The organism is Cellulomonas sp. P4_H4, from assembly GCF_056400865.1.
In genome coordinates this window covers 1,021,543-1,079,213 of the sequence record NZ_JBFUKL010000001.1, presented here as the reverse complement: position 1 = coordinate 1,079,213, position 57,671 = coordinate 1,021,543, and the positions used below count along the sequence as shown (strand labels likewise).

General features: G+C 72.4%; 49 protein-coding genes, 2 tRNA genes and 1 pseudogene (2 of these 52 only partly in view). 13 read left to right on the top strand and 39 right to left on the bottom strand.

Annotated elements, in window-relative coordinates:
• The 14 genes from AC1DPN_RS05175 to AC1DPN_RS05110 all read right to left on the bottom strand — a co-directional run.
• A protein-coding gene (locus tag AC1DPN_RS05175; RefSeq protein WP_477083624.1) for an LLM class flavin-dependent oxidoreductase crosses the window boundary here: on the bottom strand, positions 1–606 show its 5' portion. Its footprint begins 450 nt before the window's first position; the window shows 606 of its 1,056 coding nt (coding positions 1–606); the start codon lies at positions 604–606; its stop codon lies off the left edge, out of view.
• On the bottom strand, positions 606–1,418 hold the full coding sequence (locus AC1DPN_RS05170; RefSeq protein WP_477083623.1) for an alpha/beta hydrolase: 813 nt from the start codon (positions 1,416–1,418) through the stop codon (positions 606–608). Before AC1DPN_RS05170 ends, AC1DPN_RS05175 begins: the two co-directional genes overlap by 1 nt.
• Positions 1,419–1,446: 28 nt before the next feature.
• Complete coding sequence (locus tag AC1DPN_RS05165; protein WP_477083622.1) at positions 1,447–3,141, bottom strand: FAD-dependent oxidoreductase; 1,695 nt, start codon at positions 3,139–3,141, stop codon at positions 1,447–1,449.
• A gap of 11 nt (positions 3,142–3,152) precedes the next feature.
• Positions 3,153–3,989 carry an ABC transporter ATP-binding protein gene (locus AC1DPN_RS05160; protein ID WP_477083621.1) on the bottom strand — a complete coding sequence of 279 codons (837 nt, stop codon included), beginning with the start codon at positions 3,987–3,989 and terminating at the stop codon, positions 3,153–3,155.
• Positions 3,979–4,818: an ABC transporter ATP-binding protein gene (locus AC1DPN_RS05155; protein WP_477083620.1), complete on the bottom strand. Its 840-nt coding sequence runs from the start codon at positions 4,816–4,818 to the stop codon at positions 3,979–3,981. The genes AC1DPN_RS05160 and AC1DPN_RS05155 overlap by 11 nt, the downstream gene beginning before the upstream one ends.
• A gap of 9 nt (positions 4,819–4,827) precedes the next feature.
• Positions 4,828–5,679, bottom strand: coding sequence for an ABC transporter permease (locus AC1DPN_RS05150; RefSeq protein ID WP_477083619.1), 852 nt, complete (start codon positions 5,677–5,679; stop codon positions 4,828–4,830).
• 2 nt (positions 5,680–5,681) lie between these two features.
• Positions 5,682–6,674: an ABC transporter permease gene (locus AC1DPN_RS05145; RefSeq protein WP_477083618.1), complete on the bottom strand. Its 993-nt coding sequence runs from the start codon at positions 6,672–6,674 to the stop codon at positions 5,682–5,684.
• 68 nt (positions 6,675–6,742) lie between these two features.
• Positions 6,743–8,284: an ABC transporter substrate-binding protein gene (locus AC1DPN_RS05140; protein ID WP_477083617.1), complete on the bottom strand. Its 1,542-nt coding sequence runs from the start codon at positions 8,282–8,284 to the stop codon at positions 6,743–6,745.
• A gap of 29 nt (positions 8,285–8,313) precedes the next feature.
• Positions 8,314–9,666 carry an LLM class flavin-dependent oxidoreductase gene (locus AC1DPN_RS05135; RefSeq protein WP_477083616.1) on the bottom strand — a complete coding sequence of 451 codons (1,353 nt, stop codon included), beginning with the start codon at positions 9,664–9,666 and terminating at the stop codon, positions 8,314–8,316.
• A gap of 550 nt (positions 9,667–10,216) precedes the next feature.
• A tRNA-Glu gene (locus AC1DPN_RS05130) sits at positions 10,217–10,289 on the bottom strand.
• An 86-nt stretch (positions 10,290–10,375) separates the two neighbouring features.
• A tRNA-Gln gene (locus tag AC1DPN_RS05125) sits at positions 10,376–10,447 on the bottom strand.
• A gap of 216 nt (positions 10,448–10,663) precedes the next feature.
• On the bottom strand, positions 10,664–11,119 hold the full coding sequence (locus AC1DPN_RS05120; RefSeq protein WP_477083615.1) for a DUF6912 family protein: 456 nt from the start codon (positions 11,117–11,119) through the stop codon (positions 10,664–10,666).
• A gap of 48 nt (positions 11,120–11,167) precedes the next feature.
• Positions 11,168–12,436, bottom strand: coding sequence for a CpaE/TadZ family protein (locus AC1DPN_RS05115; protein ID WP_477083614.1), 1,269 nt, complete (start codon positions 12,434–12,436; stop codon positions 11,168–11,170).
• Position 12,437: 1 nt separating this feature from the next.
• On the bottom strand, positions 12,438–13,097 hold the full coding sequence (locus AC1DPN_RS05110; protein ID WP_477083613.1) for a hypothetical protein: 660 nt from the start codon (positions 13,095–13,097) through the stop codon (positions 12,438–12,440).
• Positions 13,098–13,224: 127 nt separating this feature from the next.
• On the opposite strand from AC1DPN_RS05110, the gene AC1DPN_RS05105 reads away from it, so the two are divergent.
• Positions 13,225–13,434, top strand: coding sequence for a helix-turn-helix domain-containing protein (locus AC1DPN_RS05105; protein ID WP_477083612.1), 210 nt, complete (start codon positions 13,225–13,227; stop codon positions 13,432–13,434).
• 13 nt (positions 13,435–13,447) lie between these two features.
• Here the strand turns inward: AC1DPN_RS05105 and AC1DPN_RS05100 are convergent, their stop codons facing one another.
• The 3 genes from AC1DPN_RS05100 to AC1DPN_RS05090 form a co-directional block, all read right to left on the bottom strand.
• Positions 13,448–13,975 carry a hypothetical protein gene (locus tag AC1DPN_RS05100; protein ID WP_477083611.1) on the bottom strand — a complete coding sequence of 176 codons (528 nt, stop codon included), beginning with the start codon at positions 13,973–13,975 and terminating at the stop codon, positions 13,448–13,450.
• 93 nt (positions 13,976–14,068) lie between these two features.
• On the bottom strand, positions 14,069–15,847 hold the full coding sequence (locus AC1DPN_RS05095) for a bifunctional metallophosphatase/5'-nucleotidase (protein WP_477083610.1): 1,779 nt from the start codon (positions 15,845–15,847) through the stop codon (positions 14,069–14,071).
• Positions 15,848–15,996: 149 nt separating this feature from the next.
• Positions 15,997–16,848 carry a S1 family peptidase gene (locus tag AC1DPN_RS05090; protein WP_477083609.1) on the bottom strand — a complete coding sequence of 284 codons (852 nt, stop codon included), beginning with the start codon at positions 16,846–16,848 and terminating at the stop codon, positions 15,997–15,999.
• 230 nt (positions 16,849–17,078) lie between these two features.
• Between AC1DPN_RS05090 and AC1DPN_RS05085 the strand changes: the two genes are divergently transcribed.
• Entirely contained in the window at positions 17,079–17,993 is a 915-nt protein-coding gene (locus AC1DPN_RS05085; RefSeq protein ID WP_477083608.1) for a LysM peptidoglycan-binding domain-containing protein, read from the top strand.
• Positions 17,990–18,562, top strand: coding sequence for an Rv3235 family protein (locus AC1DPN_RS05080; protein ID WP_477083607.1), 573 nt, complete (start codon positions 17,990–17,992; stop codon positions 18,560–18,562). The genes AC1DPN_RS05085 and AC1DPN_RS05080 overlap by 4 nt, the downstream gene beginning before the upstream one ends.
• A 60-nt stretch (positions 18,563–18,622) precedes the next feature.
• Here AC1DPN_RS05080 and secA read toward each other — a convergent pair whose 3' ends face one another.
• The 5 genes from secA to AC1DPN_RS05055 all read right to left on the bottom strand — a co-directional run bounded on the left by secA (position 18,623) and on the right by AC1DPN_RS05055 (position 25,513).
• Positions 18,623–21,433 (bottom strand): preprotein translocase subunit SecA, encoded by a 2,811-nt coding sequence (secA, locus tag AC1DPN_RS05075; RefSeq protein ID WP_477083606.1) that lies wholly within the window; start codon positions 21,431–21,433, stop codon positions 18,623–18,625.
• 3 nt (positions 21,434–21,436) lie between these two features.
• On the bottom strand, positions 21,437–22,408 hold the full coding sequence (locus tag AC1DPN_RS05070; RefSeq protein ID WP_477083605.1) for a DMT family transporter: 972 nt from the start codon (positions 22,406–22,408) through the stop codon (positions 21,437–21,439).
• On the bottom strand, positions 22,405–23,628 hold the full coding sequence (locus tag AC1DPN_RS05065) for a winged helix-turn-helix domain-containing protein (RefSeq protein WP_477083604.1): 1,224 nt from the start codon (positions 23,626–23,628) through the stop codon (positions 22,405–22,407). The genes AC1DPN_RS05070 and AC1DPN_RS05065 overlap by 4 nt, the downstream gene beginning before the upstream one ends.
• Positions 23,629–23,826: 198 nt before the next feature.
• Positions 23,827–24,174, bottom strand: coding sequence for a hypothetical protein (locus AC1DPN_RS05060; RefSeq protein ID WP_477083603.1), 348 nt, complete (start codon positions 24,172–24,174; stop codon positions 23,827–23,829).
• A 109-nt stretch (positions 24,175–24,283) separates the two neighbouring features.
• On the bottom strand, positions 24,284–25,513 hold the full coding sequence (locus AC1DPN_RS05055) for a S8 family serine peptidase (protein ID WP_477083602.1): 1,230 nt from the start codon (positions 25,511–25,513) through the stop codon (positions 24,284–24,286).
• Between the two features lie 44 nt (positions 25,514–25,557).
• Here AC1DPN_RS05055 and AC1DPN_RS05050 point away from each other — a divergent pair, with 44 nt between their 5' ends.
• A complete protein-coding gene (locus tag AC1DPN_RS05050) occupies positions 25,558–26,217 on the top strand; it encodes a Crp/Fnr family transcriptional regulator (protein ID WP_477083601.1) in 660 nt (219 codons plus the stop codon).
• Positions 26,218–26,234: 17 nt separating this feature from the next.
• Here the strand turns inward: AC1DPN_RS05050 and AC1DPN_RS05045 are convergent, their stop codons facing one another.
• From AC1DPN_RS05045 to mtrA, 8 genes and pseudogenes are all read right to left on the bottom strand, one after another.
• The gene (locus AC1DPN_RS05045; protein ID WP_477083860.1) at positions 26,235–29,579 is read right to left on the bottom strand and encodes an adenylate/guanylate cyclase domain-containing protein; all 3,345 of its coding nucleotides are present in this window, start codon (positions 29,577–29,579) and stop codon (positions 26,235–26,237) included.
• A gap of 72 nt (positions 29,580–29,651) precedes the next feature.
• Positions 29,652–29,801, bottom strand: a pseudogene (locus AC1DPN_RS05040) (zinc-ribbon domain-containing protein); the annotation flags it as partial.
• Positions 29,802–29,941: 140 nt separating this feature from the next.
• Positions 29,942–31,633, bottom strand: a complete 1,692-nt coding sequence (locus AC1DPN_RS05035; protein WP_477083600.1) for an MFS transporter — start codon at positions 31,631–31,633, stop codon at positions 29,942–29,944.
• Between the two features lie 346 nt (positions 31,634–31,979).
• Entirely contained in the window at positions 31,980–32,615 is a 636-nt protein-coding gene (gene hpf, locus AC1DPN_RS05030) for a ribosome hibernation-promoting factor, HPF/YfiA family (RefSeq protein WP_477083599.1), read from the bottom strand.
• Between the two features lie 196 nt (positions 32,616–32,811).
• The gene (locus AC1DPN_RS05025) at positions 32,812–33,567 is read right to left on the bottom strand and encodes a ComF family protein (protein WP_477083598.1); all 756 of its coding nucleotides are present in this window, start codon (positions 33,565–33,567) and stop codon (positions 32,812–32,814) included.
• 87 nt (positions 33,568–33,654) lie between these two features.
• A complete protein-coding gene (locus tag AC1DPN_RS05020) occupies positions 33,655–35,316 on the bottom strand; it encodes an LpqB family beta-propeller domain-containing protein (RefSeq protein WP_477083597.1) in 1,662 nt (553 codons plus the stop codon).
• Entirely contained in the window at positions 35,313–36,986 is a 1,674-nt protein-coding gene (gene mtrB / locus AC1DPN_RS05015) for an MtrAB system histidine kinase MtrB (RefSeq protein ID WP_477083859.1), read from the bottom strand. Before mtrB ends, AC1DPN_RS05020 begins: the two co-directional genes overlap by 4 nt.
• 61 nt (positions 36,987–37,047) lie before the next feature.
• Positions 37,048–37,731 carry an MtrAB system response regulator MtrA gene (gene mtrA / locus AC1DPN_RS05010; RefSeq protein ID WP_477083596.1) on the bottom strand — a complete coding sequence of 228 codons (684 nt, stop codon included), beginning with the start codon at positions 37,729–37,731 and terminating at the stop codon, positions 37,048–37,050.
• A 196-nt stretch (positions 37,732–37,927) separates the two neighbouring features.
• On the opposite strand from mtrA, the gene AC1DPN_RS05005 reads away from it, so the two are divergent.
• From AC1DPN_RS05005 to AC1DPN_RS04980, 6 genes are read left to right on the top strand one after another with little or no spacing between them, the layout of a single operon-like run.
• Positions 37,928–39,142, top strand: a complete 1,215-nt coding sequence (locus AC1DPN_RS05005) for a glycerophosphoryl diester phosphodiesterase membrane domain-containing protein (RefSeq protein ID WP_477083595.1) — start codon at positions 37,928–37,930, stop codon at positions 39,140–39,142.
• Positions 39,139–39,828: a DUF4129 domain-containing protein gene (locus AC1DPN_RS05000; protein ID WP_477083594.1), complete on the top strand. Its 690-nt coding sequence runs from the start codon at positions 39,139–39,141 to the stop codon at positions 39,826–39,828. Before AC1DPN_RS05005 ends, AC1DPN_RS05000 begins: the two co-directional genes overlap by 4 nt.
• The gene (locus AC1DPN_RS04995; protein WP_477083593.1) at positions 39,825–41,039 is read left to right on the top strand and encodes a DUF4350 domain-containing protein; all 1,215 of its coding nucleotides are present in this window, start codon (positions 39,825–39,827) and stop codon (positions 41,037–41,039) included. Before AC1DPN_RS05000 ends, AC1DPN_RS04995 begins: the two co-directional genes overlap by 4 nt.
• Positions 41,033–42,217 carry an AAA family ATPase gene (locus AC1DPN_RS04990; protein ID WP_477083858.1) on the top strand — a complete coding sequence of 395 codons (1,185 nt, stop codon included), beginning with the start codon at positions 41,033–41,035 and terminating at the stop codon, positions 42,215–42,217. The genes AC1DPN_RS04995 and AC1DPN_RS04990 overlap by 7 nt, the downstream gene beginning before the upstream one ends.
• 16 nt (positions 42,218–42,233) lie before the next feature.
• Positions 42,234–43,526 (top strand): DUF58 domain-containing protein, encoded by a 1,293-nt coding sequence (locus AC1DPN_RS04985; RefSeq protein WP_477083592.1) that lies wholly within the window; start codon positions 42,234–42,236, stop codon positions 43,524–43,526.
• A 29-nt stretch (positions 43,527–43,555) separates the two neighbouring features.
• The gene (locus tag AC1DPN_RS04980; RefSeq protein ID WP_477083591.1) at positions 43,556–44,716 is read left to right on the top strand and encodes a winged helix DNA-binding domain-containing protein; all 1,161 of its coding nucleotides are present in this window, start codon (positions 43,556–43,558) and stop codon (positions 44,714–44,716) included.
• Positions 44,717–44,724: 8 nt separating this feature from the next.
• On the opposite strand, the gene AC1DPN_RS04975 is transcribed toward AC1DPN_RS04980, so the two are convergent.
• Complete coding sequence (locus AC1DPN_RS04975; protein WP_477083590.1) at positions 44,725–45,714, bottom strand: stage II sporulation protein M; 990 nt, start codon at positions 45,712–45,714, stop codon at positions 44,725–44,727.
• A gap of 76 nt (positions 45,715–45,790) precedes the next feature.
• Between AC1DPN_RS04975 and AC1DPN_RS04970 the strand changes: the two genes are divergently transcribed.
• A complete protein-coding gene (locus tag AC1DPN_RS04970; protein WP_477083589.1) occupies positions 45,791–46,612 on the top strand; it encodes an RDD family protein in 822 nt (273 codons plus the stop codon).
• 34 nt (positions 46,613–46,646) lie between these two features.
• Here AC1DPN_RS04970 and ahcY read toward each other — a convergent pair whose 3' ends face one another.
• The 6 genes from ahcY to AC1DPN_RS04940 form a co-directional block, all read right to left on the bottom strand.
• Positions 46,647–48,137: an adenosylhomocysteinase gene (gene ahcY, locus AC1DPN_RS04965; RefSeq protein ID WP_477083588.1), complete on the bottom strand. Its 1,491-nt coding sequence runs from the start codon at positions 48,135–48,137 to the stop codon at positions 46,647–46,649.
• Positions 48,138–48,285: 148 nt separating this feature from the next.
• Positions 48,286–49,209, bottom strand: coding sequence for a cation diffusion facilitator family transporter (locus AC1DPN_RS04960; RefSeq protein WP_477083587.1), 924 nt, complete (start codon positions 49,207–49,209; stop codon positions 48,286–48,288).
• The gene (locus tag AC1DPN_RS04955; RefSeq protein ID WP_477083586.1) at positions 49,209–49,424 is read right to left on the bottom strand and encodes a Trm112 family protein; all 216 of its coding nucleotides are present in this window, start codon (positions 49,422–49,424) and stop codon (positions 49,209–49,211) included. Before AC1DPN_RS04955 ends, AC1DPN_RS04960 begins: the two co-directional genes overlap by 1 nt.
• On the bottom strand, positions 49,421–50,893 hold the full coding sequence (locus AC1DPN_RS04950; protein ID WP_477083585.1) for a phosphomannomutase/phosphoglucomutase: 1,473 nt from the start codon (positions 50,891–50,893) through the stop codon (positions 49,421–49,423). Before AC1DPN_RS04950 ends, AC1DPN_RS04955 begins: the two co-directional genes overlap by 4 nt.
• 21 nt (positions 50,894–50,914) lie before the next feature.
• Positions 50,915–51,196, bottom strand: a complete 282-nt coding sequence (locus AC1DPN_RS04945; protein WP_477083584.1) for a hypothetical protein — start codon at positions 51,194–51,196, stop codon at positions 50,915–50,917.
• A gap of 1 nt (position 51,197) precedes the next feature.
• Positions 51,198–51,563: a DUF3499 domain-containing protein gene (locus AC1DPN_RS04940; RefSeq protein WP_477083583.1), complete on the bottom strand. Its 366-nt coding sequence runs from the start codon at positions 51,561–51,563 to the stop codon at positions 51,198–51,200.
• A 76-nt stretch (positions 51,564–51,639) separates the two neighbouring features.
• Here AC1DPN_RS04940 and AC1DPN_RS04935 point away from each other — a divergent pair, with 76 nt between their 5' ends.
• Together AC1DPN_RS04935 and AC1DPN_RS04930 are read left to right on the top strand one after the other, a co-directional pair.
• Positions 51,640–52,137, top strand: a complete 498-nt coding sequence (locus AC1DPN_RS04935) for a metallopeptidase family protein (RefSeq protein ID WP_477083582.1) — start codon at positions 51,640–51,642, stop codon at positions 52,135–52,137.
• Between the two features lie 12 nt (positions 52,138–52,149).
• Positions 52,150–53,022, top strand: coding sequence for a glycosyltransferase family 2 protein (locus tag AC1DPN_RS04930; RefSeq protein WP_477083581.1), 873 nt, complete (start codon positions 52,150–52,152; stop codon positions 53,020–53,022).
• Between the two features lie 22 nt (positions 53,023–53,044).
• On the opposite strand, the gene AC1DPN_RS04925 is transcribed toward AC1DPN_RS04930, so the two are convergent.
• Entirely contained in the window at positions 53,045–54,661 is a 1,617-nt protein-coding gene (locus tag AC1DPN_RS04925; protein WP_477083580.1) for a DUF5719 family protein, read from the bottom strand.
• A protein-coding gene (locus AC1DPN_RS04920; RefSeq protein ID WP_477083579.1) for a glycosyltransferase family 2 protein crosses the window boundary here: on the bottom strand, positions 54,658–57,671 show its 3' portion. 487 nt of this gene lie beyond the right edge of the window; only the last 3,014 of its 3,501 coding nucleotides appear in the window; its start codon lies off the right edge, out of view; it ends in the stop codon at positions 54,658–54,660. Before AC1DPN_RS04920 ends, AC1DPN_RS04925 begins: the two co-directional genes overlap by 4 nt.

Below are 57,671 nucleotides of genomic sequence, written 5' to 3'. Positions count from 1 at the left end.
GTGCATGACGTACGCGTCGGCGAACTTCGCGATGGACCCCTTGCCGCCCTCGCTCTCGCCGCCGGCCCAGATGGGCGGGGTGCGCTGCGGCTTGGGCTCGAGGACGGCATCCTCGACCGTGTAGAAGCTTCCCTCGTACCGGAACGGCGTCTCACGCCACAGACCCGTGACGACGTCGACCCACTCCTCGGTGCGCGCGTACCGCTCGTCGTGCACCCCGAAGATCCCGCCGTACTGCTTGGCCTCCTCCGCCCACCACGCCGAGACCACGTTGAGCGAGAGCCGCCCGTGGCTGATGTCGTCGAGCGTCGCCGCCCGCTTGGCGAGGACCGCCGGCAGGTGGAACCCCGGACGCACGGCGACCATGATCTCGACGTGCTCGGTCACCGCCGCGATCCCTGCGGCAAGCTCCCAGGCCTCGAGGCTCGGCGCCGTGACGCCCTTGCGGTCGTTGAGGTAGAGCTCCGGGACGAGGGTCAGGTCGTAGCCGAGCCGGTCCGCCGTCTGGGACACCTTCTTCACGTAGTCGAACGTGGCCGGCATGCCCTCGTCGCCCACGTTGCGCAGGAAGCCGCCGTAGATCGGCGTCCAGTAGCCGTACCGCATCAGATGCCCGTCCCGTCCTGCTCGACCGAGTTCCCGAGCGGGACGCGGACCACGAGGGAGCGGTGCGAGTCGCCGGAGCGGACCCGCTCGAGGAACTGCACGACCGACGCGGCGACGGACCGGTGGGCCGCGTCGTTGAGCACGTCGTGCGCGCCGTCACGCACGGCGAGCAGCTCGGCGTCCGGCCACCACGACAGCGCACGCACGACGTCGCGCAGCGGTGCGACCTCGTCGTCGTGCCCGTGCAGCGCGAGCAGCGGGATCCCGACGTACCAGGGCCCGTCGACGGTGCCCGACGGCTCCCGGGACGCGACGGACGCACCCCAGGCACGCGCCGCCTCGGTGACCTGGCCGAAGGCCCGCGCGTACAGCGGGTCCTCCTCGAGGAGCCCGCGGTGCACGGGGCACGACGTCCGCTGCGCGATCTCGGTCGCGTCGTCCGCGGCCACCGAGACGGCCTCGCCCACGACCGCTCCCGCGAGGATCACGGCGGCCGGGCTCACGAGCCCCTGGCGGACCGCGTCGACGACGACCGCCGCTCCCGCGTCGACGCCGACCAGGATGCGCGGACCCTCGATCGCGGCCTCCTCGGCGTCGATCTCGGCGAGGAGCGAGCTCACCTCGTCGGCGTCGGAGGGCAGCGCGTCGAGGACGTCCACGACGTAGCCGTCGGCGGCGATGCGCTGCGCGAACCGGCCGTAGTGGCCGAGGTGCTCGCCGCGGCCGGGAACCACGAGCAGGGTGCCGCGCGGTCGGACGGTCGACGGTGGCAGGACCCGGACCCGGGTGGCCGTCAGGGTGGAGGAGGACATGGTGGGGGAACCGTTTCTGTGAGGGACGTCAGAGGTGAGCGAGGATCAGCTGGCCGAGCACGACATCGAGCACCGCTGCGGCATCCTCGACGTGGTCACCGCGCCAGGCGACGTGGTGGTCGGGCCGGACCAGGACGAGGTCGGCGCCGTAGATCTCCCGGATGCTCGGGTCGTCGAGGTGCACGACCGACAGCGGGACTCCCCGCGCGGCTGCCGCGTCCTCGAAGGCATGCGTACCCACGGCCTCAGGGGAGAGCACGAGCAGAGCCAGGTCGTGGCCGATCCGGTCGTACAGGGTGTCGCCGAACGAGTCGATGTAGCCGTCGGGCGCACGGTGCCCCGGGCGCGGGTCGAGCACGTACCGCTCGGCGGCCCACGGGTGGTCGTCCTGGGCCTGGCCCGGCTCGTACGCGACGACCGGCGAGTCGTCGTACCGCTCGTCGAACGTCACGCCGGGCGAGGGGGCGTACTGGGCGGAGATCAGCCCGCCGATCAGCGCGCGGGTCGCCACCGCCTCCGCGCCGACGTCCGCGTCGTCGGGCACGCCGAGCCTGCGGATCTCGGCGAGCGTCGAGGCCGACGCCTGCGAGCGCGCCAGGGCGTGGTCGGCGACGCGCCAGTTGTGCGGTCGCCGCTCCCGGTCGTAGGAGTCGAGCAGGGCGTCGCCGCCGTGCCCGTGCAGCACCGCGGCCAGCTTCCAGCCGAGGTTGACCACGTCGCCGAAGCCCTCGCCGAGGTTCCCGCCGGGCGTGCGCACGTGCGCCGCGTCGCCCGCGAGCAGGATCCGGCCCTGCCGGAAGGTGTCGGCGATCCGGGTCGCCCGGAAGAACGACGTGACCGACAGCAGCTCGAGGTCGAGGTCCGGGATGCCGAACGCCGCACGGGCGGTCGCCAGCAGCTCGTCCTGCGACGGCTCCGCCGCCAGTGCGTACGGCTCGGAGTACACCCGCCAGTCGGTGCTGCTGATGGCCGCGAGGAACCCTGAGGCGTGCTGGTTGAACACGATGTTCACACCGCTCGGCGCCGGGCCGACCGCACCGGGCTGCGTGCGAACGACCAGCCGGTAGTGCTTCTCGGTCGCGTACTCCCCCGACCGTCCGATCCCCGCGAGCCGGCGGACCGTGCTGCTGCCGCCGTCGGCGCCCAGGACGTACCGCGAGCGCACCTCCCGGCGTTCCCCGTTGCCCACGACCGTGGTCACGACGCCGTCGCCCGTGTCCTGCACGTCCTCGACGCGCCACCCGCCGGTCACGCTCACGGAGTGCGCCTCGAGGCGCTCCAGGAACACCTTCTGCAGGGCGGACTGCGGGCGGCGGAGGGTGTCCGCGAGCGAGAACGACGTCGACCGCGACTCGGCGAACCCGCGCCGCGGCGGCGCGACGAGGACGTGACCCGCGAGGGAGGTGACGAACTGCGTACCGCGGTTCCACTCGGGTGGGAACGTCCACTCGTCACGGATCTGCTGCAGCAGCCCCCAGCGCCGGAACAGCTCGACGACCCGCGGGGTGTGCCCGATCGCTCCGGCGCGGGCCAGGGACGCCGACGTCGCTGCGTCGACGACGGCGACCTCGACTCCCTGGCTCGTCAGCTCGACCGCTGCGGACAGCCCGACGGGGCCGGCGCCGACGACTAGCACGTCGAGCTCGCTCGGCGGTCTGCCGATGGGGAACTGGACGGTCTCGACCTCGCGGCCGCCGGTCGCCCGGATTGCGTCGTTGGTCATGTCGCCTTCTCTCAGGAGGTGCCGACGAGCGAGCGGAGCTCGTCGCGACGGGCTCGGTCGAGCGAGCCGGTGGTCAGAGTGGGCGCGGAGCCCACCAGGAGTCGGGTGTACCGGTGCTCGGGCCGGTTCACGATCGCGTCGGTCGCGCCCACCTCGACGACCGCGCCCTGGTACAGGACGGCCACGCGGTCGGTGATGCCGGCGACCGAACCGAGGTCGTGGGAGATGAACACGAGGGCGACGCCGGACGCGCGCAGCTCAGCGAGGATCTCGAGCACCTGGACGCGGTTGGCCGAGTCGAGCGCGCTGACGGGCTCGTCGAGGATCACGAGCTCGGGTCCCGTGACGAGCGCGCGCGCCACGGCGACGCGCTGCCGCTGACCGCCCGAGAGCTCGCCGGGCAGCCGGTCCAGGACGTCGACGTCGAGTCGCACCCGAGCGAGGTGCGTACGGACCACGAGGTCGATCTCAGCCCGCGACGAGCGTCCCTGCAGGATCAGCGGCTCGGCGAGCGAGTCCCCGATCGTGTTGTCCGGGTCCAGGCTGCGCAGCGGGTCCTGGAACACGAGCTGGACGACACCGCGACGCCGGAAGTCGCGCCACTGCCGGCCAGAGAAGTCCGTGACCACCTCGCCGCCGATGCTCACCGAGCCGGCCGACGCGGGAATCAGCCCGACGGCCGCGCGAGCGAGCGTGGACTTGCCGGAACCCGTCTCGCCGATGATCCCCACGGTCTCGCCACGCCGGACGTCGAGGCTGGCGCGGTGCAGCGCCTGCGTGCGCGAGCGGCGCGAGCCGTAGTGGACGTCGAGGTCGGTGATCCGCAGCAGCGGAGCGTCAGGCGACACCGGTCAGCTCCTTCAGAGGGGCCGGCGTGAGGAACCGGTCCAGCCCGTACCTGTTGTGCTCGTCGATCAGCAGGCGCGTGTACTCGTGCTGCGGGTCGAACAGGATGTCGTCGGTGCGGCCGCACTCGACGATCGCGCCGTGCCGCATGACGAGGACCTCGTCGCACAGCTGCGCGACGACCGCGAGGTCGTGCGAGACGACGATCAGCGACAGGCCGGTGCGCTCGGTGAGCTCGGTCAGCAGGTCGAGGATCTCCGCCTGCACGGTGACGTCGAGGGCTGTCGTCGCCTCGTCGGCGATCAGGATCTGCGGGTCGAGCGCGACGGCCGTGGCGATCAGGACGCGCTGCAGCATCCCGCCCGACAGCTCGTGCGGGTACTGGTCGTAGACGCGCTCCGGGTTGCGCAGACGCACGATGTCCAGGAGCTCCAGGGCCTCGGCTTTCGCGGCCCTGCGGGACACCCGCTTCTTCACGCGGACGACCTCGGCGATCTGCTTGCCCACCCGGATGGACGGGTTGAGGTACGACGCAGGGTCCTGGAACACGGCCGTGATCTCGGTCCCGCGCAACCGCTGCCAGTCCCGGTCGGACAGGCCCGCGACGTCCTCGCCGAGCAGGTCGATCTCGCCGCCCGACACCTCGATCCGCGGCGGCAGGATGCCGAGGACCGCCCGGCACGTCAGCGTCTTGCCGCTGCCCGACTCGCCCACGATGCCGAGCACGGCACCCCGACGCAGCGTGAGGTCCACGCCCCGCACGAGGTCGGTGCCGTTCGCGGTGTTGGTGATCGTGACGTCACGCAGCTGCAGGACGATGTCGTCGGCCATGAGGATCTCCTAGGCGGTGGCGATGGAGGTGGCGGGGCGGGTGCGGGCGCGGCCGGCCTCGCCGGTCACGTCGCGGATGGCGTCGGCCAGCAGGTTGAACGCCCAGACGGTGACCATGATCAGGAGCGTCGGGACCAGCGGCGCGAACGGCTTGTAGCTCAGGTACATGAGGTCGGAGGCGAGCACGCCACCCCAAGTCGGCGCGGGCGGCTGTACCCCGATGCCGAGGAACGTCAGGCTCGAGACGACGACGAATCCGGTGCCCATGGTCGTGGCGAGCGCGATCGACAGCGGCGGCAGCACCTTGGCCCACACGTGCTTGCGCACGACCCAGCCGACCGACGCACCGGACAGCAGCGCGGCCTCGACGTACTGCGACCGGGAGACGGTGAGCGCGGCGGCCCGGGACACCCGGTAGAACACAGGCGAGACCAGGAAGCCGACCGTGAGCATGGCCTGCGGGATCCCGTTGCCCAGCAGCGCCGTGACCGCGACCGCGAACACGAGGAACGGCAGGGCGATGAGCGTGTCGACTAGCCGCAGCGACAGCCACTCGAACGAGCGCCCGAGGTACACCGACAGGATGCCGGGCACGGCGCCGACGACCAGCGCGATGAGGGCGACCTGGACCGCGCCCAGGACGCTCACGGTCGAGCCGGCCAGGATTCGGCTCAGCACGTCGCGACCGAGGTAGTCGGTGCCCAGCCAGTTCGTCGACGACGGACCCGCGAGAACCGAGTCGCCGCCCTCCAGCGGGTCGTAGGGAGCCAGCGCCGGGCCGAAGACGGCGAGGAGCAGGACGAGCGTGAGGATCACCAGGCCGATCCGGCCGCTAGGCAGTGACGCGACGCGTCGGAACATGGTCAGACCCCTCTCGCCGAGGCGGGCGTGATCCGCACCAGAGCGGTGTTGACCAGCAGGTTGAACAGGACGACGACGACGATGGAGACGACGAGGACGCCCTGCACCGCAGGGACGTCGCCGCGCTGGGCCGAGTCCGCGGCGTACTTGCCGTACCCGGCGAGGCCGAAGATCGCCTCGGTGACCACGGCGCCACCGAGCAGGTTCGGGAACTTCATGCCGACCACCGTCAGCGCCGGGCCGATGCCGTTGCGCAGGACGTGCACGAAGAAGATCCGCCGCGGCCCGAGGCCGCGCACGATCGCACCCGTCACGTAGTTCTCGCGGTACGCGCCGATCAGTCCGGAACGCAGCTGGCGCGCGACGTCGGCGATGGTGTCGAAGCTGATCGCCAGCGCAGGCAGCCAGATGTGCTCGAACCACGGTGTGACGCCCTGCCCGATCGGCACGTACCCCGCCGACGGGAACCAGCCGAGCGAGACCGCGAACACCGCGACGAGCGCGATGCCGACCACGAACGACGGCATCACGGAGATGACCGTGGTGAACCCCGTGATCGCCCGGTCGACCCAGGTCGTCTGCCACAGGGCGGCGATCGTGCCCAGCACGAACCCGAGCGTCACACCGATCACGAGGGCCAGGCCCGCGATCGACAGGCTGATGATCGCGCGGCCGGCGAGCGCCGACGAGACGCTCGTCCCGTCCACCCAGCTCAGCCCCAGGTCGCCGTGCAGCACGCCGGTCAGCCAGTTCCAGTACTGCGTGAGGAACGGCTGGTCGAGGCCCCACTGCGCCTCCAGCTCGGCGACCTTGTCGGGGGTCGCCGACTCGCCGAGCTGCAGGTGTGCCGGGCTCAGCCCGCTGAGCTGGCGGAGCGCGAACGTGATGAAGGTGCCCAGGAAGAAGACCGGGACGAACACGGCCAGCGTGCGTCCGACGGCGAGCGAGACGCCGTGGGTGCGAGCCCAGCTGCGGTTGTCGGTCGTGCTGCTCATCGAGGTTCCTCCTCTCGTGGTGGACGAGCCGCCGGGGCGCGCAGCGGCGTGCGCCCCGGCAGCCCGGGCTACTTCTCGGAGACCGTGACGCCGGTCCAGTGCACCTGACCCGGGATCGCGGGCAGGTCGGACACCCGCGGGCTCTTCACGAAGAGGTTGGGCTGGCTGTAGGTGAACACCAGCGCCTGGCTCTCCAGGCCGGCCCGGGTGGCCGCCTGCAGGTTCTTCGCGTAGTCCGGCGAGTCGAGCGGTGTCTCGCGCGCCACCGCGACCGCTTCGGCGAAGCCGTCGGGCGTGTACGGGCTGGACAGGTTGAGCGGACCCTGCGGACCGAAGTGCGCGGTCAGCGTCTGCACCGGCGACTCGCGGCCCGTGGTGCCGTAGAGCGACAGTGCGAGCTCCTTGGCGAAGAACGGGGTCGCCCACGCCGTGTCCACCTTGATGTTCACGGTGATGCCCACCGCGGCCAGCTGCGACTGCACGATCTCCGCGGCGGGCGACTCGGCCGGGATCACCAGGTCGACGGAGATGTCGTTCGCGTGCCCCGCCGCTGCGAGCAGGTCCTTGGCCGTGTCCGGGTCGTACGGCCACAGGTCGGCGGACTGCTCGTCGTACGCGATGTACCCCTCCGGGAACGGCTCGGCCGTCGTGGACCCCGTGCCGAACGTGACCTTGTCGACGAACTCCTGACGGTTGATCGCGTAGCGCACCGCATCGACCACCTTGGGGTCGTCGAACGGAGCCTTGTTCACGTTCAGGCTGATGTTCGCCGCGTTGTACCCGGGCTGCTTCACCACGTCGAGGCCTGCCGCTTCGGCGGCCTTGACCTGGCTGGGTGCGAGGTAGGCGAAGTCGAAGACCCCGGTCTGGATGCCCGAGACCACTGTGGCCGGGTCGGGCACGGCGGACAGGTCGACCTCGTCGATCTCGATGTTCTCGGCGTCCCAGTAGTCGGGGTTCTTCACCAGGACCGCGTGCGAGCCCGTGACCAGCTCCTTCACCACGAACGGTCCGGCACCGACGGGCCAGGTCGTGAGCTTGGCCGGGTCCTTCGCCGCCGTCTGGCTCGTGATCTGCGCGACGCGCTGGCCGAGCAGGAGCGGCAGCTGGTAGTCGGTCTGGGTGAGGTGGACGACGACGTCGGTGGCGCTCGCGGCGTCGACCGACGCGATCGAGCCGAGGTCACCGTCGAGCGCCGAGTTCTCCTGCGTCTTGGCGCGCTCCAGGTAGAGCTTGACCGCCTCGGCGTCCAGCGGGGTGTCGTCGCTGAACGTGAGGCCCGGGCGCAGGTGGAACGTCACCTCGTCGCCGGCCTCGTTGTAGTCCCAGCTCTCGGCGAGGCCGGGCTGCGCGACGCCGTTCTCGTCGATCTCGGTCAGGGACGCGTACGCCAGCGACAGGATGCGGAACTGCGCACCGCTGCCGGAGACCACCGGGTCCCAGCTCGCCGGGAAGTCGATGGCCCACTTCAGGACCTGGGGCTTGTCGGGGTCGGGGGTGTGGGAGGCGTCGGCCGGGGCGGCTCCGCCGGCGGTCCCGCCGCAGGCCGCGAGCACGAGCGAGGCGGCGAGTGCGGTGGTCAGGGCTGCGGCTGTTCTGAGTCGTCTCATGGGTCTTTCCGGGTTGGTGTTGTGGGGTCTCAGACGAGGGACGGCTGGCGCTGCGCGTCGCGCGCGGCGGTGTGCACGTTCTCGGGGATGGGGAGGCCGAGGTTGCCCCGCAGCGTCGTGGACTCGTACTCGCTGCGGACGAGCCCGCGCTCGCGCAGGATCGGCAGCACCTCGTCGGTGAACCGGGCGAACTCGCTGGGCACGCTCGTGTGGATGTTGAGGCCGTCGAAAGCCCGGCCCTCGAACCAGCGCTGGATCTCGTCAGCCACCGTGAGCGCCGAGCCGACGAACGGCGAGCGACGCGACGTGGAGACGACCAGCACCGTCTCGCGCAGGGTGTAACCGTTCTCCTTGGCCAGCGCCTTGATCCGCTCGGCCTGCGTCTTGAAGCTGCGGTCGCCGAGGTCGCCGACCTCCGGGAACGGTGCGTCGAGGTCGTACTGGGAGAAGTCGTGCCAGCCGAACGGGCGGCCGAACTCGGCGAGCGCCCGCTCGAAGCTCTTGCTGCCGAGGATCGCCTCCTCCTTGGCGCGCGCGTCCTCGTCGGTGTCGCCGATGATCGGAGAGACGCCCGGCAGGATCAGGACGTGGTCGGGGTTGCGACCCTGGGCAGCGGCGCGCGCCTTGATGTCCTGGTAGAACGCCTGGCCGGCCTCGAGCGTCGGCGCGTGCGTGAAGATCGCGTCCGCGATGGTCGCGCCCAGGTCCCGGCCCTCCGTCGAGTCCCCCGCCTGGAAGATCACCGGCTGCCCCTGGGGCGAGCGCTCGATGTTCAGCGGACCCACCACGGAGAAGTACTCGCCCTTGTGGTTCAGCTGGTGCTGGCGCGAACGGTCCAGGAAGACACCGTTCTCCTTGTCCCGCGGGAACGCGTCGTCCTCGTAGGAGTCCCACAGGCCCTTGACCACGTTCACGTGCTCGAGCGCGCGCCCGTAGCGCGTCGCGTAGTCGAAGTGCTCGTCGCGGCTGTAGTTGCCCGCGGTCCCGCCGTCCCCCGTCGCGACGACGTTCCAGCCCGCACGGCCGCGGCTGATCAGGTCGAGGCTCGCGAAGCGCCGCGCCACGTTGAAGGGCTCGTTGTACGACGTGGTCAGGGTGCCGACGAGCCCGATGTTGCGCGTGCTCACAGCGAGCGCCGACAGGAGGGTCAACGGCTCGAGGCGGTTCAGGTAGTGGTGCGGCGAGTCGGGGGTGATGAACTGGCTGTCGACGATGAACACGAGGTCGAACTTGGCGGCCTCGGCCTGCCGGGCACGCTCGATGTACCAGTCGATGTCGACGCTGGCGTTGCCGGGGATCTCCGGGCTCAGCCACGTGGCGTGCTGCCCCGGGCCGCCGACGCCCATGAGGACGGCGCCGAGCTTGAGCTGTCTGGTGGTCACGATGGAACTCCTGAGGTGGTCGGCTGCACGGGTTTCTTGGGTGCACCCGGGTGCACGAATGACCCTGGGTGCGCGCGGCAGCGACGCCCGGCGGCTGGACGCAGACGGGTGTCGTGCTCGAGCGAGGGAGAGGACGCCCACGGAGGGGCAGGGTCGGCTCAGCCGACCGGCATCAGCAGGGGCGCGCTGGAGTCAGCGGCGCGCGAGGCTGGTGCTCGACATCGAGTCCAGACAGCATCGACACGCACGCGGCACGACGACCAGCGCGAGGCTGGTCAGCGCCGTGCGGCGCGGGGCGAAGGTCGGGACCGAGGTCATGAGACGAGTCTGCGGGCGGGCGGACGGGACGTCCAACGACGCGTGCGCATCGCCATCGATCAGCAGACGTTCTCGGTCAGTCCGTCGAGGCAGCCACCTGCGACGACGGCCTCGTCTTGGCGTCCGACACCCACGTCGGACGGGCTCGAGCATCGTGGTCGTCGGGTGTCTGCCGCGCCCTGCGCCAGGGCAACGAAAAACGGCCCGGTCACAAGGACCGGGCCGTTCTCTGTACCCCCGACCGGATTCGAACCGGCGCTACCGCCGTGAGAGGGCGGCGTGCTAGGCCGCTACACAACGGGGGCCTATACGCTGCGAGACCCGAGGGCCCCGCTTGCGAGTGGACACTTTACCCGATCCACCTGGATGGATCGAATCAGCGGTGTCAACGCTGGGGTACCAGGACTCGAACCTAGACTAACTGAACCAGAATCAGTCGTGCTGCCAATTACACCATACCCCATGGGGGTATAACGCCCGGCGCTCGTCGGTCGCCTGGCGGGGCGGACCGTCGTGCAGCCGGACGTCGTACCGGCGGTGAACACTACCCGGTCGCAGGGGTGGGGTCCAACTAGGGTCCCCCGGCGTGACCAAGGCCACGGTCAGCACGTCACCAGCAGGCCGTCAGCAGGTCGTCGGCACGGCGTCGGCACGGCGTCGGCACGGCGTCGGCAACGGCTCAACGCGGGATCGCTCCGAGCTCCGAGGCGTCGTACCAGAGCAGGTCACGCTCGTCGAGACGCTCGATCGCCGCGTCGTCCCCCGTGATCGCGGCATCGACGTCCGCGCCGACCCCCGGCTCGTCCACGTGCACGCAGGCGATGTCGTCGAGCGCGACCGCACGCAGGAGCTCGAGCGCGCTCGGCACCTCGTCGTCGTCGTCGAGAGGCAGCACGTCGTCCGGCGCCACGTCGGCCGAGACCACCAGTCGCGCACGTGGCGCCTGCGGCGACTCCCCCAGCAGAGCCAGCGAGTCGTCGGCTGCGGCGAGCTGTGCCGCGAACTCCAGGCCCTCGTCGTCCTCGTCGGGGAACATCGCCCGCAGCGCGGCCGTGACCGCGTGCACACGTCGAGGGGTCAGCGGACCCGCCGTCGGCTCGATCTGGTCCAGGGTCGCGGGGAGGTAGATGCGCACCTGCCCAGTCTGCCCGTCAGCGCCCGGTGCGGGCCGCTCCCGCGCCCGTCAGGCCGTCGAAGATACGACGACCGGAGCCTGCGCGGTCGACGAGACGAGGATCGAGTCGACCCGGGCTGCGACGCCCGCGAGCGCCCGCCGCGCCGGCGAACCGGGCGCGACCTCGCGCAACGTCCGCGCCTCGAGCATCGCGGCGTCGAGCGACGGCCGGTCGTCGGGGACCACCTGCACGTCGGTGACGCCGGCGTACCGCGCGAGCGCCTGCTGGACGGCTTCCGCCGGGTGGGCACCCGCAACCGACGCCCGGACGCGATTCACCAGGACGACCCGCGTGCTCCCGAGCCCGAGGTCGTTGAGCTCACCGAGCCCACGCACGAGCCGCTGGATGCCGACCGGGTCGCCCGAGCCGACGACGAGAACGACGTCCGCCGCCTCGAGCGCGCTGAGGGTCGCGCCGTTGCGACGCGGCGCGCGCGTGTCGTAGCTGAGCAGCTCGTCCTGCTCGAGGTTGAAGCCGCAGTCGACGACGGTCCACTCCGCCAGCGACCGGGCGACCGTCCAGACCGCGTCGAGCGACGACGACGGCAGCTCCGGCCAACGGTCGGCGCGCGAGATGCCCGAGAGCACACGGAGGTCGGGCGAGATCTGCGGGGTGAGCCGCGCGAGCGCCATCAGGTCGAGCGAACCCTGACCCGCGGCCCGCGCTGCCGCGGCCAGCCCGGGCGCCTCGTCGAGCATGCCCACGACCTGCGCGACGCACCCGCCGTACGTGTCGGCGTCGACGAGCAGGGTGCGCCGGCCCGCCGCGGCCAGCTCCGCAGCGACGTTCACCGCGACGGTCGTCCGGCCCGGCGCTCCCGTCGGACCCCACACGGCGAGCACGAGTCCCGCCGCAGGGCGCCGCACGAGCATCTCGTCGGGGGCCGGTTCCGCGGGTTCGGAGCTCGCCGCGGAGTCCAGGGCAGCGAGCGCCTCACGGACGACCGCGCCGGCCGCCTCCTCGTCCTGCGGCGCCATCACGACGAGGTCGGCACCGAGGGCCGCGAGCCGCTCACCGAGCCACGGGCGCGTCACGTCACCGAGGCCGACCACCCGGACACCAGCCCGGTGCAGAAGCTCGACGGCCTCCCGGTCGAGCAGGTCCAGCTCCCCGGACACGACCGCGAGCCTGCCCAGACCTGCCTCGGCCGCCGCGAGCAGCTCCGTCAGGTCGGCGCACCGCCGCGTCACGCTCAGGCGACCACCCGTGCGCTCGACGGCCTGCACGATCATCGACTCGGCGGTGCCGTGGACCGCGCAGAGCACCCCGACCGACACGTCAGCCCCCCGAACCCGGGACGGGAACCACGTCCACCGTGCCGTCCGCCGACAGCGCGGTGAGGATCTCCGGCAGCTGGTCGCTGGGGACGAGCACCTGCACCTGCGTCCCGCTCCCGACGCTGAACGCACCGTCCTCGGTGGACACCTCGGCCACCACGAGGCCGGACGCGAGCTGGTGCGGCTCCTTGGGGTCGTCACCCTCCCCCGTCGGCGGCGCGGGCGTGAACCAGAGGTCGACGCGCGCGCCCTCGGTCACGTCCTGCGACGGAGCGCGCTGGAGCGTCACCGAGACCGGGCGCAGGTCGAGGTCGGCCGCGTCCCCGATCGCCGACGCCGGGACGAGCTCACCGCGCCCGACCACACGCACCACGACCCCGTCCACCGGCTGGTCGGCGCGAAGGTAGTGGTCGATGTCGACCGTGCCGAGCCGCACGTCCACGACGGCCAGCTGGTCGACCTCGAGCCGGTCGCCCGGGACGAGTGCCGCGCGGGACATGTAGACGGGCACCGTCGACTGCGCGGTGCGCACCACCCACGAACCCAGGAGCACCGACGCCGCCACCATCGCGATGCCGGCCAGCAGCCGCGGGTCACGCCAGCCGGGTCGACGGAGCCGTGCCGCGACCGGCGCCGGCAGATCGATCACGCTGGTGTCCATGCATTCCCCCGTCTCGACGGCACGCTGTGCCGGACCGCCATCCTGCCGCGCGCACGGCACGACGGGGGCGAGAACGGAGCATTGTGGACAAACAGGGTTGGGCGCCAGCGCGTGCCACACTGCGGTCATGCCCTCGCGGTTCCTGACCCTCGCGGACGTCACCGAGGTCCTCAACATCTCGGCCACCCAGGCCTACGCCCTCGTCCGCACCGGCGAGCTGCCCGCCATCCAGATCGGCGGCCGCCTGCAGTGGCGCGTCGAGGCCGACGAGCTGGAGAAGTACATCCAGCGGATGTACGAGGAGACGCGCGCGCGGAACTCTTCCGACGCCGGCTGACACGCGCCGGCCGTCAGGCCTCGTGCACCGCCCGCAGCCCGACGAACGGCACTGCCCACATCGCGCGTCGTGCCGCGGTGCCGAGCTCGGCGACGTCCAGGTGGTCGGCGGCGACCCGGTCGATCCGGCCGACCACCTCGACCCCGCGCGCCTCGACCCGCACCCCGACGCGGTCGCGTGACAGTGCGCGCAGCACCTGACCGAGGCCGAGCCGAGACTCGACGAGCCCAGGGCCCGGGGCGGCATCGGCCGCGAGCCCGTCCACGGCGCCGACCGCCGCGAGCGGGACGAGCGACCGTCGCGCCCCCGACGTGGCCAGCAGCAACCACTCCGGCGCGGCCTCGACCAGCCTCCCGCTGAGCGGCTCGGCGCCGTCGACGCGTACCCGCACCTCGCGGCCGACCGACGCCCGCACCCGGGCCGACAGCGTCACCGACGCGCGCTCGGCACGCGCCAGCTCGGCGACGTCGGCGCGCACGTCCGCGAGCCTGGCTGCGGCGAGCTGGGCCTCCATGTCGGCGAACAGCTGCTCCCATCGCATCCGAGCACGGTAACGGCCCCGGGTGCGCAGGCAAGTACCTGCGCGCCCGGGGCCGTGTGGTCACACCCGTTTCAGCTCACCCAGCGGCGGCCGTCACGGCACCACCGTGATCCGGTCCCGCGGACCCGGACCGACCGGGCCCGCACCCACGTACGCGGCGAGAGCGTCGACGTCGAAGCCCGGGGCCGTCGTGCGGTCCGTCGCGACCGTCAGGTTCGTGAAGCCGTCTCCCCCGTTGGCGAGGAAGTCGTTGGTGCTGACCCTGTAGGACGCGGTCGGGTCGACCGGCGTGCCGTTCAGCGTGATGTTGCTGACCCGGCTCCCGAGCGCCGCCGAGGCGGAGTACGTGTAGTTGAGCGACTCCGACACCTGCAGGATCTTCGTCGTCGTCTGCCCGGCGTACCCGACGAACTGCTGCTCGAGCACCTCCTTGAGCTGGGCACCAGTGAGGGTCACGGTGACGACGAGGTTGTTGAACGGCTGCACCGTGAACACCTCGCCGTACGTCACCTGTCCGGGCGCCTCGCCACCGGTCGACGCCGAGTAGATCAAGTCCGCTCGGATGCCCCCGGGGTTCATCAGCGCGAGCTGGACACCGGCCGACGACGTGTACGCGACCATGCCGTCGGCGATGACGTCGCCCAAGGCGTTCTCGCCCGCGGACGTCACCGTTCGCGTGATGTCCGACGTGATCGAGCCGACGACGCGGTTGGCCAGCGGCGCCACCGCGGTGCGGTACTTGTCGGCGATGACCTTGGCGGCAGGGTCGACCGTGGCGGGGTTCCGGACGTACACGCCGGGCGCGGACTGCTGCCAGGTGCCGTCCGGGTTCTTGACGCCGTTCTCCACGATCAGGTTGTGGGCGTCGGCCGAGACCAGGGTCTTGGTCTTCTTGTCGAGCGTCATGCTGATGTCGGTCAGCAGCGTGCCGTTGCTTCCGGCGCTCGTCACGACCGTCGAGGCGCCCGACGAGTTCGGCAGCGCGCAGGTGTACGACCGGTGCGTGTGACCGCTGACGACGACGCCGTAGGCCGGGTCGAGGTTCGACACGATGTCGGTGACGGCTCCGGTGAAGCCGACGCAGCCGCTGGGGTCCTGAGGTGCAGGACCGGTCTGCTGGCCGCCCTCGTGGAGCAGGAGGACGATCGTCTTCACACCCAGGTGCCGCAGCGCGCGGGCGTAGAAGTTGGCGGTGGTCGCCTCGTCGAGGAACTTGACGTCGGTGATGCCCGCCGGGTTCACGATGCCCGGCGTGCCTTCGAGCGTCATCCCGACGAAGCCGACCTTGACCCCGCCGACGTTCTTGATCGTGTACGGCTGAAGGATGGGCAGGTTGCTGTCCTTGTAGACGACGTTGGCGGCGAGCATGGGGTAGTCCGCCCCGGCGAAGCCGTCGCCGTCCTGGCAACCGTCGACCGGGTGGCAGCCGCCGTTCTGCAGGCGCTGGAGCTCGGTGACGCCCTCGTCGAACTCGTGGTTTCCGACGCTCGTCACGTCGAGGCCCAGCGAGTTCATCTCGTCGACCGTCGGCTCGTCGTGGAACGCGGCGCTCACGAGGGGACTCGCGCCGACGAGGTCTCCCGCGGCGACGGTGAAGCTGTAGCGCGACTCCTGCTCCTGCTCCGCCCGCAGCTTCTTGACCGCTGTGGCGAGGTACTCCACGCCACCCGCGGGGGTGCCGTTGACCAGGCCTCCGCTGCCCGTGGGCGGGTCGATCGCACCGTGGAAGTCGTTGAAGGAGATGAGGTTCACGGTGACCGTCTTCGGTGACGGGTTCTTTCCGTGCGCCTCGGCGGGGATTGCGGCGGTCGAGACCAGGGCCAGGGCTGCGGCGGCTGCCGCAGCGACCTGACGCCCACGAAGGATCTGCATTGGGGGCTCCTCGGGTCAGGCTCGGACATCAGACACCATGCCCAGTTCGGGCTGGTTTGGGAAGACCGCCGCCACGACCGTGTCGGCTGCGGAGCCCGACACGGTCGTGGCGACGGTTTCCCCGTCCTACGGGGACGTCATCGGTCTGGTCAGAGACCGAACGTGGCCAGCCAGTCCTGGACGACGGCGATGTCGACCCGCTGGTAGCCGCCGAGGTACCGGCAGTTCTCGGTGTAGCCGTAGCTGGTGACGGCGACGATGTTGCCGTTCAGGAACACCGGGCCGCCCGAGTCCCCGAAGCACGTCCCGCCCGTACCGCGGTTGTCCTTCTCGTTCCCGTTGGTCTGCAGGATCTGGGGCGTGAGCTTCTGGCCCGGCATGTCCACGTAGCGACGGATCAGCGGGTAGCTCATGGGCTGCGGCTTCTGCGGGCCCGAGTCCGGCTTGCGCACCTCGGTGCCGTAGCCGACCGCCGTGAAGAGGGTCTGGTTCAGCACGGGCTGCGCATACGCGTCGAGGTACCCCAGGTCAGCGATGCTCGCCGGAGCGATGCCCGTCACCGGGTGGGCGAGCACGATGACGCCGACGTCGTTCCAGTTGTCCAGGTCGGTGAAGTCGGAGTAGTCGGGGTGCGTGTACGCGGTCCCGGAGAGGTACCCGGCGGCTTCGATCTCCGCCTGCGTGTAGCCGGCGCTCGGGTCGGCGGCGACCGGGAAGCCGCTCGGCGGCTGCTCGGCGATGACGGAGTCGAACGTGACGAGCGTCTTGCCGAGCGTCCCGTCCGTACAGTGCGCCGCCGTCAGCAGCACGGTCGGTGAGACGAGGGTGGCACTGCACCGGAAACGCCCGTCCGCGCTGTAGAAGAGGATCAGTCCGACGTTCGGGTGGGTGTTCCCGTCGGGGGTGCCGCCCGTGCTGGCGAGGGCGGGTGCCGCCCCGAGGGCGGTCAGCCCCAGTGCCATGGTGAATGCGACGGCGAGCTTGAGCAGTTTGGGCCGCATGCGAGGTTCCTCCTGGTTGGTTGCGACGTGAGCAACACCACACCACGCGCGCCCCCGCAGCGCCACAGGACGCGCGCGATGACTTTCGGGCGTGGGCGGGTTCTCGCATACCGAGGACGGCGTGCAGCCAGCCGAACCAGGGACCGCTGGACAAGATTCGGACATTCAGGTACATCTATGACCCTCGTTCCACATCAAACAGCATCAAACGACACGATTGAGGGTCAACCATGGCGATCGACGCGGCGTCCCGACGCCCGACGGCTCCTCCCGTCCCCCAGCGCCGGGCAGGTGTCGCCGCGGCTGCGCTCGGACTGCTCGCCACCTCCCTGCTGTGCGGGGCACTGGCTGCGGGACTGGCAGAGCGGGCGTTCGGGCTGGCCGGCGGGTCGGCGGTCCTGACGATCGATGCGCTGGTCGAGCTCGTCGTCACCGGTGTCGGGACGCTCGTGGCGGCGTGGCTCGCCGGGACGGCGGTCCTCGCGCTCGGCTGCCTCGCGGTGCGGCTCCTCGGTTCGACCTGGCGCCTGGGCGAGGGGCTCGTGCACCGGTGCGCGCCGGCGGTCGTTCGACGCTCGCTCGCCCTGGTCGTCGGTGCGACCGTCGGTCTCGGTGCCACCACCGGCGCCTCGGCTGCCGTGAGCACGCCGACACCGACGCCCTCGGCGACCAGCGCGGTGACCGTGACCGTCGACGATCTCGGCTGGGTCGTCACGACCCCGCCCCTCCCGACCGGCACCACGGCAACCGCCCAGGCACGGGGCGCAGATACCGGCGGAGCGCCGGAGCTGGGCGAGCCGTCGCCCACGGTCGCACCAGGACCCGCCGCTGAGCCGTCGACCGTGACATCCTCAGCCGCTGTCGTAGCGCCGGTAACCACGCCGGCCACGCCGTCCCGACCCGCACGAGCTGCGGCGCCGTCACCAGGTCCCGACGACGCCGGACGCGTGGTCGTGGCCGCGGGCGACAGTCTCTGGGCGATCGCAGCCCACCACCTCGCACCGGACGCGACCGACGCCGAGATCGCCGCGTCCTGGCCGCAGTGGTACCGCGCGAACTCCGACGTCATCGGAACGGACCCCGGCCTGATCGTCCCCGGCCAGCAGCTCACGGCGCCCGTCGAGCAGGACGGGGCCGCGTCGTGACCGCCGCCGCCGAGCTCGCCCCCTCGAGCGCCGAGGACGCGTTCGCTCGGGCGCAGTCGGCCGACGCAACGACCACGCCGCGCATCCGTCTGGTTCCCGCACCTCCCCGCGCCCTCGTACCCCGGGCCACGCGTCCCGCACAGGCCGTCGCGCCGACGATCACGGCGCGCATCTCCGTCCTGCGTGCCAGCGACACCTCGACCGACGTGGAAGACGAGGACAGCCCCAGCGCCGTCCCGTCAGCCGACCCGGCAGCCGTGGGCTGCTCGATCGCACTGGCCGCCCTGGAGGTGCTCGCGGGACGCCGCCCGGTCGCGCAGCTCGCCCGCTGGCTCGCTCCGGCCGTCTACGAGGCCCTGCAGGTGCGCGCGGGTCTGACCGCACGTGTCCTACGGACGCCTGAAGGTGCGCGCCACCCGCAGGTCCGCCGCTTCCGCGTCACCCCGGTCCTCACGACGACGCGGGAGGTCACCGTCGTCGCCGACGACGCCGGCCGAGTGCGTGCCGTCGCCCTGCGACTCGAGGCGCACCGGGGCGTCTGGCGCGCTACCGCCCTCGAGATCGGCTGACCGACCGGGACGACGAAGGCCCGCCCACCGAACCGGTGTGCGGGCCTCCGTTCGTGCAGGTCAGCGCTTGCGCTGCTGCTTGGCCGCCTTGCGACGCTCTTCACGGTTGGACGTCCCAGCACCGGCCGATCCGGCCGCGGGCGCACCGCCACCGTTCGTCCCGGCCGGGGACGCGGCGCGTGTGACGACGCCTCCGTCTCCGTCGACCGACGGCGCCGAGTACTGCAGCGGCGCGGACTGCTCCGGACCGTCGATGCCCTTGGCCACGAGCTTCGCCGCCGGGGCCGGACGGTCCGCGATCGCGGCGCCCGCCGTGCCCTGGGCGTCGGCGATCGAGTCGAGCGTGATCGGCGCGGTCGGCGTCTCTGCCTCCTGAACCTGGACCTCCAGGTTGAACAGGTAGCCGACTGTCTCTTCCTTGATCGCGTCGTTCATCGCGTTGAAGAGCTGGAAGCCCTCACGCTGGTACTCGACCAGCGGGTCGCGCTGGGCCATCGCCCGAAGGCCGATGCCCTCCTTGAGGTAGTCCATCTCGTAGAGGTGCTCACGCCACTTGCGGTCGAGCACGGACAGGGTCACGCGACGCTCGAGCTGACGCATGTTGTCCGAGCCGATGAGCTCTTCGCGCTCCTTGTAGGCGTGCTCGGCGTCCGACAGGATCTCGCGCGTCAGCATCTCGGCCGACAACCGCGTGTCACCGCCGGCCGCTTCGACGACCTCCTCGGGCGTGATCGAGATCGGGTACACCGCCTTGACCGCGGTCCACAGCGCTTCGAGGTCCCAGTCCTCAGGACGACCCTCCGCGGTTGCGGCGGCCACGTAGTCCGTGAGCACGTCCGTGCGGAAGTGCGAGATCTGGACGTGCATGTCCTCGCCCTGCAGGACGCGGCGCCGCTCGTCGTAGACCACGGTGCGCTGCCGGGACATCACGTCGTCGTACTTCAGGACGTTCTTGCGGATCTCGAAGTTGCGCGACTCGACCTGCGACTGCGCGGACTGGATCCCGCGCGTGACGATCTTCGACTCGAGCGGCATGTCCTCGGGGAACCCGGCACGCGTCATCATCGACTCGGCGAGGCTCGAGTTGAACAGGCGCATCAGGTCGTCCTGCATCGACAGGTAGAACCGGGACTCCCCCGGGTCACCCTGGCGGCCGGAACGACCACGTAGCTGGTTGTCGATGCGTCGCGACTCGTGCCGCTCGGTGCCCAGCACGTACAGACCGCCGAGCTCGGCGACCTCGTCGTGCTCCGCCGCGACGGACTCCTTCGCCTTCTCGAGCGCGAGAGGCCAGGCTGCCTCGTACTCCTCGGGGTTCTCCGCGGGGTCGAGCCCGCGGCTCGCGAGCTCCGCGACGGCCATGAACTCGGCGTTGCCGCCGAGCATGATGTCCGTCCCACGGCCGGCCATGTTCGTCGCGACCGTGACCGCACCCTTGCGGCCCGCCTGCGCGACGATCGACGCCTCACGCGCGTGAGCCTTGGCGTTCAGCACCTCGTGCGGGACACCCTGCTTCTTGAGCTTCGCGGAGAGCAGCTCGCTCTTCTCGACGCTCGTGGTGCCGACCAGGACCGGCTGGCCCTTCGCGTGCCGCTCGACGATGTCCTCGACGACCGCGTCGAACTTGCCGTTCTCGGACTTGTAGACGAAGTCCCGCTGGTCGATGCGCTGCATCTCCCGGTTGGTCGGGATGGGCACCACGCCGAGGTTGTACGTGCCCTGGAACTCGGCGGCCTCCGTCTCGGCCGTACCGGTCATCCCCGAGAGCTTGCCGTAGAGCCGGAAGTAGTTCTGCAGCGTGATCGTGGCGAGCGTCTGGTTCTCGGCCTTGATGGCCACGCCCTCCTTGGCCTCGATCGCCTGGTGCATGCCCTCGTTGTAGCGGCGGCCCGGCAGGATGCGGCCGGTGTGCTCGTCGACGATCAGGACCTCGCCGTTCATCACGACGTAGTCCTTGTCGCGCTTGAACAGCTCCTGCGCCTTGATGGCGTTGTTGAGGAACCCGATGAGCGGCGTGTTGAGCGACTCGTACAGGTTGTCGATGCCGAGGTAGTCCTCGACGCGCTCGATGCCGGGCTCGAGGACACCGATCGTCCGCTTCTTCTCGTCGACCTCGTAGTCGCGCTCTGCCTGCAGGCGGCGGGCGACCTTGGCGAACTCGGCGTACCAGCGGTTGGCGTCACCCGAGGCGGGGCCCGAGATGATCAGCGGCGTGCGGGCCTCGTCGATAAGGATCGAGTCGACCTCGTCGACGATGGCGAAGTGGTGGCCGCGCTGGACGAGGTCGTCGGTGTTCCACGCCATGTTGTCGCGCAGGTAGTCGAAGCCGAACTCGTTGTTCGTGCCGTAGGTGATGTCCGCGGCGTACTGCTCGCGCCGCTCGGAAGGGCGCTGGGAGGACAGGATCACGCCGCTGGTCAGGCCGAGGAAGCGGTAGACGCGTCCCATGAGCTCGGCCTGGTAGCTCGCCAGGTAGTCGTTGACGGTGACGACGTGGACGCCGTTGCCGGTCAGAGCGTTGAGGTACGCCGGGGCCGTCGCGACGAGGGTCTTGCCCTCACCGGTCTTCATCTCGGCGATGTTGCCGAGGTGCAGCGCGGCGCCGCCCATGAGCTGGACGTCGAAGTGGCGCTGGCCGAGCGTGCGGCGGGCAGCCTCACGGACCGTGGCGAACGCCTCGGCCAGGATGTCGTCCAGCGACTCCCCGTCCGCGAGGCGTGCGCGGAACCGGTCCGTCTCCTCGCGCAGCTCAGCGTCGGACAACGCCTCGAAGCTGTCCTCGAGCGTGTTGACCTGCTGGGCGATGCCCGACAGCTTCTTGACGATCCGGCCTTCACCGAGGCGCAGGACCTTCTCGAGGATCGCTGGCACGCACTACTCCCGACGTGTTCGCACTCCGGGCGCGCGCGGCGTCGGAGCGGCTTGGGTCCCGGCCGCACGGCCGGGCGCATCCATCGTAGGCGAGCCTGCGGGGCGTGGGCGAAGAACGACGACCGCCGCGCCCAGGAGCACGGCTCCGACGACCCCGGCAACACCCAGTCGCTCGCCGCGCAGCAGCACGGCACCGATCGTCGCGGTGAGGGGCTCGAGCAGCGCCAGCAGCGTCGCCGTGGTGGCCGGAACGCCGTGCAGGCCCGTGAAATACGCTCCCCAGGCGGCCGCCGTGGGCACGATCGCGAAGTAGGCGAGCAGGATCCACCCCTCGGCATCGTCCGGCAGTCCGAGCGCAGGTCCGACCGCCGCGGCGACCGGGAGGAGCAGGATTCCGCCCAGCGTGAACGCGGTCGCCGTCATGGGCAACGGGGACAGACCGGGCACCGGGCGGCGGTTCAGACCGGTCATCGTCGCGAACGCCGCCGCGGCCACGAACGCCAGCGCCGCACCGACGGTCGCGTCGGGTCCGGTGCCTTCCGGCGTGCCGACGAGGAGCACGAGCCCGACGAGCGCCAGCCCGAGCGCGGCCAGGGTCCGCCCCGCGGGCAGACGTCGCGACGAGACCGCGGTGGCCACCGCGACGAGCAGCGGCGCCGCACCCAGCGCGATCAACGTGGCGACCGCGACGCCCGCACGCACGACCGCCGCGAAGTAGGCACCTTGGTAGACGGCCAGGAGCAACGCGGTCACGACGATGCGGGCCAGTGCGGGGCGGGAACGGGTCAGACCGCGCAGGCCACCCGTCACCGCGAGCGCGACGAGCAGGACCGCGCCGCCGCCGAGCAGGCGATAGGAGGCCACGACGAGGGGCGCGAGGCCGGCCGACTCGGCCAACGCGGCACCCGCGAGGCCACCGGTGCCCCAGAGGACCGCGCCGAGAGCGACGAGCGCGAAGCCCCGTCTGCTGCTCACACGACGTCCCGCAGCGCCGGCGCCAGGTCACCACGGTCGGCGACCGCGACCTCCCCGAGGCCGAGCCACGCCGCGAGCTCGCGCAGCTCGGCGGCGAGCTCTTCGACCACGTGCACCTGCGACCCGGGGCTCCGGTGGGCCGCCTGGACCCGTAGGACGCCCGCCTGGCGGTCGGCCTTGAGGTCGACGAGCGCAGAGAGGGACTCGCCGAGCAGGAACGGCAGCACGTAGTAGCCCCAGACGCGCTTCGGCTCAGGGACGTAGATCTCGATGCGGTACCGCAGCCCGAACAGGGCCTCGAGCCGGCGGCGCTCGAAGACGAGCGGGTCGAACGGGTTGAGCAGCGCGCGTCCGGTGGCACGACGGGGCAGCGTCGCGTCGCGGTGCCGCCAGATGGTGCCCTCGTCCCAGCCGTCGACCGTGACCTCGCTGAGCACACCGTCCTCGACCAGCTCCGCGACCGCGCGCGCCGCAGGCTCCAGCTTGATCCGGAAGTAGTCCGCGAAGCTGCGCAGGGTGCCGATGCCGTGCGCCCGGGCTCCGATCTCCACGAGCGCGCGAAGGCTGTCCTCCCGCGAGGTCTCGGGAGCCGCGAGCACGTCCGCAGGCAGCACACGCGCCGTCAGGTCGTAGCGTCGCTCGAACGCCCCGTTCCGACCTGCCGACGTCACCTCACCCGTGAAGAAGAGGAACTCGAGCACCCGCTTGGCCACGGTCCAGTTCCAGCCCCACTCGGTGCGCGTCGTCGGATGCTCCGCCTCGAAGCTCTCCTGCACCTCCCGCGCCGTCACCGGACCACGCGCCGCGATGATCGCGCGGATCTCGTCGACCATCGGCGTGTGCTGCAGCGGCACCTCGGCGATCGTGCCCCACGCCTCGTCCAGGTAGGCGCGCTGTCGCCAGAGGAGCAGCCGGTAGGTCTCGGGCGGGACGAAGGAGGCCATGTGCGCCCACGTCTCGACGAGCCTGCGGGGCGCCCGGCCTGACGCCTTGTCCAGCAGCGCGGTGTCGTAGGCGCCGATCCGCGAGTAGGCGGGCATGAGGTGCGCGCGCGCGAGCACGTTGACCGAGTCGATCTGCAGGACCCCGAGCCGGTCCACGACCTGCTGGAACTGCCGCATGGTCGGCGGCGCACCGCGGGCAGGCCGCGGCGCGTCCAGACCCTGTGCGCGCAGCGCGATGCGCCGGGCTTGGGACAGGCTGAGGCGCTCGACGGTCACGGGCTCATCTTGCCGCCCGCCGCCCACACCGCTGTGTGGGCGCACTACGGGCCGGACCGCAACGTCTGTCAGCCGGCCGTGCCCGGCGTCGGCGCGGGCCCGGCGAACAGCCACGAACACGGCGGTAGCCCCGAATCGAGGTGATCCGGGGCTAGCGCCGTGACGTTCGGAGCGGAGCTCCCAGGCTGGCCGGCTCCGTCAGGACCGGGACGCCAGGTCGCCGAGGTCCCCCTGCGAGCTCGAGGGCTGCACGTGGCCCTCGACGTCGTCGACCTCCTCGAACACCGGGACACGAAGGTGGCCCTCGACGTCGTCGACCTCCTCGACCACCGGGACACGAAGGTGACCCTCGACGTCGTCGGCCTCCTCCACCACCGGGACACGAAGGTGACCCTCGACGTCGTCGGCCTCCTCCACCACCGGGACACGAAGGTGACCCTCGACGTCGTCGGCCTCGTCCACGACCGGGATGCGACGAAGGTGACCCTCGACGTCGTCGATGACCTCGGTGTTCTCCGCGCTCTCGGTGATCTGCTTCTCGTTCATGATCTGCTCCTCATCCGTCTGACGTTGGTTCGGGCTCTTGCCGACAACAGAAGAATCCACCCCGGGCGCGGAACGCTCTGTCGGGCGGCCGACACAAGAACCGTCGAGTTCACGACACTCCAGCCCGAGCGTTGGTGCACAGCGCCTGGAGCACGGCCTTGACCTGATACGTGGTCAGGCCGGGGTGGTTGCCCAGCAGGACCGCCGCCATCGCCGCCACGTGCGGAGCCGCGAAGCTGTTGCCCGAGGCCACGGTGGTCCCGTCACCGGCCCACGCCACCTCCACGTCGAGACCACGGGCACCGAACTCGACGGGTGGCCGGGGGTTGGCGCTCAGAGCCCAGGGCTCCCGACCGGGACGGGCTGCGACGGAGAGGACAGAGGCGAACTGGGAGGGATAGGTCGGCCCGGGGACGTTGCTGACGGCCGACACCAGCACGGGTCCGCCGAAGTAGGCAGCGTCGACCACCTCGTGCAGCGGCGCGAACATGGCTTCGCTGCGGCTGGAGAGCGAGAGGTTGGCCACGGACATGCCGTGCTCCACCGCCCAGGCGATCCCCGCCCGCAGGAGCGGGCCGCCACCTGTGAGGTTCGGTCCGAGCACCCGCACGCTGTAGATCTCGGCCTCCGGGGCCATCGAGCGGATGACTCCGGCGCACGCCGTCCCGTGGCCCACGAGGTCCTCGTGGGGTCCGTCGGTGCGACGGTAGCCGTCGGGGTGCTCGTCGTCGCGAGCGAACGCGACGGCCCCGGCGAGCCCACCCACCCGAGGATGACCGGCGTCGACCCCGCTGTCGATCACCGCGACCTTGGTTCCGGCGCCGGTGCCGTCGCCCCAGGCCCAGGCGCGCAGGTCGGGGATCGGCAGCGCGACCACCTCCGCGAGCTCGCCGGGTCCGAACGCCGACGACCACGCGGGCAGGTCGGGCCAGGAGAGATGCCCTGCGGCCACCTCGAGCTCGCGCATCGGCAGCACGGCGCCGGTGTCGACGTCGGGGTCCAGCACCGTGAGGACCCCGCGGACCTCTCCGGCGCCCGTGAAGAGCGGTGCCACCATCACGATGTCGGGCACGTACCGGGTGGCCTCGGCGACGTCGACGGCGAAGCGTCGATCGCGGCGGGCCTCCCGCACGGCCAGTGCCTGACCAGAGGTCGCGACCCACCCGGCGATCCCCTGATCGACGGGGAGATCGACTCCGACGATCTCCTCGGCCCCGGCTCCGTCGGCGGCGACGAAGGTCAGTCGGCTCGCGTCCGGCGACAGCAGGGCGACCGAGCACGCGGCGGCTCCCAGCTGGGCCCGCAGGGCGATGACGGCTCGCGACTCCCGTGTCGTCACGGGTGCTCCCGCCGACGCGGGGCTCGTGCTGGTTGACTGTCGCCGTGCGGTGGTCTCTGCTGGACTCGCTCGGCGACGACGAGCGTCGCGAGGTGCTGTCGGCCACCCGGCGCCGACGCTACGGCCGGGGCGAGCTGGTCGTGCGCGAGGGTGATCCGTCCGACAGCCTGCACCTGGTGGAGTCCGGCCGGCTCGCGGTGCAGGTCTCCACGGCCGACGGCGACCACGCCACCATCAACCTGCTCGGACGCGGGGACTACTTCGGGGAGCTCTCGCTGCTCGACGGCCATCCGCCCGTCCGCTCGGCCACCATCGTGGCGCTCGAGCCGGCCGAGACGTTGTCGCTCTCGGCCGGGCAGTTCCAGACCCTGCGGACACGACACCAGGCCGCTGACCGGCTCCTCCTGCGACTGATGGCCGAGCGGATCGAAGAGCTCTCGGCGCGGGTGCTCGAGGCGACCTACGAGAGCCTCGACCAGCGCGTCTACCGCCGGCTCACCGAGCTCGCCCGGCTGTACGACGACGACCGCGGAGCTGTCGTGACGGTGCCGCTGACCCAGGAGGCCATCGCACAGCTCGTGGGCGGGACGCGCCAGAGCGTCAACCAGGTGCTGCAGCGACTCGCGGCCCGCGAGGTGGTCGAGATCGGCCGGGGGTGGGTGCGGATCGTCGATCGGGCCTGGTTGGACCAGCGGGTGACCTGAGGGCGTCGCGAGGCGGCTCAACGGTGGAGCTCGGCCGGTCGGGAGTCGAGTGCGTCGAGCCAGACGCGAGCCCCGAGGGCCTCGTAGGTGGTGCGCGCCCGGTCGAGGAGGGCGCGCCCCTGCTCGGGGTCGTCGTGCCGGACGAGCCAGGCACCGAGGTCGCCGCTCGCGTGGGCTGCGACCACATCGCTGTGCCAGGCCTCGGCGTGGGCGATGGCCTCCCGGAGCAGGTCGGACACGCGGTCGGCGTCAGGGTCCGGACCGCTCATGGCGACCCGCGCGGAGGCGAGCGCGAACAGGCTGAGAACCCCGACGGGTCGCACGGCCACGGCGGTCGCCTCGACCATCTCGAGGAAGAACCCGAGGCGGTCGGGCCGCCCGCACTCCCAGATCAGCTGGGTCGCAAGCGCCGCGGCCAGGCAGAAGTCGTCGCCGAACTGGGAGACCTCGAACATCGTCCGGGTGGCGCCGATGACCCGGTCGATCGCTTCGTCGATGCGACCGTCCGCCCGGCACTGGGCCGCGATGGCGAGGTCGACGAACGCATGGTCGACCACCGACGGTTGCCAGCCAGGGCCGGAGATGTCAGCCGGTGGGGTCCACGGCAGGCCACGCGGATGCTGGACGTGGGAGGTCACGCAGGCGAAGACTGCCGGGTCGTCGGCAGACAGGTCGGCCCAGCGCAGGGCATCCGCCCAGGAGCCTCGCAGCAGGTGAGCCGTCGACAGGTTCACGGCCGACCCGGACACGATGTCTCGACGACCCGCCAGGCGCGAGGTGGCATGCGCCTCGACGCCGACCTCGATGGCCCGCGCGATGTCGTCGCACGTCCACTCGGCGGCGATGTTGAGCAGCAGAGTCGCCAGGGTCTGGCGGTTCTCGGTCAACCGGGCCAGGTCCGCGCCGGCCACCTGCAGGTGCCGAGCCATGTGGCGGCAGCCCAGCCGGGAGTAGTGGATCGCCAGACCGTTGTAGCTGTCGGCGATCTCCTTGCGGTCGCCGAGCTGCTCGGCGAGCACGACGTTCTGCTCGGCGAGCTCGCCGAGGTCTCCGGACTCCCGTAGCTGGAGCCGGAACAGGGCCCCGGCGAGGGAAAGCCGAACTCGCAGGGCGTCGGGTCGGTCGCGGAGCGCATCGAAGCGTTCCTGCGCCATGGCAGCAACGGCCGCTGACCCGTCCGTGCGCGAGGAGTCGCGCGCGCGGGCGATGATCGCGACCGCACCCGCGGCGGCGAGATCGTCACCGAGGGCGTCGAAGGCGTCCCGGGCGGCGATCGCGTGCGTCGTCGCCTCGGCGTAGTCCCCCTGGAACCGAAGCGCCTCGGCCAGCGCGACCTCCACACGCGCACGATGGGTGTGGTCGTCGATCCGGGCCATGGCGGTCCGGAGGTGACCGGCCGCCTCGACGGGCGAACCCAGCGCCATCGCCCGGTCGGCCGCCCGCTCCAGCTGGTCGACCCCCAACGCCGTCAGGGTCGGCGCGTCGGCGTCCTCGGGGACCGCATCGGCGGCATCGAGATAGTGCTGGGCCACCACCCCCGCGGCGGCCTGGGTCAGCTCCCCGGCGCCGGGGTCGGTGAGCAGGGTCGCCACCGCGAGGTGGCCGGCCTTGCGGTCGCGACGGGACAGGGAGGCGTACGCGACCTGCTGGACCACGGCCTGGACGAACTGGTACATGCCGTGCTCGGCGCTGAGGCGGTTCGACTCCTTGCGCAGGATCTGGGCTCGGACCAGCGCCGCCAGCACCAGGTCGAGCTGGCCGACCTCCGGGCACAGCGCGGCGAGGGTCTCCCGCTCGGTGGAGCGGCCCGCGACACTCGCCTGGTCGACGACCCGCCGCTCGTCGGCCGTGAGCTGGTCGAGCCGAGCAGCCACCAGCGCCTGCAGCGACGCCGGGGCCCCGATCGCGGCGAGATCCAGGGGACCGTCGCCGGCCAGCACGTACTCCCCGCCGCGCGGCACGATCAGGTCCCGGTCGATCAACGAGCGGACGGTCTCGACCGCGAACAACGGCACCCCCTCCGACCGCTCGACGAGACCGTCACGCACCACCGGGTCGAGCCCGGCGACGAGCCCGTCGAGCAGGGCCGCCGTGTCGCGGTCGCTCAACGGATCGAGGTGGACCACCGTCGACCGACGATTCGTCGCCAACCAGCCGTTGGCCTCCAGCAGCCCCGGACGCGTCAGCAGCGCGACGAACACCGGGAAGTCGGCCTCGGTGACCAGCTGCTCCAGGAACGCCAGCAGACCGTCGTCGGCGTACTGGGCATCGTCGACGACCAGCACGACCGGCTGAGCGAGCAGCGGCTCGTCGCTCACCGACAACCGCTCGAAGAACATCGTCCACGCCGAGAACTTCTCCTCGCGGGCGACCGCCCCCGCGCCCCCGGTGCCCGACCCGAGCAGCACCGCGAGCCGAGCCTCGATCCACGCCCGCTCGGCCGCATCGTGGAACACCAGCCGGTCGAGACCGGCCGACAGCAGCGTCGCGGGATCGTCGAACTCGTCGGCCGCACCGGCCTCAGCACCGCACAGCAACGCCAGCCGGGCCCGGACGGCCTCGGCCAACGGGTAGAACGCCACGCCGTCCCCGTACGACAGGCATCTGCCCTGATGCCACCAGACCTGCGTCGACAGGCCGTCGACGTACTTCTCGAACTCCCAGGCCAACCGCGTCTTGCCCACCCCGGCCTCGCCGTCGATGACCAGCAACGCCGGCGCGCCCGCGTCCACGACCCGGTGGAACACCTCCTTGACCAGCCGCAGCTCCCGGTCCCGGCCGACCAACGGCGCCTCCAGCCCGTCGGCGCGCTGCGCACCGCCGACCGCAGCCACCACCGCGCGCACCGCCCACAGCGGCACCGGGTCGACCTTCCCCTTCAACCGATGGCTGCCCGCGTCGCGGAACGTGATCGCCGACGACGCGAGCAGTCGCGTCGACTCGTCGACCCACACCTGCCCCGGCTCGGCCACGGACTGGACCCGGGACGCCGTGTTCACCGCGTCTCCGGCCACCATCCCCTGCTCGCGAGCGCCCACGCTCACCGCGACCTCGCCCGTGACGATGCCCACCCGCATCGCGAGCTCCGGCACCCCCACCTCGCCGCCCAGGCGAGCTACCGCGTCCACCAGCTCCAGCCCGGCGCGCACCGACCGCTCCGCGTCATCCTCGTGCGCGGTCGGCACTCCCCACACCGCCATGACGGCGTCGCCGATGAACTTCTCCACCGTCCCGCCGTACCGCCCCACGACCGCCCGCGCGTCCTCGAAGTAGCGCGTCAACAGCTCCCGCACCTGCTCCTGGTCCCGTGACTCCGACAACGCCGTGAAGCCGACCAGGTCCCCGAACAGCACGCTGGTCACCCGACGTGAGACCGCCGGTCGTCCGACGACGCCCGCCGACGGGGCCTCAGCCGAGCCGCTGTCCCGCTGCGGGGCCCCACAGGAGCTGCAGAATCGCGCGCCAGGACTGAGCTCGACCCCGCACGACGTGCAGGCCGGCGGTTCCAGGCTGCTCCCGCAGCTCGGGCAGAACCGAGCACCGGACGGCAGGTCGTCCGTGCCGCACGAGGCGCACCTCTTCATCGGGGGACCCCAGGTTTCCGCAGCAACCGGACGAAAACGCCAGTATCGCGATCCGAGCCGGGGCAGGGCAAGGATCGCCGGGTCCGGCACACGCACGGACGGCAGCTTCACCCGAACGGCTGCTGACCTGGCCCGACGCCTCAGACCACGAGTCGCCGGGCGGCCACGTCCTCCGCGATCCGCAGCGAGTCGACCGTCCCGGTCACCACACGCAGGAACTCCGTCCGGTCGAGCGCCAGCAGCCGGACGTCCCCGACAGCGGTGACGGTGGCCGTGCGCGGGACGTCGCGGAGCAGTCCGATCTCACCGAAGTACTCCCCCGCCCCCTCGATCCGCAGCTCGCGCTCGCCCTGGCTGACCCGGACCGTCCCTGACTCGATGAGGTAGAAGCGGTCGGACGCCTGACCCTCGGTCAGGATCGTTCCGCCGTCGCGGACGGTCACCGGCTCGAGCTTGCGAGCGATGGACTCGAGCGTCGCGGGATCGAGCGGCGCGAACACGTCCGTGCCGCCCAGCAGCTCGAGGTGGACGCTCAGCTCTTCCGGGAGCGCCAGACGGCGGTCGAGCCGGCGCATCCGGGGCAGGCTCAGCAGCGTCAGCACGCTGACCGCCACCCCGAGCACGGCCAGCGACGGGCGCAGTCCGAGCGCGTGCTCGACCACCGGCGCCGCCAACGCCCCGGCGGCCATCGCCGCCACCAATGCGCTGTCGAGCGCAGCGAACACGCGCACGAGGACCCGGTCGGGAGCCAGTCGCTGGGGGATCGTGTCGAGTCCCAGGTTGATGAACGGATCGGCCGCCCCGATCAGGCCCAGACAGATGAACGCCACGACCGGGGAGGGGAAGACGGCCATCGCCAGCAACGGCAGCGACCACCCCAGCACGCCCGCGACCATGTCCTGACCGAGCCGTCCCCGACCGACCCGGGTGAGGACCGCCAGCCCTCCGACCACGCTGCCGACCCCCATCGCGGCGTTGAGGTAGCCCACCCCGGCGGCGCCGGAGGACAGGGACGAGATCGCGATCATCACGGTGAAGACGGTCAGGAAGCCCCAGACCAGCGTCTGCGCCCCGACGAGCACGGTCATCGTGGCCAGGTCCCGGTTGCGACCCAGCTCCACGAACCCGGCGGACACCTCGCGACCGAAGCCCACCGAGTCGTCGACGGACCCGTCCTCGGCCGGAGGTTCAGGAGCCTCGTCGTCGGCGCCCTCCGAGGCCGTGCGGTCTGCCTTCGGGTGCGGCGCCCGGACGGCGGCGATGAGCAGCAACGACCACACGTAGGTCGCGGCATTGAGCCAGAACGCCGTCCCGACGTCGAAGGACAGGACAAGGGCCGCGCCCAGCGCAGGGCCGACGAACGAGGCGATGGTGTCCAGGTTGCCGAAGAGTGCGTTCGTGGCGGTCAGCTCCGCGGGTTCGTTGACCAACGAGGGCACCAGTCCCGCCTGGGCCGGCCGGAACGCGGCCCCCGTCATCACCACGGCGATCCCGAGCGTGAAGACGACGAGAGGGGATCCCCCCAGGTCGACCACGACCGCCGCGACCGCGACCAGCACGGCGCGAGTCGCATCGGCCACCATCATGAAGCCCCGACGCGGAACCCGATCGGCGATCACGGCCGCGATCGGTCCGGCCACGGCACTGGCGACGAACCGGCAGGCCTGGAAGATGCCCACCGCCTTCGCGCCACCGACCTGATAGGCCCACACCGTCAAGGCGGTCGCGTACGCCCAGTCGCCCAAGGTGGACCCGAACATGGCTAGCTGGACCCTGCGCAGAGCCGGGTTCCGCATCACCCGGGCGAACGTGCCGGAGGCCGCGTGTGCCATCAGTCCTCCTCCGTCACGTGACCTGGACGAGCGCCCAGCCGAAGGGCTCCCGGCCCCAGGATGGTGCAGAGCGGCATCGCGCACCGTCGGCTCGCCGACACAGGGCCCTCGAGCTCAGACGCGCGAGACGACGGGCCGTCCGTCGACGCGCCTCAGGTCAGCCCGGTGAGGCCGCTGAGGCCGGCGTCCGTGGTCTGGGGCACCGACGGTCCAGACACTGCCGTTGGGCGGCCGGGCACGACGACCTCGTCCACCGTCGCGACTGGGGAGGGGACCCACACAACCCGGACGCGCCGACGCCCGGCCGGTGGCGACCGGCCGGGCGTCGAGGGACGTGCAGGCGTCGTCAGCCGACGCCGACCGACAACGGCGCGTGGTTCGTCGCGACGGCCGTGTCGAGCTTGATCACGCCGTAGCTCCACCCCCGGCGTCGGTAGGCCACCGACGGCTGTGCGGTCTCGGCGTCGATGAACAGGAAGAAGTCGTGCCCGACGAGCTCCATCTCGTAGAGCGCGTCGTCGACGGTCATCGGCTCGGCGGCATGGACCTTCTCGCGGATGACGACCGGCGAGTCGCCGAGCGTCGTCTCCACGACGCCGTCCGCGTCGACGGGCTCCGATGCCTCGGCCTCGGGCTCGGGCGGCCGGACGTCGACCGGAGCGATCGGGGTGTGGTTGCGATGGTCCTTGCGCCGGTCACGCGTCCGGCGCAGCCGCTCCAGCAGCTTGCCGAGCGCCATGTCCAAGGCGGCGTACCTGTCGTCTGCGCACGCTTCGGCGCGGATCACGGGGCCTCGGTCCACCACGGTGAGCTCGACGCGTTCGGAGCTTCCGGACTGGCGGGGATTGGTCTCGTGCGACACGACGACATCGATCCGCTGGGCGCGGGGGGCCAGCTGCTCGACTTTCGCGAGCTTCTGCTCGACGTGCGCCCGATACTTCGGGAGCACCTCGGTGTGCCGGCCGGCAACCACGATCTCCATGTGAGCCTCCTGCGAGGGTCGGGGGCGGGCCGTGCCCGCCCGGTGACATGCGTTGGGCTGCCCCTGGGGGCAGTCAGGCGGCGTCACCTCCTCCCGCGGCCGATCCGGACGACCCGTCGGGTCAGTCCCAGCTCGGCGCCGGCTCTGGTCCCACGCTAACCCCGGGACCCACCAGTGACCACATCCACGCCGCGTATCACCCGAGCACGTCCGAGGCGTGGACAGTCCGGGGGCCCGGGAGCCGGGGCCGGCCACCCGGGCCCGGCGTCGAGGCGAGGGTCAGGCCGGCCACGACCGCACCTCCCGCCCGCTCGAGCGCGCGTCGCGACGCCGCGAACGTCGCACCCGTGGTCAGGACGTCGTCGACGAGCACGATCGTCCGACCAGCCACCCGCTGCGCCCGCCGCTGCGGCACCCACACGTGGCCGGACAGGTTGCGCGCTCGGTCCCGCGCCCCGAGCCCGACCTGGTCACCGCCGCGCGACCGATCGAGCACCGGTGCGACGTCGGCCCGGATGCCACCCTCGGCCAGCCCGGCAGCAGCGGCGGTTGCGAGGGCGTCCACGAGGTTGCCCCCGCGTCGCCGACGCGACGCCGGGGTCGAGGGCGCGGGCACGACGAGCAGGGGTCCGGCGTGCGCGAGCGCGCCCGCGACCTGCCGCGCCTCATCGGACATCGCCCGCGCGAGCACGCCGGTCAGGTCATGGCGTCCGCGGTCCTTCCAGGCGATCACCGCCCGACGCACGTCGCCCGTGCAGTCGGCGAGCGTCCAGACGGGCAGCGGTCCGCGTCCGTCCATGCGGTCGAGGCGCGGTGCGCGGTTCTCGCACCGCCATGCGGGCCCGGACAGGCGGGCCGCACACGACGGGCACCACGCGATGTCGTCGGTGCCGCAGCCCGCGCACTCGACCGGCAGGACGAGACCCACGAGGTCACCAAGGACGCGGATCATCCGACGAGCATCGCGGCCCTGGTTCCGACCGCAGCGGGCTCCACGATCAGGGCCGGGTTGCGTGGGCTGAGGTCGCCTCGACCAGACCTACCCCGGGTAGGACGGGTCCGACGCCCCCGTGATCCCCGCGACGGGCGCCCACGTCGTCCCGACGAACCGACGCAGGGTGCCGTCGACGGTCGTGACGTAGATGATCGCGCCGCCGGCGATGGCGGACGGGTCCGCGACCTCGGGCAGCGCCTGCGTCGGACCCGAGACGGGGACCTTGTGCACCGCGACGTTGCCCGTGCTGCGTCCGAGCACGCCCAGAGTCGTCTCGTCGACCCAGACGACCGCAGTCGCGTCGACCATCGCGGCGCCCGCGCGGATCGGAGGCCCGAGCTGTTGCGGGACACCGGACTCGTCGCGGATGATCCCCGCGATCTCGATCGCGATGCCGTCGGCGCCCATCGAGACCACGGCGATCCGCGTGCCGTCGGCGGCGACCCGCAGGGAGCGCACGGTCCTGCCGTCCAACCAGTCGGCGAGGACGGCGACGTTCTCCGACTCCGACTTGACCGCGACGATCCCCTCGTTCGCCGAGGCCGTCCACACCCAGCCGAGACGGTCGATCGACGGCGGGACGAGCGATGCACCGGTGTAGAGCGTGGTCGCAGGACTGTCCGGCGTCGGTGCGGTGACGAGCTTGCCCGACCCCGAGAGGAGCACGCGCAAGGTGCCGTCGGTGCTGCTCGCCGGGCTGCGCGGGTCGAGCCCCTCGAGCGACCCGACCTCCTGGACCGGTGAGGCCTCGTCACGCGAGAGGGTCATCAGCTGGTCCGCCTGCAGGAACTCGACGTTCCCGGTCGGCGTCGAGCCGCGCTCCAGGGTCGCCGCGCCGTCGAGCGGAACTCCGTCCGTGTCGACCTCGACGGTGCCCACACCCGGGACGGGCCGCAGGGTCGCCTCGATCTGCGCGAGCATGAGCGGTCGGTCGGCCTTGGTGACGATCGACTGCGGGCTCAGGCTGACCGTGGCGACGCCCCCGCGCAGGGTGACGGCCTCGGGGTTGAGCTCGACGCCCTCCGGGATCGCGGTCTTCACGGCGTCCTGCAGCCACGTCGACGGCCCTTCGAGCAGCTCGCGCACCACGGCCGTCTGGAGGTTCTTCTTCGGCAGCCAGCGACTGTCCGGCACCAGGTACGTCTCGTCCGGCGAGAGGAAGTACACAGACGCGGGCTGGAACGTGCGCGTGAAGTCCTGCTCCTGCAGGATCAGCCCGTTGGGCACACCCGAGATCCGCCACTGGTCGGCGTCGTCCTGGACGAGGTCGAACGTGACCGACTCGACGGCGTTCGGCGGCGCCTCGACGTACCGCCCGTCCCCGTCGACCCTGGCCCGCACCGGCACGTCCCCGAGGATCTGCGCGTCGCTCGCGCTCGGCAGCCACTCGATCGGACCCGCGACGACCTGGCCCGACAACGGGTCCCAGTCGTCCTTGGCCTTGCCGGCGAGGTACTCGCGAGCGCGCTGGAACTGGTCGCTGAACCCTGCGGCGCTCGCCGTCAGGAAGCCGTCGACGATCTGCTGCGGCGTGTCGTCCTGGCCCGGGCCGGGGGCGAACACGTCGACGTCCGAGGGTGTGGAGACCTGGGCGTCACCCTTCTGCACCGGACCCGACATCGGGATCGCGGCGCACGCCCCGAGCAGGACGAGCGCGAGCGCGGCGAGGGTCGCGACGATCGCCCGGCGGCGCTGCTGCGTGCTCATCGCACCTCCTGGCGCTCGTCGGTGGCACGGTCCCCGTGCTCGCCCGACGCCTCGTCGGCGAGGTTCGGCAACGCCGCAGGGTCGGTGCTCCCGCGGACCAGCGGGATGCGCCCCGTGTCGACCCCGGGCGTCTCGTCGGGGACCAGCGGAAGTGGGGAGTCGGTCAGCCTGATGCCCGCGCGTCGGGGCAGCGTCAGGCGGAAGCTCGCGCCACGGCCGGGCCGGCCCCACGCCTCGAGCCAGCCTCCGTGCAGGTGCGCGTCCTCGAGCGAGATCGCCAGCCCGAGCCCCGTGCCGCCGGTGGTGCGGGCCCGAGCCGGGTCGGCGCGCCAGAACCGGTCGAACACGTGCTGCGCCTCGTCGGGGGTCATGCCCACCCCCCGGTCCCGGACGGTCACGGCGACCGCCTGGGAGTCGGCTCGGACCGTCACCTCGACCGCAGTTCCCTCGGCGTGCTCCAAGGCGTTGACGAGGAGGTTGCGCAGGATCCGCTCGACCCGGCGCGGGTCGATGTCCGCGACGCACGACGTCTCGGGGACGTCGACCCGCAGCCAGGTGCCGCGTCTCTCGGCGAGCGGCGAGGCGTGGTCCACGGCGGCGACCACGACGTCACGCACGTCACGGCGCCCAGCCTCGAGCACGGCGGCGCCGGCGTCGAACCTGCTGATCTCGAGCAGGTCGGCCAGCAGCTCCTCGAACCGGTCCAGCTGCGTCTGCAGGAGCTCGGCCGAACGCTTCACGGCAGGCTCGAAGCTGCCACGCGCCGAGTAGATGACCTCGCCGGCCATCCGGACCGTCGTCAGCGGCGTGCGGAGCTCGTGCGAGACGTCGGAGACGAAGCGCCGCTGCAGCGTCGAGAGCTCCTCCATGCGGTGGATCTGGTCCTGCAGGCTCGCGGCCATCTCGTTGAACGAGCGCGCGAGCGTCGCCATCTCGTCCTCGCCGCGCTCGGGCATCCGCTCCGAGAGGTGGCCGTCGGCGAGCCGCTCGGCGACCTGGGCCGCGCGCCGCACCGGACGGACCGCCTGCCTCGTCACCAGCCAGGTCATGCTGCCGAGCAGGGCGACGAGGGCGATCGCCGCCAGGGCGAGCGTGCGCTGCAAGAAGTCCAGCCGGTCCTGCTCGGACTGCAGGCTGTAGAGGAAGAACAGCTGGTAGCCGCCGCCACCCACGGTCACGTCCTGGCCGACCATGATCGCGGGTTCGTCGCCCACCTCGACCGGCCACGCGACCGACTGCCAGTGCTGCCCGCCGGTCGCGGTGGCGATGCGGAGCTCCTCCGTCACGACGGGGATGAGTGCCGGGTCGGAGGCCGCCCCGATGACCGAGACACCGCCACCCTTCTGCCCTGGCGCCCGGAAGATGAAGACCTCCCGCTCCCCGGAGCCGCCCACGCGCTGTGCCGCCGCGACATCGTGCAGCAGCCGTTGCACCTCTGTGCCGGAGGTCGCGGTCGAGGCGTCGAACGTCGCCTGTGCCACGAGGGTCGAGCGCGCGCTCTCCTCGAGCACCTGGTCCTTGCGCGCCTCGAACAGGCCGTCGCGCATCCGGTCGCTCACATAGACACCGATCACCGCGAGCGCGACGAGGCCGATGGCCATCGTGGTCGTGATGACGCGGACCTGCAGGGACCCGCGCCACGTCCGCACGCCCGAGCGGACCCGCCGCATCGTGCGGGCCCGGGCCAGGCGCCAGGCGCTGTTCACGCGCACGGTGGCCGCCTTGCCGGGCTCACGTCGAGCCCACGCCCGCCTTGTAGCCGACGCCACGCACGGTCACGACGATCTCGGGCTGCTCAGGGTCGTTCTCGATCTTCGAGCGCAGCCGCTGCACGTGCACGTTGACCAGTCGGGTGTCGGCGGCGTGCCGGTACCCCCAGACCTTCTCGAGCAGCACCTCGCGGGTGAACACCTGCCACGGCTTGCGTGCCAGCGCGACGAGGAGGTCGAACTCCAAGGGCGTCAGCGACACGGGCTTGCCGGCGCGTGACACGCGGTGGCCCGGGACGTCGATCGAGACGTCCCCGATCGACAGGTGCTCCGGAGCGGGCTCGTCGCTGCGGCGCAGGCGCGCCCGCACCCGGGCGACGAGCTCCTTCGGCTTGAACGGCTTGGAGATGTAGTCGTCGGCGCCGGACTCGAGGCCGAGCACGAGGTCGACCGTGTCGCTCTTGGCGGTGAGCATCACGATCGGCACGCCCGACTCGGCGCGGATCTGCCGACAGACCTCGTTGCCGTCCTTGCCGGGCAGCATGAGGTCGAGCAGCACGAGGTCCGGCTGCGTCGCCCGGAACACGCCGAGCGCCTCGTCACCGTCCTCGCAGAACACGGGGTCGAACCCCTCCGACCGCAGCACGATGCCGATCATCTCGGCCAGCGCGGTGTCGTCGTCGACCACCAGCACGCGTCCCTTCATGCGCGCATTCTCGCATCACGAGACGTGCCCGGTGGCCAGTACGCGACGCAGGCGTGTCCGCGATGCGGCACGCGACGCACAGATCACCCGGTCGCGCGTCCCGCGCACCTGCCGTCGTGGCACGATGATTCCTCCGCGGGGGCCTCGGAAGACGCTCCCGCGCGAATGCACAACGAGCCGAGGGAGCAGCGCTCGCATGACGAGCCCGCACGACGATGTGCCGCAGGAGCCGACGTGGGCCTCCCCGACCGGCCAGGGCCCCGCGACGCCGCCGCCCCCGGCGTACGGGCAGCAGCCTCCACCACCCCCGGTGTACGGGCAGCAGCCACCGCCTCCCTCGTACGGGCAGCCCCCGTCCTACGGCCAGCCGACGCCGCCCGGGTACGGGCAGCAGCCGCCTCCGGGCTGGGGAGGACCGCCGCCTGTCGTGCCGAGCTGGGGTCAGCCCACGACTCCGCCGGGAGCCGCCTGGCGGCCGCCCTCGCTGCAGCCCGGGATCATCCCGCTGCGACCGATCGGTCTGGGCGAGATCTACGACGGGGCCTTCCGTGCCATCCGAGCCAACCCGAAGGTCATGTTCGGCCTGTCGGCGATCGTCGTGACCATCGCCGTCGCGCTGCAGTCGCTCGTGTCCTGGTACGTCCAGGGCCTGCTCGCGCCGACCATCGCGGACCTCGCCCGGGAGGCCGACCCTGACGGGCTCTTCGGGTTCGAGGAGTCGTGGGGCTCGCTGTCCGGCACGTTCGCAGGCCTCCCGATCACGTCGCTCGCGACCACGGTGCTGACCGGGCTCCTGATCATCTCCGTCAGCAGGTCCGTGCTCGGCCAGGTGGTCTCCGTCGGGGACGTCGTGCGCTCGGGGCGCGTCTGGCTCGTCGTCGCGTTCTCCCTGCTGATGACCCTGCTGACGATCGTCGTCGCGGCGCTCGCCGCGGTGGTCGTGGTTCTCGCCGGTCTCGGAGGGAACGTCGGTCTCGTCGTCCTCACCGTGGTCGTCGTCCTCGCCGCCTACGTCGTCTTCACGTTCTGGATCACCGTGCGCACGCTCCTGGCCGCACCCGCACTGATGCTCGAGGGGAAGTCGTTCCTGCCGACGATCGGGCGGGCGTGGCGGCTGACGATCGGCAGCTTCTGGCGACTCCTCGGGATCTGGCTGCTGACGGCGATCCTGGCCACCGTGATCAGTGCCATCTTCACGTTCCCTGCCCAGCTGTTCACGCAGCTGTTCCTCGGAGACGTCGACGGCCGATCCTTCGGCTCCATCGTCATCAACGGGATCGCCAACGTGATCGCCCTGACGCTCTCGACGACGTTCGTCGCCGCGGTCACCGCGCTGCTCTACATCGACGTCCGGATGCGCCGCGAGGGCCTCGACGTCGAGCTCGCACGTGCCGCGGAGCAGACCGCGTGATCCTGTCGGCCTGGGCGGTGAGCGGTGCAGCCCGGCTGCCTGCCACCGTCCCGGTCGACCCGGACGCCGAGACGGCGCGGCGCTGGGCCCGCGACGAGCTCCTCGACCCGATCTACCACGAGCGTCCCTCGCTGCTCAGCCAGATCATCGCGTGGGTCCAGGAGCAGCTGTCGGGCATCACCTCGTCCGGCTCGCTCTCGTCGGCCGCACTCGTCGCCGTGGTGCTCCTGATCGTCGCCGCCGTCGCCCTGGCGTTCCTCATCAACGGCCCGGTGCGCAGGGCGCGGCGGGCAGGTTCTGCGCGTGGCGTCCTCGATGTCGACGACGCCCGCACGTCGGACCAGATCCGCCGCTCGGCCGACGCGGCGGCGAGCGCCCAGAACTGGGACCTCGCGGTGGTCGAGCGGTTCCGGACGATCGTGCGCAGCCTCGAGGAGCGCACGGTCCTCGACGAGCGCGCCGGACGGACCGCGCACGAGGCGGCCGAGGCCGCGGCAGGCCGACTGCCCGACCTCGGCTCCGACCTGGTCTCCGCCGGACGGCTGTTCGACGCGGTCGCCTACGGTCACGAGTCCGCCGCGTCGGACGACGACACCCGTCTGCGTGAGCTGGACGCGCGGGTCCGGGTCGCACGTCCTCTCGCACCGTTCGGTGCCGGCGACGCGGTGCTGAGCGGACCCCGATGAGCGCCTCGGTCGTCACGACCGCCGGACCGCCGGCACCGGTGGTGGGCGACGGGACCAGCGGGCGTTCACGGGCCGCGTCCCGGTGGCGCCGCTGGCGGCTCCCGTTGGGCATCGTCGGCCTCCTGTGCCTCGTCGGGCTGCTCGCGGCGCTGCCCAAGCCGGCCACCACGACCGAGTCGCTCGCACCGGACAACCCCGCCGCCGAGGGCGCACGCGCCGCGGCGCAGATCCTGGGCGACCAGGGGGTCGACGTGCGTTACGTCCGCAGGATCGCGGACGTCGAGCGCCTCGCCGGTCCCGGCACCACGGTGCTCCTCGTCGGTGACAGCCAGATCGACACACCGCAGACGGACGTGCTCCGCTCGACCGGCGCCGACCTGGTGCTCGTCGATGCGGACTGGGCGGCCCAGGAGCTCACGGAGTCGCTCGTGTACGGCACGTCGTCGGGCGGCTTCGCGGAGACCCGCACCGCCGACTGCGACGACCCTGACGCGGTCGCGGCCGGCTCGATCACGGCGGGCGGGACCCTCCAGGCCACCGGTGCGGACACCGTCGTGTGCTTCCCGGAGCCCGGCACACCCACGGCCGGCGGCGGCGCCTACAGCGTCACGACGACGCCCGAGGGCCAGCGCGTCGCGGTCCTCACCGACCGTGCCCCGCTGACCAACGCGAGGCTCGCGGACGAGGGCAACGCCGCGCTGGTGCTGCGCATGCTCGGCCGGCACGAGCTGCTGGTCTGGTACATCCCGTCGCCGGAGGACCTGGACCCGATCGAGTCGAGCAGCCCACCGTCGGGCGACCTGGTCCCACCGGTCGTCGTGGTGCTGGGTTGGCAGCTGCTCCTCGTCGGTGCCGTGGCCGCCGTCTGGCGGGGTCGGAGACTCGGCCGCATCGTGACCGAGCGGCTGCCGGTGGTCGTCCGATCGGGCGAGACCACGCGTGGACGCGGCCGGCTCTACCGACGCGCACGCTCATACGGCCACGCGGCCGCTGCCCTGCGGGCCGGCGCCGCCGCACGGTCCTGCGCACGGCTCGGGCTGCCCCGTTCCGCACCTCCGCTGGTGGTGATCGACGCGCTGGCACGCGCGACCGGGCGCGCGCCCACGCAGATCGAGGCCCTGCTGTACGGGCCGCCACCCACGAACGACCTCGGGCTCGCGCAGCTGGCGCGGGACCTGGACCATCTCGAGAGCGAGGTTCACCGATCGTGAGCGACGACAGCCCGCAGTGGCCGCCGACAGCGCCGCCCGTCCCGTTCGGGTCGCCGCCTGCACCCGCGCCCCAGCCCGCGGCCCCGCCGGCGCCCCGTCACCAGTCGGACGCCGCGCCGCCCGCGAGCTCGGCGGGATACCCACCCGCGCCCGCACCGTCCGCCCAGCCGGCGCCCCCGGCGCCCCCGGCGCCCACGGCGCCCGCCCGACCCGCGTCGTCGAGCCCCTCGCACGAGCTGCGGGCGGCTCTCGCGGCGGTGCGCGCCGAGGTGTCCAAGGCCGTCGTGGGCCAGGACGCGGCGGTGAGCGGGCTGGTGATCGCCCTGCTGTGCCGCGGTCACGTCCTGCTCGAAGGTGTCCCGGGCGTCGCCAAGACGCTGCTCGTCCGCACCCTGTCCGCAGCACTCGACCTGCAGACCAAGCGCGTGCAGTTCACGCCCGACCTCATGCCCGGTGACGTCACCGGCTCGCTCGTCTACGACGCGCGGACCGCCGAGTTCTCGTTCCGCGAGGGTCCGGTCTTCACCAACCTGCTGCTGGCCGACGAGATCAACCGGACGCCGCCCAAGACGCAGGCCTCGCTGCTCGAGGCCATGGAGGAGCGGCAGGTCTCGGTCGACGGGACGCCGCGGCCGCTGCCGGACCCGTTCCTGGTCATCGCGACGCAGAACCCCGTCGAGTACGAGGGCACCTACACGCTCCCGGAGGCTCAGCTCGACCGCTTCCTGCTCAAGCTGGTCCTCGACCTGCCGGAGCGCGACGAGGAGATCGAGGTGCTCCGACGGCACTCCGCCGGCTTCGACCCGCGCGACCTGCGCGCAGCCGGCGTGCGGCCGGTGGCGTCGGCGGCGATGCTCGCCGCCGCGCGTGCCGAGGTCGCCCAGGTGCAGATGGCCCCCGAGGTCCTCGGCTACACCGTCGACGTCTGCCGGGCGACCCGTCGGTCCCCGTCCCTGTCGCTGGGCGTCTCGCCGCGTGGCGCCACCGCGCTGCTCGGCACCTCGCGTGCGTGGGCGTGGCTCTCGGGCCGCAGCTACGTGACGCCGGACGACGTGAAGGCGCTCGCCCACCCGACGCTGCGGCACCGCGTCCAGCTGCGCCCAGAGGCCGAGCTCGAGGGCGTCAGCACGGAGAGCGTCCTGGACACGGTCCTCGCGTCCGTGCCCGTACCTCGATGACACCGGTGCGCGGCTGATGGCGGTCACCTGGCGGGCGGTCGCGCTCGCCGCAGCCGGGATCGTGGCGGTCGTCCTGTTCCCCGCGACCGGCACGGTCCTCCTCTGGGCCGTGCTGGTGGTCGTCGCGTGCGCGGCGGACACCGTGCTCGCCGCGTCGCCCCGCCAGGTGGCCGTCACGCGCGAGCTTCCGGCGTCGGTCCGGTTGACCGAGCCCGCACGCTCGACGCTCACGCTCACGAACGTGGGCGGACGCCGGCTGCGTGCGCTCGTGCGCGACGCGTGGCCCCCGTCGAGCGGCGCCGAGCTGAACCGGCACCGCGTCGACGTCCGCCCGGGCGACGGGCGACGCGTCGTGACGACGCTGCTGCCGACCCGGCGCGGCGATGCGCACGCCGACCGGGTCACGATCCGCACGTTCGGCCCGCTCGGGGTGGCGGGCCGACAGGCGTCGCTGACCGTGCCGGGCCGGCTGCGTGTGCTGCCCGAGTTCGCGTCGCGCAAGCACCTGCCGAGCCGCCTGGCCCGCCTGCGCGAGCTCGACGGACGCGCCGCGGTGCAGGTGCGTGGCCCCGGGACGGAGTTCGACTCGCTCCGGGAGTACGTCATCGGCGACGACGTGCGCTCGATCGACTGGCGTGCGACGGCGCGCCGGGCCGACGTGGTCGTGCGGACCTGGCGCCCGGAGCGCGACCGTCGGGTGCTGATCGTCCTCGACACGTCACGGACCTCCGCGGTCCGTGTGCAGGACGCCCCGCGGGTCGACGCGTCGATCGAGGCGGCGCTCCTGCTCGCGGCCCTCGCGACCCGCGCCGGCGACCGGGTCGAGCTGATCGTGTACGACCGCACGGTCCGCGGCCGGGTCGCCGGCCAGAGCGGCCCCCGGGTCATGCCGGCCTTCGCGGACGTCCTCGCCCTCGCCGAGCCGCAGCTCATCGAGGCGGACTGGCCAGGCATCGTCGCGCAGGTGCGGCAGCGGTTGAGCCAGCGGTCGCTCGTCGTGCTGCTGAGCTCGCTGGACCCGGCTGCCGTCGAGCACGGGCTGCTCGGCGTCGTGGGCCAGCTCTCCGAACGGCACCAGGTGGTCCTCGCCTCGGTCGCGGACCCCGAGGTGGACGCGCTGCGCACGGTCCGGCACGACGCCGAGGCGATCTTCGACGCCGCCGCGGCCGAGCGCGTGGGCCTCGAGCGTGCCGCGGTGGCCGTACGGCTGCGCCAGCGTGGGGTCGAGGTCCTGGACTCCCTGCCGGACCATCTCGCACCGGCCCTGGCCGACCTCTACCTCGCGCTCAAGGCCGCCGGTCGGCTCTGACGTGGGCGGCTGCCGATAAGGTTCGGGCGGTGGCCACACCTGCTCCCGGGGACCTGCTCTCCCCCGCCCAGCTGAACCGAGCACTCCTGGCTCGCCAGCACCTGCTGGACCGGCACCGCGGTCCCGCCCTCGAGGTCGTCGAGCACCTGGTCGGCCAGCAGGCGCAGAACGCCTGGTCGCCGTACGTCGGCCTGTGGAGCCGCGTCGCCGGGTTCCGGCACGACGAGCTGGGCGACGCGTTCTGGAACCGCACCGTGACTCGCATCGCGGTCATGCGGGGCACGATCCACCTGGTCACACGCGCTGACGCCCTCCTGCTCCCCGGGCTCACCGCTCCCCTGTACGAGCGCGACCTGCGCACCAACGCCCAGCACTCGCAGGCCCTGCGCACGCTCGACGTCACCGAGGTCACGGCCGCTGCGCGTGCGCTGGTCGAGGTCGAGCCGCGGGTCACGACCGAGCTGGGCCGCCTGCTCGCCGAGCGCTGGCCGGACGTCGCGCCCGCCACGCTCGCATACGCGGCCCGCGACACCCTGCCCCTCGTGCAGGTCCCGCCGCGTGGTGTGTGGGGCAGGTCGGGCGCGACGACCTGGACCACCGCGACGACCTGGTTCGGGGCGGCCATGACGGACCTCTCGGACCCGGACGTGCTCGCGTTCGAGCAGGAGCGGTTCGTCCTGCGGTACCTGCGCGCGTTCGGGCCTGCGTCCGTCGCCGACGTGCAGAGCTGGTCCGGGTTGGGCGGCCTGCGCGCGGTCGTCGACCGGCTCGGGGACCGCATCGTGCGGTACCGCGCGGACCCGTCCCCGGGCGCCGTCCGGACGCGCGAGCTCGTGGACGTCGTGGACGGACCGATGCCCGACCCGAGCACGCCTGCGCCGGTGCGCTTCCTGCCCGACTACGACAACGTCCTGATCGGCCACGCCGACCGGACGCGCATCATCTCCGACGAGCACCGGCGGTCGCTGCAGAGCCCGAACGGCGTCATCCCCTCGACCTTCCTGCTGGACGGGCGGGTGGCCGGAACGTGGGCCGTGTCCCGCGACCGTGGCGAACCGGGGACGCTCACGGTCCGCCCGTTCGCACCGGTGTCGGCCGCCGACAGGCTCCTGATCGCGCAGGAGGCGGAGCGCCTGGTCCGGTTCATGGCCGACCAGGCGGACTCGCATCAGGTCGTGATGACCGACTGACGCCGGCCTCAGCCCGCCATCGCCAGCACGTAGCCCGCACGGTCGGCCTCGAGGTCGCCGGTCTCGCCGTCCCGCACGGCACGCCGGCCGAGCACGATCGTGTAGACCCAGAACGCGGTCACCGCGAGCACCCCGAGCGCGATCTTCACGGCCCAGGGCATCGTCGAGCCCGTCACGAAGCCCTCGATCACGCCCGAGACCGCCAGCGTGCCGACGAGGCCGATCGCGACCGTGATCAGGGCGCGCCCTTCCTGCGCGAGCGCCCTCGACCGTGTGCGCGGGCCGGGGACGAGCCAGGTCCAGAAGATCCGCAGGCCCGCGGCACCCGCCACGAAGACCGAGGTGAGCTCGAGCAGCCCGTGCGGGGCGATGCTCTGCAGGAACACGTCGAGCTGCCCGTGGGCCGCCATCATCCCGCCCGTGGCGCCGACGGAGATCGCGTTCGTGACCTGGAAGTACAGCGGCAGGATCCCGGTGATCCCCGTCGCTATGCAGACGGCCGTGAGCCACGCGTTGTTGGTCCACACGACCGCGGCGAACCCGGCGCCCGGGTCGTAGTACTGCTGGAACATCTCGTCGACGTACTGCTGCTGCTGAGCAGGGGTGCCCATCAGCGCGAGCGCCTCGGGCTGGGTGGCGACCCACCAGCCGGAGACCGTCGCCAGCACGACGAAGCCGAGGGCCACCGCGACGGTCCACCACCGGATGCGGTAGAGCGCGGCCGGGAGCGAGACGACGACGAACCGTGTGACGTCACGCCAGCTGGCCTGGTGCGAGCCGGCGACCGCGGCGCGACCGCGTGCGACCAGCTGCGAGAGCCGGGTGACCGTCGCGGGGTCGGGTGCACTGGACCGGATGACCGAGAGGTCGGTGGCCGCGGCCTGGTAGAGGCGCACGAGCTCGTCGGCCTCGCCCCCGGTGAGCCGGCGTCGACGCGCGAGCTCGTCGAGCCGCGCCCACGCGCCTGCGCGCACCCGCTCGTACGCATCCAGGTCCATGCGCACAGCCTGCCATCCCGGGGGCGTGAGCAGCGGCTACTCTGCGGCAGGAGCACCACGAAGGGGTCACGACGGCATGGGCGGTATGGACGGCATCATCATCGGCGAAGGCGTCGTCCTCGACGCCAGGCCGACGTCGTCGGCGGTCCGGCTGCTCGCGGCCCTGATCGACCTCGCGGTCCTCGTCGCCGTCGTGCTCTTCGTGATCAGCCCCGCGACGAGCCTGCTGTCGGGCAACGAGGACACGGCTCGCATCACGGCGGTGATCGTGCTGGCGACGATCACGGTGTTCATCCCGACCACCGTGGACACGCTCACCCGCGGCCGCTCGCTCGGCAAGCTCGCCATGGGGATCCGGATCGTGCGTGACGACGGTGGACCGATCGTGTTCCGCCAGTCGCTCGTCCGGGCGCTCGTCGGCATCGTCGAGCTCTGGATGACGCTCGGCTCGGTCGCGCTGATCTGCTCGACCGTGAACCCGCAGGGCAAGCGCGTCGGCGACATCCTGGCCGGGACGTACGCCGTGCGCGTCCGGGGTTCGGCACCCCAGCGACCGCCGCTCATGATGCCGCCGATGCTCGCAGGCTGGGCGCGCTCCGCGGACATCGCCCGGCTGCCCGACGGGCTGGTCCTGTCCGCGCGTCAGTTCCTGGGCCGCACGGCCACCCTGCACCCGGGCTCCCGCGTCCAGCTGGGATCACGGCTGAGCGTGGAGATGGAGCAGTACGTCAACCCGTTGCCGCCGCCCGGTACCCACCCGGAGGCCTTCCTCGCCGCGGTGCTCACCGAGCGCCGCGACCGGGAGTACCTCGCGCTGCAGCGAGCCGGGTACCGGGATGCCGTCGAGGCGACGCAGCTGCACCGCCTCCCCCACGGCATCCCGGACCCGCTCAACTGACGTCGGACGAACCCTGCCCGTCCGTCGGGGCTTGTCAGTACCGGTAGTGCTCCGGCTTGTACGGTCCGGCGGCGTCGATGCCGAGGTACTCCGCCTGCGACTTGGTCAGCTCGGTCAGCCGGACGCCGAGCGCGTCGAGGTGCAGCCGTGCGACCTTCTCGTCGAGCACCTTGGGCAGCCGGTAGACCTCGCGGGCGTACTCGCCGGGCTTCGTGAACAGCTCGATCTGTCCGATGACCTGGTTCGAGAACGAGTTGCTCATGACGAACGACGGGTGACCCGTGGCGTTCCCGAGGTTGAGCAGCCGGCCCTCGGAGAGCACGATGATCGACCGCTCCGGACGCCCCGCACCGCCGGGGTCCGCGGGGAACGTCCACTCGTGCACCTGGGGCTTGATCTCGGTCCGCGTGATGCCGGGGACGGCGGCGAGGCCGGCCATGTCGATCTCGTTGTCGAAGTGCCCGATGTTGCCGACGACGGCCTTGTCCTTCATCGCCGCCATCTGCGCGGCCGAGATGACGTCCTTGTTGCCCGTCGTCGTGATGAAGAAGTCGGCCTGGTCGAGGACGTCGTCGAGCAGGGCGACCTGGAACCCGTCCATCGCCGCCTGCAGGGCGCAGATCGGGTCGACCTCGGACACGATCACGCGCGCGCCCTGGCCACGGAACGCCTCGGCCGCGCCCTTGCCCACGTCGCCGTAGCCCGCGACGAACGCGACCTTGCCGCCCATGAGGACGTCGGTGGCGCGGTTGATGCCGTCGGGCAGCGAGTGGCGGATGCCGTACTTGTTGTCGAACTTCGACTTGGTGACGGAGTCGTTGACGTTGATCGCCGGGAAGAGCAGGCCGCCGACCTCGGCGAGCTGGTACAGGCGGTGCACGCCCGTGGTCGTCTCCTCGGTGACGCCCTTGATCTCGGCCGCGATCGTGGTCCACCGCTGCGGGTCGGCCGCGAGCGAGGCCCGGAGCGTGTCGAGGATGACGGTCAGCTCCTCGGAGTAGTCCGCGTCGCCCGGCTGCGGGTTGCCGGGAACCGCGCCGGCCGCCTCGTACTCGACGCCCCTGTGCACGAGGAGCGTGGCGTCCCCACCGTCGTCGAGGATCATGTTCGGCCCGGCGCCGCCCGGCCAGACGAGGATCTGCTCGGTGCACTCCCAGTACTCCTGCAGCGACTCGCCCTTCCAGGCGAACACCGGCACCCCGGCAGGCGCGTCGACGGTCCCGGACGGGCCCACGACGATCGCCGAAGCGGCCTCGTCCTGCGTCGAGAAGATGTTGCACGACGCCCAGCGGACCTCGGCGCCGAGCGCGACGAGCGTCTCGATCAGCACCGCTGTCTGCACCGTCATGTGCAGCGACCCTGCGATGCGCGCGCCCGCGAGCGGCTGGGTGGGACCGAACTCGGCGCGCAGGGCCATGAGGCCGGGCATCTCGTGCTCGGCGAGCCGGATCTGGTGGCGGCCTGCCTCGGCCAGCGTCAGGTCGCGGACCTTGTAGCGACCGGGAACCTCGGAGAACGTGGACATCTCACTCCTGACGGGTGCGCAGCGATGGGCATTCCAAAGGCACAGCGCGGCTGCCCGTGGAAACCACGGGTGCCACACGCCGGCGCAACCCCTCTGGGTCTGCGGGCATCACCCACGCCGTCCGGGCCATGCTAACCACGCATTCCCGCTAGACGGAGGTGCGTCGCAGATCCGGTTCGAGATAGATGACCCTCGCGATCGGCACTGCCGCCCGCACCCGCTGCTCGGCGGCGTCGATCGCCGCCGCGACGTCGGCGGCGCTCGTCGCACCGTCGACCTCGATCTTGGCCGCCACGAGCAGCTCCTCCGGACCCAGGTGCAGGGTGCGCAGGTGGATCACCGACGCGACCCCGGGGCCGACGAGGGCCGTGTTGATCGCCTCGACGTCCTTCGCCGTGGCCGACTCACCGAGCAGCAGCGACTTGGTCTCGAGAGCCAGCACGATCGCGATGAGCACCAGCAGGAGGCCGATCCCCGCGGTGCCGAGGGCGTCGAACTTGCCGTTGCCCGTGATGAGGGTCAGCGAGACACCGAAGAACGCCAGGACGAGGCCGATCAGCGCGCCGAAGTCCTCCAGGAGGACGACGGGCAGCTCGGGCGCCTTCGCGGTCCTGATGAACGAGACCCACGACTGCTTGCCACGGACCTGGTTCGACTCCTTGATCGCCGTCCGGAACGAGAAGCCCTCGAGGAGCATCGACGCACCCAGGACGACCAGCGGGACCCACCACCAGCGACCCTCGATCGGGTGCGGGTCCTGCCACTTGTGCCAGGCCTCGTAGAGGGCGAACAGGCCACCCAGCGAGAACAGGACGATCGAGACGATGAACGAGTAGACGTACCGCTCGCGGCCGTAGCCGAAGGGGTGGTCGACGTCCGCCTCACGCCGCGCCCGCTTCCCACCGACAAGCAGGAGCAGCTGGTTGCCCGAGTCCGCGAGCGAGTGCACGGACTCGGCCAGCATCGAGCTGGAGAGCGTCAGCAGGTACGCGATGAACTTGGTGATCGCGATGCCCAGGTTGGCCGCGAGTGCGGCCAGGATCGCGCGGGTCCCGCCGCCCTCGTGCGCCATCAGCCGCGCCGGACGGGGACGCCCTCGTCGACGAGGAGCACCGGGATGCCGTCGCGCACGGGGTAGGCCAGCGGGTTGTCCGGGTCGGTCGAGACGAGCGTGGGCTCGCCGTCGGGGCCGACGCCGTCCACGAGGGTCGCACCCGTCACCGGGCAGCGCAGCAGCTCGCGCGCCCAGGAGTCGAGCACCCGCGGGTCACCGTGTCCGTCGCTCATGCCTGCTCCTCCCGCACGAGGCCCAGGACGTCGTCCCTGACCTTCTCCATGACGTCCTCGTCGACCGCCTCGACGTTCAGACGCAGCAGCGGCTCGGTGTTCGACGCGCGCAGGTTGAACCACCACTGCGGGTGGCCGTCCCAGTGCGACACGGTGAGGCCGTCCAGCTCGTCGACGACGACCGGACCCGCTCCCTGCTGCGTCACGTAGGCGTCGACCACGCGCTCGCGGGCGGCCGCCACGTCGCTGACGCGGGAGTTGATCTCCCCGCTGGCCGAGTACGGCTGGTACTGGTCGGCCAGGGCCGACAGCGGGTGCGGCTGACCGCCGAGCGCGGCGAGCACGTGCAGCGCGGCGAGCATCCCGGTGTCCGCGAAGAAGAAGTCGCGGAAGTAGTAGTGGGCGCTGTGCTCGCCACCGAAGACCGCGTCGTTCTGCGCCATCTCGGCCTTGATGAACGAGTGGCCCACGCGCGTCCGGACGGTCGTCGCTCCGGCGGCACCCAGCAGGTCAGGAACCACCTGCGACGTGATCAGGTTGTGGATCACGGTCGGCGTCCGTCCCGCGGCACGCTCCCGAGCGACCTCGCGCAGACCGACCAGGGCGGTGATCGCGGACGGGCTCACGGGGTCGCCGTGCTCGTCGATGACGAAGCACCGGTCCGCGTCGCCGTCGAACGCCAGACCGAGGTCCGCGTCGTGCTCGACGACCGCCGCCTGCAGGTCGCGCAGGTTCTCGGCCTCCAGCGGGTTGGCCTCGTGGTTCGGGAACGTGCCGTCGAGCTCGAAGTAGAGCGGCACGATGTCGAGCGGCAGCGCCGGCAGCCCGGCACCGGTGCCCAGGACGGCCGGCGCGGTGAACCCGCCCATGCCGTTCCCCGCGTCGACGACGACCTTGAGCGGCCGGATCTCGGAGAGGTCGACGAGCGAGCGCAGGAACGCCGCATAGTCGGCGAGCATGTCCTGGTCGGTCACGGTGCCGACCTCCTCGGGACCGACCAGCGGGAGCTCGCCGCTCGCCAGGTAGTCGCCCGCAAGCTCCCGGACCTGGGTCAGGCCGCTCTCCTGGCCCACGGGGCGCGCGCCCCTGCGGCACAGCTTGATGCCGTTGTACTGCGCCGGGTTGTGGCTCGCCGTGAACATCGCGCCGGGGATGTCGAGCGCGCCCGAGGCGTAGTACAGGCCGTCGGTGGAGGCCAGGCCGATCCGGACCACGTCGACGCCACGAGCCGCGAGACCGTCGGCGAAGGCCGTGACGAGCTCGGGGCCGGACGGACGCATGTCGTTGCCGATCACGACACGGGGGCGGCCTTCGGCCTCGGGGATCACCACGACGTCGGCGAACGCCGCACCGATCGCTCTCGCGACCGCCGGGTTCAGCTCCTCGGGGACGACACCCCGGACGTCGTAGGCCTTGATCAGGGCAGACAGATCGACGCGGTCAGCTGCAGGGGAGGTCACGGGCGTCATGCTACCCGGCAAGGATTTCCTCTAGCTGCCGGTCTCAGTGCCCATGACCTCGTCGCGCGACAGCGGTGTTCCGAGTCCGTCGAGAGGGAACCAGTTGCGCTGCTCGCACTCCGGGCAGGACACGAAGATCACCTGCCTGCCGGAGGTCAGCGCCATGCGGATCCGCGTCAGCCGGGTCTCGCCGCACCGCAGGCACGCCTCGGTGCCGGGCACGGCCAGCCCACTGGGCTGGCTGATCGAGCCGAGCGGCTCGGACGCCTGCTGAGCCCGCGCGCGAGCCGCATCCCCCTTACGTCGAGCCACGTCAGCCCTCGCCTCGCAGGACCCGCAGATGGCCGCGACGCGGCGCTTCGGCGAGGGCGGACCCGACCGCCTCGGGGAGCGGCTCCTCCTGCGGCGGGCGACCGGCCTCGCGCACGGCGTCCGCAAGTGCGAGCAGGTCGTCGCGGCTCGGTGCCGCGGGCGTGAACTCGGGGGTCAGCCGGACGACCTCCCAGCCTCGGGGGGCGGTGAGGCGCTCGGCGTGCTCGATGCACAGSTCGTACGAGTGCGGCTCTGCCTGCTGCGCGAGCGGGCCGAGCACCGCCGTCGAGTCGGCGTACACGTACGTCAACGTGGCCACGGCCGGACGGCCGCACGCGGTGCGCGTGCACTGCCTCACAGATCTCACGGGCTGACGGTACCCCCGGCGCCCGACACGCCGCGGTCCCCCACGCCGACGTCCGGCCGCGATCTACAGTTCTGCCATGAGCACCTCGCCTCCGCCACCCGCCCGGCGCACCGCCGCACAGGGCCGGCGGACCATGGCGGTGCCGTCGATCGCGGTCCAGCCCGTGCGGCGTCGCGACCGTCGCGGCCGAGGCCCCCGCGGACCCCTGCTGCCGAGCTCGATGCCTGCCTACCGCACGCGAGCCGAGCGGTTCGACGACTTCGTGCTCGACGCCGTCGAGCGCATCGAGCGTCGCTGGGCCAAGCAGCTCAGCGGTACCGAGTTCGCGGTCGAGGACGTGCCGCCGTCGAACCCCGCCCCCTGGGAACGCGGCGGGGTCCCGCTGGGTCGCTACTTCCCCTCCGACGCCGGGCTGCCCGCCCGGATCGTGATCTACCGGCGGCCGGTCGAGTCGCGCGCGTCCGACCCCCTCGACATGGCCGACCTCGTGCGCGACGTCGTGGTCGAGCAGGTTGCCCACATGCTCGGCCGATCCCCGGACGACGTGGATCCTGACTACCGCGACGCGCACTAACCTGTCCGGACGATGAGTCGAGCAGTTCAGGACACCGATCCCCCCAGCGACATCCGTGTCGTCTGCGTCGTCTTCCATCCCGGTGACGAGCTCGCGACGTTCGCCCGCACCCTCGCCGCAGCCAGCGCCCGGCCCGTCGAGCTCGTGATCGTCGACAACGGGACCGACCAGAGCGTCTCCCGTGCGGTCGCCGACGAGTTCGGCGCGCAGCTCGTGGTCACGGGTGCGAACCTCGGCTACGGGAACGGCGCGAACCGCGGCGCCGACGGGTGCGAGTCGACGTGGCTGCTCGTCGCGAACTCCGATCTCGAGTGGGAACCCGGCTCGCTCGACACTCTCGTCACGGCGGCGTCAGCCGACCACCGGGTCGGGTCCGCCGGCCCCGCCCTCCTCAACACCGACGGCACCGTGTACCCGTCGGCGCGCGCCCTGCCGTCCCTCACGCAGGGCGCCGGGCACGCGCTCTTCGTGAAGGTGTGGCCCGGCAACCCGTGGACCCGCCGGTACCTCGCCGAGCAGGAGGACGCGGGCGTGCAGCGCGAGGCAGGCTGGCTCTCCGGTGCCTGCCTGCTGCTGCGTCGTGAGGCTTTCGAGGACGTCGGCGGGTTCGACGACGGCTACTTCATGTTCTTCGAGGACGTCGACCTGGGTGAGCGGCTCGGCCGCGCCGGGTGGACCAACCTCTACGTCCCGGAGGCACGCGTCACGCACGTCGGCGGGACGTCCTGGCGGGCCAGACCGGCCAAGATGATCTCCGCCCACCACGCGAGCGCTGCGCGCTACGTGGCGCGTCGCTACGACCGTTGGTACCAGTGGCCGGTCCGACAGGCGGCCGTCGTCGCTCTGCGGCTGCGCGAGCGTTCGGAGCTCCGCGGGGCGGCGTGAGCCCGTTGCGACGACTCGGCGCCTAGCGGGTGCCCAGCCGCGGGTCCTCGCGCACGGCGACGCTCGGTGCCACGTGCGGGACCGTGACCGGGTCGAGGACCGAGAACAGCGTCCCGTCGTCGCGCGACACCCTGGCGACCAGCGCCCAGGAGAGAGCAACCTGGGCGTCCGAGTCGGTCGTGAGGTCGACACCGACGACTCCGGCGGACGGCGAGGCTGGTGCCGAGGGGTCCGCCGGCGCGACGTCGCCGGTCCCGGCAGCCAGGAAGTCGAGCGACCAGCTGCTCGTCGTGCCCGCAGGAATCCGCACCGTCCGCTCCGCCAGCACGACGCCGCCCGTGCCGAGCAGGCGCAGCGTGCCACTGGCAGAGCCGCCGGCCGCGAGGTCGTCCGCGTCCGAGACCGCGCCCAGCACGAGGGTGCCTCGCGTGCCGTCGGGGAGCGCGACGACGCCGCTTCGACCGGGGCTCGTGGAGGCGGCCCAGGCGCGTTCGACGCTCGGGACGTCGTCCAGAGCGCCGAGCGATCCAGGACGCGACATCACCGACGACGCCAGGACGGGGGCACCGGCGTCGACGACGACCGTGTAGCTGCCCCCGGGCAGGCCGCCCAGCGGCACGTCCGTGACCTCGCCGGGTGCGAGCGAGACGGTGTCGACGCCGGGCAGCTCGACCACGCCGTCCGGGCCGAGGATCGTCACCGTGGCGGCCGTCGCCGACTCCCCGGGGACGAGCAGGCGGAGAGCCGGGGCTGCCGGGTCGTCGACGCTGGACGTCACCACGGAGATGCCCGGGACCACCTGCCGGGTCGACGGCGGCACGCCCGGCACGACGAGCTCCGTACCGCCTGGCGTGAAGCCGTCGAGCACCGAGTCCTGCACGTGCACCCCGACGCGGCCGCCCGTCGCGACGACGTGCAGCCCGAGCCTGCGCTGCTCCGCCGCGATGCCGCCGAGCACGATCACGCGCTGCGCTCCGGGTGCGACGAGGTACCGCTCGCCCGTGAGGTCGACCTGGCCGTTCGGTCCCCAGACCTGCAGGGAGATCTCGGCGGGGGTCGTGCCGGGGTTGTCGAGGACGAGCTGCGCGGTGCTCGACAGGTCGGTGGCCCCGCCGAGCAGCCACGCGTCGGCGATCGGCTGCTGGCAGGACGCCGCGGCCAGCCCGCGCAGGTCACCTGCCGTGACGAGGCCGCTGCCCACCGCCGCGACCCGGGCCGGCGCGTCGGTGGGCTCGACATGCACGATCGAGGCCGACGGGACGATCGGGACCTGCAGCGCGTCGCCACCGGCATCCAGCGTCGCCCAGGTGGTCGACCGGTCCAGCGGGCCGACCGAACCGGCACCGCTCGGGTCGGCCGTGACCACCGTGACCGTGCTGATCGGGTCGACCGGTGTCGGGTCGAACTGCGAGTCACCACGGCCGGTGTCGTCGGGCAGGATCAGCGGCCCCGGGCAGACGAGCGTCGTCGCCGACGGTGGCACCGGCACCTGCGTTGCGGGGACGGTCGCGTCGGCGTCGTCGCCTGGCAGCCGTGTCCCGGCGGCCACGACCGCGACGGTCAGCCCGACGACGACGAGGCCCGAGGCGGCGCGGGCGGTCCTCCCCAGCCAGACGCGTGAGCGGGACGGTGCTGTCATGAGCGTCCGCTCCAGGTACGGCCGCCGCGACGCCGGCGAACCGGCACCGCGAGCAGCAGGGTCACGAGCAGGACGAGCGACTGGACGGCCAGCACGGGGGTCCGGTCGGGCCGGTCGTACTGCACGACGAGATCCCCGCCCGCGGCACCGATCTCGAACGTCTGGCGCCACCCGTCGTCGAGGGCGCGCAGCGGCTCGCCGTCGAGCGAGGCGTGCCAGTGCGGGTCCGCCCGCTCGGCCAGGACGAGGAGTCGCCCGGCGTCGCCGGAAGGAACGCTCGTGCTGATCGCCCGGTCGTCCGACGGCACGGCGACCGTTGCGACTGAGGCGTCCGCGACGTCGGTGCCGGCCGGAAGCAGCCTGGCCCACGACACCACCACGGTCGGCGCCTCGATCCCCGCGCCCGGCGCGGTCGCCTGGACGCGCCACAGCGTGCCCGCCGCGTTCGCGGTCACACGCTCGAGACCAGCGGTCGCGTCGAGCCGGCTGACCAGCTCGTCACGCGCCGCCCTCGCCACCTGGTTCTCGGCCACGGCACCCGGCAGAGCCGGGACGAGGACGTCGGCGACGCCGAGCGAGCCGAGCTCCCCCGCGACGTCGCCGCTCGCCGCGGTCGAGAGCCGCGCCACGAGCGCGTCGACCTCCTGCGTCGCCGCGTCGGCGGGGGCCGCTGTCGCGTCGGTCAGGTCGCCCTCGACCGTCCGCGTCCAGACCGCGGCCGACTGGTCGACGAGAGCGGGCCCGTCGCCACGCATCAGCTGCCACGTGGCGGTCGCACCGCCACCCTGCTGAGGAGCCGCGCTGACGGCGAGCACGCGGGACGCGGCAGGCGAGTCCTGCGCCTGCTGGCCCACAGCCGGGACGACCGGGCCGTCGAGGGTGCGCAGGGCGACCGCGTCGCCGGTGCGGGCCTGCCACGTCCATGTGCCGAGCCAGACGAGCGGGACCAGGACCGCCACCAGCGTGAGGAGCGCGGCGAGCAGCTGTCGCACGCCGAACGAGTAGCTCCCGAGGCGCTCGCGCAGCCGGTCCGTCCCGATGAGCGCTGCGGCGAGCAGTCCGGCGCCGGCCAGCGAGAGCGCAGGGCCGGACCAGCCGCGCACGAGCGAGCCGTCGTCCACGGCGACAGGCACGGCCACCACGACGGTCGCCGTGGCGAGCCCGAGGACGGCGATCGCCCACGCACCACGCACCGCGCCGGCCACGGGGGCACCGCGCAGGAGCGCCAGCACCGCGAGGAGCAGCACGACCGCCCCGGTCGCGAGCGGCAACGCGCTCGCGAGGCCGGCAGGCAGCTGGCCGCCGACGAGTGAGCTCGGGTCTCCCGGGACCCCCAGCAGACGGCTGACCGGGTCGGCCGCCGTCCCGGGGAGGGGCAGGCCCGGGTCGGCGATGAGCAGTCGCCAGCCGGGCAGTCCGCGGCCCGCAGCCTCGATCAGCGTGGGCGCGAGCAGCACGACCGCCGGGACCGCGGCCAGCAGGACCCGACCCCGGCGACGAGGCGCGCACAGAGCGGCGACGCACAGGGCGAGCACACCGGGGACGAGCAGGACGGGGGCGCCGGCCACGACGATCGCGAAGGCGAGCGCGGCACCGGCGGCCGCGGCGATCGAGCCCGTGGGGTCCGCCGCACCGACCCGCGCCAGGGGGACCACGGGCGTCTCACCGGAGTCGATCGCGACCCGGGGGTGCGGGAGCTCGGCGACCGAGTGCTCGTCGGCGTCGACGTCCTCGTCGTCCTCGTCGCGCCGGACCGTCGCCAACCCCGACAGGACCTGGTCGACGCGCTGCACCCCCACGGCGCGGGCGATCCCGAGGGCGACCCACGGCAGCGCCACGTGCGCGACGACGGCGCCGAGCCGGCCGGCACCGAGACCGAGCAGGAGCGCGGGCGCGGCGGCCCAGACCACGGCGGCCCAGGCGCGTACGCCGACGGACCGCGTGACCGCTCCGGACGCCGCCCAGGCGCTGACCCCTGCGAGCAGGACCGACCCGAGCAGGAGGAGCCCGACAGCAGCGGAGGACGAACCACCGGCCAGGGCCGTCGGGCCGACGAGCACGGTCAGCAGCGCGTCGGCCGGACCAGGCGCTCCGAGCCCACCGGACACCCAGCCCGAGGTCGCGGCGCTCCAGAGGTCGCCGAGCCGGGCCGTCGTCGGCACCAGGGCGTCACCGACGAGCTGCGCGCCGCCGACCACCGGGGCGAGCAGGGTCCCGAGCGCCACGGCCGTGACGACGGCGAGCCCGCCCACGAGGACCGCGAGGGTCGCGCGGCGCTTGCTCGCCAGCGCCGCGAGCTCACGCAGCTCCAGCTCGCTGGGCGCCTGCACGACACGACGGACCTCGGCGCGCGCGAGCCGGCGGTCGCGCGACTGCGACCAGACGTCGCGAAGCCCCGCCTGCAACGGGCGCAGCGCGCGCCGCGGAAGCCTGCGGGTGCGCGTCGCGCGGGACCGGGCGCGCAGCACGCCGGCGGGCCGGAGGAGGGCGACCAGGACGGAGCGCAGCTCGTCGACCGCGAGCCCCGGCTGCTTGGCGGCCAGCTGCCACAGCGACCGCACGAGCGCGCCGACGAGAGCGAGCACGGCGACGACCGGGACGAACGGCAGCGGCGCGGCGACGAGCCGACTGTGCACCAGCGCGCGGCGACGCGCGTCGAACGATCGACGCGGGTCGGCGGCGTCGTCCTCGCCGTCGCCGTCGAGGTCGGTCGGCACGCTCGACCCGAGCGTGCGCAGGCCCAGGTAGCCGGCTTGCGCGTGCCGCACGACGGCCGAGGGCACCACGATGACGCGGTGCCCCGCGAGACGGGCGCGTCTCGACAGGTCGAACCCGTCACCGAACGGTCCGAGCAGCGGGTCCGTGCCGTGCAGGTCGTCCCAGACGTCGCGCCTGACGAGCGCGCCCGCGAGCCCGACCCCGAGGACGTCGTCGCGACCGTCGTGCTGGCCCTGGTCGAGCTCACCGGGCTCGACGTCCGTCATCCGACGGCCCGAGCGCGACGTGCGCA

Bases quoted from the DNA above. Each gene is read 5' to 3' on its own strand.
- AC1DPN_RS05085 (WP_477083608.1), top strand. From the start codon at position 17,079: ATGGCGATCGACGCGGCGTCCCGACGCCCGACGGCTCCTCCCGTCCCC.
- AC1DPN_RS05145 (WP_477083618.1), bottom strand. From the start codon at position 6,674: ATGAGCAGCACGACCGACAACCGCAGCTGGGCTCGCACCCACGGCGTC.
- AC1DPN_RS05060 (WP_477083603.1), bottom strand. From the start codon at position 24,174: ATGAACGAGAAGCAGATCACCGAGAGCGCGGAGAACACCGAGGTCATC.
- AC1DPN_RS05095 (WP_477083610.1), bottom strand. From the start codon at position 15,847: ATGCAGATCCTTCGTGGGCGTCAGGTCGCTGCGGCAGCCGCCGCAGCC.
- AC1DPN_RS05025 (WP_477083598.1), bottom strand. From the start codon at position 33,567: ATGATCCGCGTCCTTGGTGACCTCGTGGGTCTCGTCCTGCCGGTCGAG.
- AC1DPN_RS04975 (WP_477083590.1), bottom strand. From the start codon at position 45,714: ATGGACCTGGATGCGTACGAGCGGGTGCGCGCAGGCGCGTGGGCGCGG.
- AC1DPN_RS05100 (WP_477083611.1), bottom strand. From the start codon at position 13,975: ATGCGATGGGAGCAGCTGTTCGCCGACATGGAGGCCCAGCTCGCCGCA.
- AC1DPN_RS05150 (WP_477083619.1), bottom strand. From the start codon at position 5,679: ATGTTCCGACGCGTCGCGTCACTGCCTAGCGGCCGGATCGGCCTGGTG.
- AC1DPN_RS04985 (WP_477083592.1), top strand. From the start codon at position 42,234: ATGGCGGTCACCTGGCGGGCGGTCGCGCTCGCCGCAGCCGGGATCGTG.
- AC1DPN_RS05035 (WP_477083600.1), bottom strand. From the start codon at position 31,633: ATGGCACACGCGGCCTCCGGCACGTTCGCCCGGGTGATGCGGAACCCG.
- mtrA (WP_477083596.1), bottom strand. From the start codon at position 37,731: ATGAAGGGACGCGTGCTGGTGGTCGACGACGACACCGCGCTGGCCGAG.
- ahcY (WP_477083588.1), bottom strand. From the start codon at position 48,137: ATGTCCACGTTCTCCGAGGTTCCCGGTCGCTACAAGGTCCGCGACCTG.
- AC1DPN_RS04925 (WP_477083580.1), bottom strand. From the start codon at position 54,661: ATGACAGCACCGTCCCGCTCACGCGTCTGGCTGGGGAGGACCGCCCGC.
- AC1DPN_RS05105 (WP_477083612.1), top strand. From the start codon at position 13,225: ATGCCCTCGCGGTTCCTGACCCTCGCGGACGTCACCGAGGTCCTCAAC.
- hpf (WP_477083599.1), bottom strand. From the start codon at position 32,615: ATGGAGATCGTGGTTGCCGGCCGGCACACCGAGGTGCTCCCGAAGTAT.
- AC1DPN_RS04955 (WP_477083586.1), bottom strand. From the start codon at position 49,424: ATGAGCGACGGACACGGTGACCCGCGGGTGCTCGACTCCTGGGCGCGC.
- AC1DPN_RS04970 (WP_477083589.1), top strand. From the start codon at position 45,791: ATGGGCGGTATGGACGGCATCATCATCGGCGAAGGCGTCGTCCTCGAC.
- mtrB (WP_477083859.1), bottom strand. From the start codon at position 36,986: ATGCGGCGGGTCCGCTCGGGCGTGCGGACGTGGCGCGGGTCCCTGCAG.
- AC1DPN_RS05110 (WP_477083613.1), bottom strand. From the start codon at position 13,097: ATGGACACCAGCGTGATCGATCTGCCGGCGCCGGTCGCGGCACGGCTC.
- AC1DPN_RS04950 (WP_477083585.1), bottom strand. From the start codon at position 50,893: ATGACGCCCGTGACCTCCCCTGCAGCTGACCGCGTCGATCTGTCTGCC.
- AC1DPN_RS04995 (WP_477083593.1), top strand. From the start codon at position 39,825: ATGAGCGCCTCGGTCGTCACGACCGCCGGACCGCCGGCACCGGTGGTG.
- AC1DPN_RS05165 (WP_477083622.1), bottom strand. From the start codon at position 3,141: ATGACCAACGACGCAATCCGGGCGACCGGCGGCCGCGAGGTCGAGACC.
- AC1DPN_RS05155 (WP_477083620.1), bottom strand. From the start codon at position 4,818: ATGGCCGACGACATCGTCCTGCAGCTGCGTGACGTCACGATCACCAAC.
- AC1DPN_RS05005 (WP_477083595.1), top strand. From the start codon at position 37,928: ATGACGAGCCCGCACGACGATGTGCCGCAGGAGCCGACGTGGGCCTCC.
- AC1DPN_RS05090 (WP_477083609.1), bottom strand. From the start codon at position 16,848: ATGCGGCCCAAACTGCTCAAGCTCGCCGTCGCATTCACCATGGCACTG.
- AC1DPN_RS05170 (WP_477083623.1), bottom strand. From the start codon at position 1,418: ATGTCCTCCTCCACCCTGACGGCCACCCGGGTCCGGGTCCTGCCACCG.
- AC1DPN_RS05020 (WP_477083597.1), bottom strand. From the start codon at position 35,316: ATGAGCACGCAGCAGCGCCGCCGGGCGATCGTCGCGACCCTCGCCGCG.
- AC1DPN_RS04930 (WP_477083581.1), top strand. From the start codon at position 52,150: ATGAGTCGAGCAGTTCAGGACACCGATCCCCCCAGCGACATCCGTGTC.
- AC1DPN_RS04935 (WP_477083582.1), top strand. From the start codon at position 51,640: ATGAGCACCTCGCCTCCGCCACCCGCCCGGCGCACCGCCGCACAGGGC.
- AC1DPN_RS04960 (WP_477083587.1), bottom strand. From the start codon at position 49,209: ATGGCGCACGAGGGCGGCGGGACCCGCGCGATCCTGGCCGCACTCGCG.
- AC1DPN_RS05140 (WP_477083617.1), bottom strand. From the start codon at position 8,284: ATGAGACGACTCAGAACAGCCGCAGCCCTGACCACCGCACTCGCCGCC.